This is a genomic window from Streptomyces sp. NPDC037242 (genome assembly GCF_055604165.1).
On sequence record NZ_JBVJUY010000038.1, the window covers coordinates 17705 to 73555 of the forward strand.

Below are 55851 nucleotides of genomic sequence, written 5' to 3' on the forward strand. Positions count from 1 at the left end.
CCCCATGAAAAAAAACCCAAACCACCCCCACACCCGGGCGCAGGCGCTATGGGGCGCTTTTCCCCCCCCCCCCCCCCCACCGCGGTGCAGCGGCTAGCCGAACTGGGCGTAGTTGTAGTACCGGTCGAAGCGCGGCACCCAGATGGTGGGCCACGGCACACCGGAGGTGCCGCAGGCACCGAACACCACGGCCGAGCGGCGGCCGGTGTCGTTCAGGCACAGCCCGGTGCCCACCGCCTGGATCTCCCAGTGGTCGCCCTTCTCGCCGCCCTGGAAGACCCACGTGAAGGTGGCGCAGCCCCAGCCGTCCGCCTGGACGAGGGAAGCGCCCTGGTAGACCGATCCGCCCTGCGCGCCGAGGCAGCGCGCGCCGCCCCAGGTACCGATCGCGAAGTTGCCGTTGCCCAGGCTGTGGAAGGTGAAGCGCTGGTGCAGCGCGCCCTTGCAGTCGTACGTCTGGATGATGGCGCCGGGGCTGGTGGACTCGCCCCGGATGTCGAGGCACTTCCAGCTGTACCCGGCCCGGATCTCGTAGATGGGCGCGCTGTACGGGGTGGTGCTGTAACGGATCGTCGGGTTCTCTGCGGCCTGCGCGGACGCGGGCAGCATCATGACGAACAACGCCGTGAGAGCGGCTATGACCCCGCTGCCGAACCGGCGGATATTTTGCGCCACGTTCTCTCCTGACTGGAAACAACTGACCGGGGACGAGCTTGACGCCGGAGAAGCTACCGAGATCCACTGAGCCTCCGGTACCCACCCTTTCAGGGGGGTGTGTTCACTGCGGAGGCTGTGGTGAGGGTGGGCGGCTCGGGGCTGCAGCGTGCCCAGCGGTTCATGATGCTGGCGACCGGCCTGTACCGGGCCAGCCACCTGGTGGCGGGCTTCGCGGCCGTGCTGCGCAAGGCGCCGGGCGAGGTCCTCCCCTGGGCGGTGTTCGGCGGAATGCTCGCGTCCAGTGCGTGGCTGTACGGGAACGCGTACGCGCGGGGCTGGTTCGACCGGCGCTGGGTGTGGGCCGACGTGCTGGTGACCGGGTGCTCGGTGCCGCTGCTGGTGTGCCTGGCGACCGGTGCGCGGTCGGGCGGCGGCTGGGTGCCGGGGGGCGCCGAAGTGTCCGTGTACGGATGGCTGTTCCTGCTGGGCGGGTCGGTGAGCGCGGCGGCGGGCGTCGCTCTGGCGCCGCGACCGGCCGTGGGGGCGGTTCTGGTCCTGCTCGGCACCACGCTGGCCGCGTACCTGTGGGTGATCGGGCCGGAGGCGGCTCCGGGGTCCGCGCTCGTCGGGCACCTCAACTCGGTGGTCTCCTCGGCCGTGATGGCCAGGGTCTTCTGGTGGTACCTGCGACGCCAGGGCACCCAGCTGGACGAGGCCAAGGAGCGGGCGCTGATCGCCGAGGCCGCGCGGGCCCGGCAGGCGGAGCGGATCGCGCACCACCGGGCCCTGCACGACACCGTCCTGGCCACGCTGACCACCATCGCCGCCGGCCGGGTGGACGCCAACACGTCCCCGGTGCGCGAGCGGTGCGCCCGCGAGGCGGCGTACCTGCGGCGGCTGATCCAGCGCGAGGACGACCCGGAGGCGGCCGGTGCGGAGGCTGCGGAGGTGGCGGTCTGCACCGCGCTGGAGGAGGCGGTGCACTTGGCCGAGTGCCTGGGCCTGGAGGTCACCGCCCAGTACCACGAGCTGCCGGCGGTGCCCCGCCCCGTGGCCACCGCGCTCGCGGCCGCCGTGTCCGAGGCCCTGAACAACGTACGGTGCCACGCCGCGACCGGGCAGGCCTTCCTGACGGCCGTCGGGGCGGACGGGGGCGTGTCCGTCACGGTGGTGGACCGGGGCGCGGGCTTCGATCCGAGAGCCGTGGGGTGCGGCAGCCCGAACGGGGCAGGGTCAGGGCTGCGGCGCTCCATCCACGCCCGGCTGGCCGACATAGGCGGCCGGTCCGAGGTCGACAGCGCCCCCGGCGAGGGCACCAGCGTGCAGCTGCGGTGGCCCGCGTGATCACCGTGGCCGTGGTGGACGACGACCGGATGCTCCGCGAGGGCCTGCGCTCCTGGCTGGCCGGGGTGGAGTGGTTACGGCTGCTGGCCGCGGTGGAGACGGTGGACGAGCTGCTCGCGGTGGGCGGCCGGCCCGCCGACGTGGTGCTGCTCGACCTGGTGCTGCGCGACGGCTCCGTCCCCGAGGAGAACGTCCGGCGGCTGTGTGCGGCGGGCAGCCGGGTGCTGGTGATCAGTACGGTCGCGGACCGGGCCCGGATCGTCGGCACGGTGGCGGCCGGAGCGGACGGCTACCTCACCAAGGACCACTCCCTGGAGACGCTCGTCGGCGCCGTGGAGACGGTGGCCGGGGGCGGTACGGCGCACTCCGTCGAGCTGGCTTTCGCCTGGGCGCACGACACCGGCCCGGCCCGGCCGCCGCTGGCCCCGCGCGAGCTCCAGGTCCTGCTCGACTACGCCTCCGGGCTCACGCTGAAGGCCACCGCGCGGCGGGCGGGGGTCAGCCCGAACACCGCCAAGTACTACCTGGACCGGGTCAAGGAGAAGTACCAGCGGGCCGGTCGGCCGACGTACACGAAGATCGACCTGGCCCTGCGCGTACGGGAGGACGGGCTCAATCCCCAGGACCGCCCCCAGCACCGCCCCCAGCACCACCGCGAAGCCCCAGGTCGCTGACCCGGGGCTTCGCCATGGAGCGGGAGGGGCTTCAGCCGTGTTCTTCCTCGGACTCCATGCGCCGGATTCCCTCGTGGGTGAGGGTGACCATCGCGGGGGTGTTGCCCGGTTCCCAGTCGACGGTGATCAGGCCTTCGCCGGCCAGGTAGGTGCAGGCGGCGGCCAGGTCCTGCTCCGGTACGTGGAGGTCGCGCCGCAGCTGCGCTCCGGTGATGCCGAGGAGGCGGTTGCCTTCGACGGCTTCGTACAGGACTCGGAGCACCTGTTCGCGGTAGCCCTGGCGTTCGCGCAGTGTGGCCATGACCGCGTCCTTTCGTGTGTGGGGGGCGGGCTCCGGGGCCCGTGGGGGCTCTCAGGTCTCGTCGGAGTGGGCGCCGGCGCCGACGGCGCTCCGGCTGGCGGCCAGCCAGGAGCGGGCGGGGACGGCGGGTGTTGCCGTGTCCACGGTGAGGTGGAGGCGGGTGTCGCCGTCGAGGCCGGGGTAGCTGCGCTGTTCCGCTCCTGCGAAGCAGCCGCGAAGGGCTTCCGCGACCGCGCGGGCGGCTTCGGGGGTGTGCGCGATGATCCGTACCTCGGCGTGCCCGAGCGACGGCAGGGTCTGGGTCTCGATGTACTTCACGTGGGCGTGTTCCCTTTCGGAGGGGGCGAGAAGCCGACGGCTGGGGCGCCGTGGCGCCCCACCCGCTGCCCGGGGGGGCGGAGGAAAGGTCTGTCGCTCACCGGCCGCCGTGCACGTGGTGAGCTCGACGACCGGTGTCGTCGGGCAGGCCGGGAGGTCTCGGCAGGGGTTCGCTGAAGCGGTAGGCCTCGATGCGGGCGTCGTGCTGGGCGTTCAGCAGGTGGATCAGCCGTACGCCGATCCCGGTCGCGAGGATGATCGCCGCGATGAGGACGAGGGTCTCCATGTCGCTCACCTCCAGGTGTTGCCGGGCAGCGGGAGGGCGCGCCGGCCGAGCAGGTTCCCGTAGGGGGACATGCAGGCCCCGCCTTCGTTCTCCCAGCCGACTTCCTGCCGCTGAACGTCGCGGATGCCGCGCCCGATGGCGGCTTCGTTGGCCATCAGGACGCCCGCGGTGAGGACGCTGCCGGGGATCGCCGCGGCGGCCATCAGGCGGCCTGCGGCTGCGGGTGCGGTCTCGGGCGGGATGACGAGGAGGTCCCAGCGGCCGAGGGTGTAGGAGAGCAGGATCAGCTTGTCGGGGTCCTGTTCGGTGAACCAGCCCACGTGCAGCGTGCGCCCGTCCATGGCAACGGTGTGCGGTACGACGGGCCAGCGGGTGGGGTTCACGGTGACGCGGGTGATGCGGCCCCAGGGCTCGTCCAGGGCTGCCAGCAGCACCGGGAGCTCGGCTGCGAGGTCGCGGGAGCGGGGCCACCAGGCGCCGTCCAGCTGGCCGGCGAGCGTGGTGTTCGGGGTGAGGGACAAGCGGGCCGGAAGCTCTGCGGCGAGGTCGCGGGGCGCGGTCCGTTCGAGGGTCGTGGTCATGATGTGGACCTGCCCCCGGACTGCCCGTCGGCAGCCCGGTTTTTAGGCGATCGCCGGAAATGACACCCGCGTGAAAGCCGGTGTGCGAAGTACTTCCGGTGCTTTCACTCTACGCCTGTCCGATGGGTAATCACCCGTGTGACCAGGTAATTTCCGGCAGAGGCGCCGTGGAGAGCGGCGGTGAGGGTGGCGGGAGTACCGTGAAACGACGGCGCGCTCGCGTACGTCGACGGTCGGGCACCGGCTGCGACCTGCGACGGAGCGCGACCGCACTCGTAGACGGGCGGATCCCATGGCTGACTCCGACATCCCCCACACGCCGCCGCTGCTCCTGCCGGATGCGATCCACCAGGCGGTCAAACCCGGCACGGCCCTGTTGCGGCTGGAGACCACACGGTCCCGGGAGGGCCTCCTGGACGGCGCGTGGTGGCCCCGCACCCGCGACATCGAGACCGAGCTGCCCGCGCTGATCGGCGTGCTGACCGGGCATCTCGGGCCGATCACTCGTGTGGCCGTGGACGCGTCCGCCTGGAACGGCCTCCCGACCCGTCTGGTCATCGACGACCAGGTCGTGCACATCGACTCCGACCCGGTCGGCGACGACACCGTGCTCATCACCCGCGGCGACAACGACCACTTCGTCCTGCTCGTCGTGCCCCCGGCCACCACGGCCGACGCGGCCCGCGAAGCGATGGCCCGCGCCGTCCGCGCCGACAACATCACCGGGGCCGCTCAGCTCCTCGTCGCCACCACACCCGACCCCGGGGCCCGGCCGGCGTGACTGCGGACCGGCCGGGCCCCGGGCGAGTGGGCGAGTGGTGTTCTCGTCAGAAGCTCTCGTCGTGCAGGTCCTCTTCGCGCAGCAGGTCGTCCTCGCGGCGGCGCGAGGCCTCCTTCTGACCCGGCTTCTGTCCCTGCTTGCGGGACGACTTGCCCGGCTGGGCGTGCGCGGGGTCTCCGGGGCGATGGTGCTCCTGTGCCTCGCGGCTCTTGCCCGGCTCCTGACGCTTGTCCTGCGTACCGTCCATGACGGCGACTCCTCTTGATGTGGGTACGGATTCCTTGGGTTTCCTAGACCGATTTCGCGGCGGTTCGGATCGTGTCGAGCACGAGGTCGGGGTCGGAGAGCATGGGGACGTGGCTCGTGTCGGCCTCGACGGTCGTGGAACCCATGCGCTGGGCCATGAAGCGTTCCAGCTCCGGGTTGATGGCGTGGTCCTGCTTGGCCACGATGAACCAGCTGGGCTTCGACTTCCAGGCGGGGTCGTCGGTCTTGGCGGTGGCGAGCAGGTCCGCGGGCGGCGCGCCCTGAGTAGCCCAGACGAGCTGTTGTTCCTGCTCGGACAGGTCTCCGCAGAAGTGCGAGATGCCGTCCCGGGCGATCCAGATGCGTCCGTCCTCGACGTCGAGGTGGGAGAACAGCGGCGGGGCGTCGTACTTGGCAATCAGGTCCTGCGGTGTCTCGCCCGCGTCCGGGCCCAGTGCGGCGATGTAGACCAGTCCGGCGACGCGCTCGTCGTTGCCGGCCGCGGTGATGACGAAGCCGCCCCACGAGTGGCCCACCAGGATGGCCGGGCTGCTGACCCGCGCCAGCGCGCGGGCGACCGCGTCGACATCGCCTTCCAGTGTCTCCAGGGTGTTCTGGGCGGACACCACCTCGTACCCCTCCTGCTGGAGCACGGAGATCACCTTGCTGAAGCAGGAACCGTCGGCCCACAGACCATGCGCGAATACGATGCTCGGCTTGGTCGACCTCGCCATGGTGCGCTCCTCCGCTCGGCACGGATCGCAGGTCCGCGCTCTCTGCCGGAAGTCCACCCCAGCAACGGCCAGGGCGCACCTCCGGTGACCCAACCGGGCAGGGCAAGCGCCGAGAGGTCTGGACAACCCGGCTCCTGCCCGGCGGTCACGCGGCGGGACCGGCCGACGACGCCGCCTTCGCCGAGGACTTCGCCGCGACGTGGCGGCGGGCCGATCGGCTGTGCAGGGCTCAACCGGCCGGTCGGACCGTGCGTACCCGTCATGGCGACGCCATGCTCCTGTCGGAGTTCCTGCTCACCCGCGTCGTGGAAGTGGCCGTCCACGGCCTCGACCTGGCCGACGCGCTCGGGCGCGAAGCCCGGCTCACCCCGGCGGCCGGTGACGCCGTGACGGAGCTGCTCCTCGGCCCGGAGCACGCTGTGGTGGCCGACAGGTTGGAGTGGAGCCGTCCCCACTTCCTGCGCAAGGCCACCGGCCGGGAGCCGCTGAACGAAGCGGAGGCCGCACAGGTCGAACAGCTCGGCATCCGCTGGCTCGCCCTGGGCTGACTTCTGCGCCTGCCCGTGACTCGAAAAGCTTCAATGCCCAGGTGGCGTGGCGAACTGGGCGCGGATGCGAGACGGTTGGTTCGATGTGGATCGCGCTCGGACGCGTCCACCCGCCGTCCTGCACCAGGAGGACTTGTGCAACGTGGCGAAGTCTGGTGGGTCGACTTCGACGAGCGGCTGCCGGTCGTACTGCTGTCGGGAGACGTGTCCGGGATCCGGGTGATGCAGGTCGTCGCCCCGGCGGGCGTCGACATCAGCGGTCTGGGCGTCGAAGTGGCCGTGGGTGCCATGGAGGGACTGCCCTTTGAAGGTGTGCTGCGGTTCGCGTTCCCGCGTCCGGGCTTCACCCCCTGTACGTGGCTGACCACCGTGTCCCCGGACGACCTGATCGAGCCGGCGGGCGTCCTGTCCTCCGCGAAGCTCAGTGAGATCGAGGATGCCATCCGACTCGCCGAACAGGCGAAGGAGGGGACCCCGGCGACCACCGCGAAGCTCGACGAGATCAGGGACGCCCTTCGTCTCGGTGGACTCGGGTGGGCGGGCGGGCCGCACTCCCGCTCCGTGGGAACGAACGCGCGCTGACGGCCTGGTCGGGCCGCGCGAAGACGGCGAGCGAGCCGTCACGGTCGAGCTGCCGAGCGAGGGCACGCAGGCCCACTGCCTCGCACAGGCAGGGTCACTCTGCGGCTGGTGGATGGGGTTTCTCGCTGGCGCGGCGGTATTCGGCGTTGATGCGCTGGGCTTCTTCGAGTTGGTCTTCGAGGATGATGATGCGGCAGGCGGCCTCGATGGGTGTGCCCTGGTCGACGAGTTCGCGGGCGCGGGCGGCGATGCGCAGTTGGTAGCGGGAGTAGCGGCGGTGGCCGCCGTCGGAACGCAGCGGGGTGATGAGGCGGGCTTCGCCGATGGCGCGGAGGAAGCCCTGGGTCGTGCCGAGCATGGCCGCGGCCCGGCCCATCGTGTAGGCGGGGTAGTCGTCGTCATCGAGACGATCGCCGAACGAGTCGTGTGCTGTCACTTGCACCTCTCTCTGTGGAACGCATGGAGGGGCCCTGGTGCCGTACGGCACCAGGGCCCCGAAGGAACTGTTACACCATCTGCCGACCCTAGTACTGCGTCGGCCTTCTGTTGCCGCATGCCCGGCCGAGATGCTGCCGGGGGTACGGGGATCGCGGTTGCTTGACCGGGGACCACCTCACTGTCGATGTCCTGCGGTACCCGGGCTCAGACTTCCGCCCGGGCGATCCTGATGGCGCTGGGCTCCTCCGTTCTTCCCTCGGTGATCAACTGCTTACCCAACGGGGGACTTCGTACTGCTGGTACTGCTCTCCTGCGTACTGCTACTGCGTTGTGGCCTCACCTGGCGCCACTCTTCGGCAACCAGCCCCGTCGCCCGTCCTGCATCTGCTCTGGCTTGGAACCCCACTGCCGAACTTCCCGGTGCGCGCGCCCGCAGCCGACGCCTTCACCGAGGTGCTGCTCACTGGCTTCACTGCTGGGTACTGCGGGTCCTGCTGCCCGGCAGTTCGTCTCTGCCGGGCCCTGCTGTCTCTCTGGGTTACGAGAGAAACCATAACCACGCCACTACCCAATGTCTACTCTGGCCGTCATAGATTTTTGCATGTTCGACAGTGAGGTAATCGACCTCGAACGGCAACGGCGCAGAGGAGTACGGCGGTACGCGGGAGGGCCCCACCGGCACATGCCGGTGGGGCCCCGCTCGTCGTGCTCGTGCCGACTCGCGCCGGTCCTGTCCGTCAGACGGCCACCGGGGTGCCGAGCATCGCGGATGCCTGCTGGAGCGGGCTGAGGGCGCGTGCGGGCGCGGCGGCCACGGGGAGGTCGCGGCAGGTGAAACCGAGCTTGGCCATGGCCCGGAGGACTTCGCCGGCGCTGAAGTCGCGGCGGTCCTGGCGGGTGAGGACCTGGCCGACCTGCTTGACGGGGTAGGTGCGGCGGCCGATGATCACGGACTCGCCGATGACCTGCTCGGGCTTGACGCCCTTCATGGATTCCAGGACGCCGCTCTTGGTCAGGTCGAACGGGAAACGGGCGATGACGCAACGCATGATGCCTCGCAGGGAGAAGAGGAGGACGGTCCGGCCGCGGTGGGTCGGTTCAGCGGGCAAGGGCGAGGACGCCCAGAGCGCTGCCGTGTTCGTCGACGACGGGCAGGGCCTCAAGCCGGCGGTAGCGCATCGCGTGTTCGGCTTCGGCCATCGTGGTCGTGGGCGAGGTGAACGGCCCGTGGCCGCCCAGGATCTCGCGCAGGCGCACCCGGTCCGTGTACGCGTCGCTGTCACGGACGGCGGCGAGCTGGGCCTGGGTGACCAGTCCGGTGCACACGCCGTCGTTGTCGCAGACGAGTAGATGTCCCGCGTGGGCGCTGGTCATGACGGCCAGGGCCACTTCGACCGTCATGTCGTCACAGACCTGTGGTCCGGCGGCCTTCATGGCGTCGTGCACCGTCCGGTGCACAGGGTTGGCGTTCGTCGAGCGGGGCTGCATCTGGACCAGCGTCAAAAGGTGCCTCCTGCAGAGTCGGGTCAGCTTCCTGATCACGTGGTTCTCAGGCCGCCGCATAGGAGGCGGACTGCCGCACGTTCACGCGCCGGGCAGCCGCCGCGGGACTGCGTCGGCCGCGGGTGGTCGCGCCGCGCTTGGGCCGTTCGGAGGCCGGCGCGGTGATGGTGACGGGGATGCCGGAGGGGACCCGGGCGCCTGTGATCCGGCTCAGGGCTTCGTCGCCGGAGCGGACCTGGGTGGTCACGGGGACGATGCCGGCGGCGGCCATGAGGCGGGCCATGTCGCGGCGCTGATTGGGGGTGACCAGGGTGACGACGCTGCCCGACTCGCCTGCGCGGGCGGTACGGCCGCCGCGGTGGAGGTAGTCCTTGTGGTCGGTCGGCGGGTCGACGTTCACGACGAGGTCGAGATTGTCGACGTGGATGCCGCGGGCGGCGACGTTCGTGGCGACCAGGACGGTGACGTGCCCGGTTTTGAACCGGGCCAGGGTCCGGGTGCGCTGGGGCTGGGTCTTCCCGCCGTGGAGCGCGGCTGCGCGTACCCCGCTGTCGAGGAGGTCCTGGGTGAGGCGGTCCACGGCGTGCTTGGTGTCGAGGAACATGATCACCCGGCCTTCGCGCGCCGCGATCTCGGTCGTCGTCCGGTGCTTGTCAGTGCCGTGGACGTGCAGGACGTGGTGCTCCATCGTCGTGACCGCGCCCTGGGACGGGTCCACGGAGTGGACGACGGGGTCGGTGAGGTACCGGCGGACGAGGAGGTCGACGTTGCGGTCCAGCGTCGCGGAGAACAGCATGCGCTGGCCCTCGGGGCGTACCTGGTCCAGGAGGGCGGTGACCTGGGGCATGAAGCCCATGTCGGCCATCTGGTCGGCTTCGTCGAGGACGGTGACGCCGACCTGGTTCAGGCGGCAGTCACCTCGGTCGATGAGGTCCTTGAGGCGGCCCGGCGTGGCGACGACGACTTCGGCGCCCCCGCGCAGCGCATGCGCCTGCCTGCCGATGGGCATGCCACCGACGACGGTGGCCAGGCGGAGCTTGACCGCGCGGGCGTACGGGGTGAGGGCATCGGTCACCTGCTGGGCCAGCTCGCGGGTGGGGACGAGGACGAGGGCGAGCGGCTGGCGGGGTTCGGCGTGCTGTCCGGCGGTCCGGGCCAGGAGGGCCAGGCCGAAGGCGAGGGTCTTCCCGGAGCCGGTGCGGCCGCGGCCCAGGACGTCGCGGCCGGCGAGGGAGTTCGGCAGGGTCGCGCCCTGGATCGGGAACGGCACGCTCACACCCTGCGCGGCGAGCGCGGCCAGGAGCTCGGCGGGCATGTCGAGGTCCGCGAACGCCTCGACGGCGGGCAGCGCGGGAGTGATCGTCTTCGGCAGGGCGAACTCGCCCTGTACCGCGGCGGGTCGGCGGCCGTAGCCGCCCGAGCGGCGCGGAGCTTCGGAGCCGCTCCGCGCGGACGAACCGAAGCGGCTGCCCCGAACGGAACCGGCGGCGGACCCGAAAGCCGGGCCGCCGGTGCGACCGCGGGTGCGAGAGGACCGGTCGTTCGTACGTGTGGGATTCATTCAGAACCTTCCTTGATACGCCGCGTATCAAGGAATGCCCGCAGCGGAGGAGCAGCGCGGGGAATCACGAGAACGGGCCGAATGGAATGCGAAAGCGGACCTTTTCCGCGGAATCCGTGCGGGCGTGGTCGCTGGAATGGGGGATGCTGTGCGGGCGCGAAATGCCAGTGAATTGAGCTGGGTTCGGCTCCGAGGGAGCTGGATCCCTGAAGGTTTAGCTGCCGCAGGTGAAACCGCTGCGGAAATGGGTGCAGCTGGGGCCCGCACCCCGAGGGATGCGGGCCCCAGCTACAAAATGCGCGTCAGCGTCAGGCGGGGAGGATGTTCTCGGCCGTCGGGCCCTTCTGGCCCTGTGCGATGTCGAAGGTCACCTTCTGACCTTCGGCAAGCTCCCGGAAGCCCTGGGTGGCGATGTTCGAGAAGTGGGCGAACACGTCCGCGCCGCCACCGTCCTGCTCGATGAAGCCGAAACCCTTTGCCGCGTTGAACCACTTCACGGTGCCAGATGCCATGTCGAATCTCCTTTGGGGCAGTACACCGGAATCCGCACTGTACGGATACCGTGTCGCCGCGATGATGCCCCGCCCGGAAAGTGGCCCGGAAATACAAAGCGCTCCCGTGTGGCTCGGAGGCCGCATGGGGGTGCTTGAAGTTTTTGGGTACCAAAACTGCAACTGAGATCGACAGTAGCACGCCGCAGTGGTTTGTGCGCGTAAAATAATTCGACCTTGCGTGTTGCGGTAAATACTCTCCCCGCGGGGTTCGTGAAATTCTAAGACCGCGGGCGCAGATATTGGCTCACCCCGAGTGCAGCGTTTCGGAGTCAAGGACCTCCGCCGCCAGCGGCGACGTGCAGTCCATCGGGACGTGACCCTGAGGGGCGGGGTCCGGACGCCGCGTCGCCGTAGGCTGCCGGGCTGACGTGATCACCGCTGACGCGTGTCCGCCGTATCCGGTTCCGTGATGAGCGCCACTGTGTTTCCTCCCGTCCGGTGTCGACCGGATGCCCTGGGCCGGGCGTATGCCCAGTGAAGCGAGAGATCCGGGAGTGGCTGTTGACCGTCGAGGAGTTCGAAGAGTTCTACGCCCAGACGGTCGCGCGGCTCACAGGGCAGCTGTACGTGATGCTCGGCGATCTGCACGAGGCGCAGGACGTGGTGCAGGAGGCGTTCGTCAAGGGCTGGAGCCGGCACCGGCAGCTGGACCGCGACGGGCGGCCCGAGGCGTGGATCCGTACGGTCGCCTGGCGGCTGGCCGTGAGCCGGTGGCGCTTTCGGCGGCGCAATACGGAGGCGTGGCGGCGCAGTGGTGCGCCGCCCGATGTCGAGGGCCCCGGGCCGGATCAGGTGGCGCTGGTGGAGGCGTTGCGTGAGCTTGCGCCGCAGCAGCGCCGCACGCTGGCGCTGCACTACCTGTGTGATCTCACCGTCGAGCAGATCGCCGAGGAGACGCATCTGTCCGCCAGCACCGTCAAGACACATCTGTCGCGCGGGCGCGGTGCGCTCGCGGTTCGCCTGCAGGACCCGTGCCGTGAGGAGGCTTCCGGTGACTGAGCACCACGATCCGCTGCGGTCGCTGTTCCAGCAAGCCGCCGACTACGGGCAGTCCCGCGCCGACGCGGCACCCGCCGCGCGCATCGCCGAGCGGGGAAGGCGGTCCCACCGGCGCCGCGTGGCGCTCGCGGCCGCGGGTACGTGTCTGGTGCTGGCGGGCGGCGGCACGGCTGCGGCCGTGCTCCTGCCGCAGGGCCCGGCTCCCGTCGCCCCGGCCACCACCCCCTCGCCGAGCGCGCCCGCTGCGCCCACTGTCGGCCGGACGGCCACCTCACCTCCCACGGGGGCGACTCCGACACATCTGCCGGTGACGCCGGCGTCGACGTCGGCGCCCACGCCGACGCCCACATCGACGTCGACGCAGACCTCGACGCAGCCTCCGGCCCGCGGGCACAGCACCTCGCCGCCCTGATCTTGATCCCGCTCACCCCGTGACCCGGCGGGCCGCCACCGGGCAGGCCCGCATACCCCAGAATGCCCGAAAGATCCCGCTATGCCCTATATATCGCCCGAGCTGCGCCAGCATCGCCCCCTGCCCGGACACCGTCCCCCGCAGCACGAACCGGCCCCGCAGCGTTCCCGCACACAAGCCGAACCCCCTCCCGAGCCCCTGAGCCGACGAGTGTTCCGGCTGCCGCGCGACGACCGTGAGGTGCTGTGGCTGTACCTGCTGACCCGGGCAGGTCTGTGGGTCACCGCCTACTGCGCGCGGTGGCTGTTCCCCGCGGACCCGGAGACCCCCGAGGCCGCCCCGGTCCTCGCGCCGTTCCAGCAGTGGGACTGGTACCACTACCTGCACATAGCCCGCGAGGGCTACTTCCCCGACGGGGCAGGCCCCTTGCCGAGCCACCAGGACAACCGGGAGGCGTTCTTCCCCGGCTTCCCGCTCGTGCTGCGCGCCGTGCACGTCATCGTCCCCAACTGGACGGCTGCCGGACTGCTCATATCCTTCGTCGCGGGGGGCGTCGCCGTCGTGGCACTGGCCCGCATCGCCCGGCTGCACCTGCGCCTGCCCGGCGCGGACACGGGCCGGCGCGCGGTGCTGTTCTTCCTCCTCTCCCCGTGCGCGGTCTTCCTGGCCGTCGGCTACACCGAGGCGCTCTTCCTCGCCCTCGCGCTCCCCGCCTGGCTCGCCGCCCAGCGCCGCAACTGGCCCCTCGCCGCCACCCTGACCGCCCTGGCCACCGCCGTACGCGTCAGCGGCCTCTTCCTCGCCGCCGCCATAGCCGTGCACTTCCTCCTCGTCGCGCGCCGCCACTGGCGCGCACTGCCCTGGCTGGCCCTGCCCGCCCTCCCCGCAGCCCTGTACGCCTGGTACCTGCACGCGTACACCGGCGACTGGCTGGCATGGAAACACGCCGAGGAACGCGGCTGGTACCGCGACTTCCACGCCCCCTGGGACACCTGGTCCCACACCTGGACCGGCGCCTTCGGCCACACCCAGAGCACCGGATACGCCTTCATGTTCCAGGCCGAACTGCTCGCCCTGCTCGTAGGGCTCCTCCTGCTCGGCCTCCTGCTGAAGCAACGCCGCTGGGCCGAAGCCACCTACACCGGCCTCACCCTGTGGGCGCTGGGAACCTCCTACTGGTACATGTCCATCCCCCGAGCCACCCTCCTGTTGTGGCCCCTGTGGATCACCCTTGCCGCCTGGAGCCTGCGCAGACCACGGATCAAGACCGTCTACCTGTGCCTCGCCGCACCCCTGAGCACGGTCTTCGCCCTCACCTTCCTCACGGGGCGATGGGCCGGCTGACACGTCCTTCGCGTCTGCCCGCCGTACACGGCTCTGACCAGGTACGCAGGGCGGCGCAGGATGAGTAGGCGTACTCAGGTGGAGATCCTCGGCAGCTTCGAGACTGGGCGCAGGTCGAACGAAGCGGAACGGAACGGGGAACGTCATGGTGCGGCGCTGGTCGAAGCCGGAGATGTGGGTGCCGGGTGGATACCTGGCGCTGGTGGTCGCGATGCTGGTCTACGTCGCGGTCGGCAGCCGGACCGGAGACATCGGGTTCTTCGGAGTCTGGCCGATCCTCGCCACCGCGCCGGTCAGCGTTGTGCTGCTGAGCTTCCTCGTACCCACGCCGGACGCCCCGGACGAGCCGGTCCCGGAGGGGCCCGTCTACGAGGGCTCGCAGCCGCCTCCCAAGCCGGAGCCCACGGAGTTCCTGCCGGAGTCCGCCCCGCGCCCCGCGGACTGGGTGGCACCGGACACGTCCATCGACACCAAGCTCGACATGTGGTCCGAATTCGGCTTCTACGGCGTGGTCCTGGTCGGCGCCATCGTCAACGCCGCGGCGATCTGGGCCCTGCTCCGCTACGTTGCGCGGCGGCGCGACGCCAGGAGCGCGCGGGTCTAGCCGTCCGGGCTGACCATCACTCCCCGCCGGTCAAGACCGGGGCGCGACCGGTACCGGCGCTGCCCTTCCGCAGCCTCCCAGTCACCTGGCCGGCGGACCTGACCCTGTGGCGAACTTTCGGCATCAGGGACAGGACCGTGCCGGTGATCGTGGTGAGGCCAAGGCCGAAGCGGGGTCGCCGACGCCGGCGCGATCCGATGGCGCGCCCGTAGCGGACACGTCCACGATGACTGCGCACTAGGCGGCCGTTCGCCGGAAGGCGTGAACGGGCTGGCATATTACTCGGAAATCTGCACCGGAGTGCGCTCCGTTCGGGGAAATTTTCGATTATCGAGGTCGCCTCGGGACGATATGCGAATGCCTGTTAATTTCAGCCGGAAAATATGGTCGGCCGAGTGAGGGTGATGCGAATTCCGGTCCTTCCTCGCCCGGCGCGGATCGCCGTGAGCGACACGGAGTCAAGGCGGATCCGGTAGCCCCTGCCGTGGCAATCTGTTCGCCAGTGCAAGGTTCTTTTGGAGCGGAGGTATGCGTCCCGTGGGCGTCACTGTGAATCCCACCGTCAGCAGACGCCGACTGGGGTCGGAACTGCGCAGGCTTCGGGAGGTCAGCGGAATGACGACGCAGCAGGTGGCGGAACGCCTGCTGATCTCCCAGCCCAAGATCAGCCTGCTGGAGAATGGTCACCGCCTCATCAAGCCGCGCGACGTGCGCGACCTCTGCGCGCTGTACGGAGTCCAGGACCAGCGGCGTATTGACCACCTGATGCAACTGGCCGGGGAATCGGGTCAGCAGGGCTGGTGGAATTCCTACGGCGATATCTCGTACGGCGCCTACATCGGTCTGGAGGCCGCGGCGGCCGCCATTCGTTTCTACGAGTCCATGGTGATCCCCGGCCTGCTGCAGACTCCCGCCTACGCCCGGGCGGTCATCGCAGGAACGATCCCTCAGGCCACTGCCGAACAGGCCGCCAGGCGCCTCCAGGTGCGGCTGCGGCGCCAGAGCCGGTTGGGTGCCCCGCACAACCCGCTGCGCTTATGGGTCGTGCTGGACGAATCGGCGCTGCGGCGCGTCGTGGGCGGCCGCGAGGTGATGCGGGAACAACTGGACCATCTGATCCAGCTCAGCGCCCGGCCGCACATCACCCTGCAGGTCCTCCCTCACGACGTGGGTGCGCACCCGGGCGTATCGGGACAGTTCGCGCTGCTCGAATTTGCCGACGCGACCGATGTGAGCGTGGTGTATCTCGAAAGGTTCACCAGCGACCTCTATCTGGAGAAACGATCCGACGTGCGGTGCTACAGCGACATGTATGCGCACTTGCAGGCCCAGGCGCTGGGCCCGGACCGTACGCGCCATTTCATCGAGGATGTCGTCAAGACGTACGGCGGTACGCAATCCTGCCATGACCTCCGCCGGTCAGGGCAGGGAGTTCAGCGCGTGCAGGAGCCCTGTCCTTCGATGTCCTGACGACAGGGCCTAGCCCCGCCGAGCCCCTGGACGATGAGTCCAGGGGCTCGGCCGCCGAACGGCTGACGAGGACGTCCCATGTGCTTGACCGGGGCTCCGGCTCCGACCCCCGATGGCTCAGGGACGGGAGGCGGTCACGTCCGCGATGGGCTAGTCCTGTCGAGTCGCCGTACGTCGGACTCGCTTCATGGTGAAGAGGACCGAGCCTCCGATGAATGCGAGCGCGGCGGCGGAGGCGGCCAGGATGCCGGGCCCGCTGCTTGCGTGGTTCGCGGCGAGTGCGGGCGACACTCCCTCCGGCTGCTGGGGGGTGGCGGCGCTCACGTGGGCGAAGTTGACGCTCTTGGCCGCGTGGCCGGCGAGGTTGCCCGGCAGGAAGTCGGCCCATGGGGGCTTGCCGTCGTGGCCGTGGCCGGGTCCGCCCTCGTCGGGCCCGTCGTGGCCGTGGCCGGGTCCGCCCTCATCGTGGTCGTGGTGCCCGTGGCCGGGTCCGCCCTCATCGTGGTCGTGGTGCCCGTGGCCGGGCCCGTCCTCATCGTGGTCGTGGTGCCCGTGGCCGGGTCCGCCGTGGTCACCCTTTTCGCCCTTGTCCCCGCGCGGCCCCTTGGGTCCTGCGGGTCCGGCAGGTCCGGCGGGTCCGGCGGGTCCGGCAGGTCCTGCGGGCCCTGCGGGTCCGGCGGGTCCGGGTGAGCCGACCGGTCCGGGGCTGCCGACGGGTCCGGGCGAGCCGACCGGTCCGGGGCTGCCGACGGGTCCGGGTGAGCCGGTCGGGCCGGGTGCGCCGGGGGATCCGGGGGCACCGGGCGAGCCGTCAGGGCCGGGTGCGCCGACCGGTCCGGGGCTGCCGACGGGTCCGGGTGAGCCAGTCGGGCCGGGTGCGCCGGGGGATCCGGGGGCACCGGGCGAGCCGTCAGGGCCGGGTGCGCCGACCGGTCCGGGGCTGCCGACGGGTCCGGGCGAGCCGGTCGGGCCGGGGCTGCCGACGGGTCCGGGTGAGCCGTCAGGGCCGGGTGCGCCGGTCGGTCCGGGGCTGCCGGTCGGGCCAGGGGCGCCCGTTGGGCCGGGCGAGCCGGTCGGGCCGGGCGAGCCGGTCGGTCCGGGAGGTCCGGGAGGTCCAGGCGGGCCAACGGCGCAAGCCGCCCTCGTAATGGTGTTGTTGTCCAGCGTGACCGCGCCGTTGCGTGCGAGGGCCCGGCCTTCGATCACGGCGCCGGTGTTCACCGAGATGGACTCCAGGGCCAGGATGTTGCCCTTGAACTGGGAGGTCGTGTCGATCGTGGCGGAGCTGCCCACCTGCCAGAACACGTTGCAGGCATTTGCGCCGTTGATGAAGGCAACGACACTCGCCGGAGCCGTGATCAGGGTCGAGGGGATCCGGAAGATGAAGACGGAGGCGGGGTCGTTCTGGCCGTCGAGAGTGACCGTCCCGGTGATGCCCACGGTCGACGGGGCGGTGTAGACGCCGGGCGCCAGCGTGAGTCCGCCGATCTCGGCCGAAGCGAGCACGGTCCCCGGTCCCCGGCCTGCCGCGTCGTTGTAGGCGGTGACGAGGTCGTTCTTCGCCTGAAGGGCGGCGGCGTCGGGGGCGATGCGCTGCACTCCGTTGACGATGCCGGGCGGAAAGCCGGTCACCGATGTGCCCGGATAGAGTCCCAGGTCGCCGTTGATGATGGTGGGGGTGTTCGTGTTGGTGACCGTCGAACCGGCCAGAACTGCGTAGTTGGTGGCGGTCCCCAGCCCCACAGGGGCTTCCGCGGCGTGAGCGGAATGCGGGACCAGGGTGGCCGCCGCCAGGAGCGCGGTGGGAAGCAGGAAGATGGCTCCCCGTTTGAGCAGTCTTTGTTGAGGCCTTCTGTCGGGTGGATCCGACCGAATGGCATCCAACGCCATAGCAGGACCTTTCTGTTGCTTCGAGCCTCAGTCCTCCCGACGGAGGACCTCGGGCGCCCGTGACGGTCACCGGACAGGGCGGAGGCCCCCCACCTGCGGTCCCTCGTGCCGGCTCACCCTGGGCGGGGCGAGCGACTCCCTGCCAGAGGTAGTAATACGCCGTGGCCCGGCATTACTCACGCATATTGCAGGGCAATACCCCGTATATCGGAAAAATGGGTCTACTTGGGTGACGGAATGTCAGAATGCCGGAAATGTCTCGTACTCATATACGAATCCGCTGCGCCGACCGTGCGCCCGACGATTCATCGGAAGGCGTTCCGCGAAGGCCGACTGGCGATGCCCTGGTCATCACCGGAGCGATCGGCATGCGCCGGGTGCTGCGCGGTGCCCCCGGTGGGACCTGGGCCCCGCGCATGGTCGGCGTCCCTGTCGGCGCTCCCGAGGCGGCATGGCGGGCTACCTCGCGAGCCCCAGGTCGCTGACCTGGGGCTTCGTTATGGAGCGGATGACGGGAATCGAACCCGCGCAGCCAGAAGGCCTGGCCGGCCTCGGCCTCCACCAGAAGCTGTGCGGGTTGCCTGTCGTCAAGTGAGGCCCACCAAAAGGTGCGCTGGCGAGGGCGCGGCGGCGGTCGAGGCCGTGGGTGTCCATGGCGGGGCCGCCGGGGCGGGCGAAGGCCTCCGCCTCCGCCGTCGTATGCCCGTTATCCGTGGCCGGTGGTCGTCCGCACTGTCAACTGCCCGCCATTACCCCTGAGGTAATCGTTTTCTCTGGCGCCCGCGAAGAAGCTTGATCCATCGAAGCGATCAAGCGATCACGGACGGGGAACGACATGAACATGCGGCGGTACACGCGCACCGGAGTGTTCGCGGCGGCCACTCTCCTCGCAGGCCTCACCATCGGTGCCGCGCCGGCCACCGCCACCGCCGAGGGCGGCCAGTGCGCCGAGGTCCGCGAGAAGGCAGACCGGCTCGAAGGGCGGATCACCCCGAACGCCTGCGCCTTCATGAAGCGGCAGATCGTCTTCGGCGAGGCCCCCAGCCTCCAGACCTACCTGGACATCTTCGACGAGGAGGCCAGCCTCTGGGAGGCCGGCGGCAAGCCCCAGCGCGGCCACGAAGTGATCGGCGCCTCGATCAGCAACTCACTCCGCCTTGTGCCGGACCTCCGCTACCGCGGCACGAACGTGGTCGCCGACGGCGCCGTGATGATGTTCGGCCAGCAGAACACGGTCACCCTCAAGGGCCACAAGGTCAGCTACCCGCAGATCGCCCGCAACGTCCTCGGCGATGACGGCAAGACCATCCAGGCCCGCCGCTACTACGACCGCTACGAGCTGTTCCAGGTCTTGCCCGAGTCTCAGCGGCCCCGCCCCCTCTTCGCCGGCATCGCCGACCCGGCCGGCCCCGGCCCGCGCGGAGCGGCTCCCGACCGGTTCCGCGCCCAGGAAATCCCCGGCCGCCTCGCCGCCTGGAACAGCGGGGACGCCGCCGCGCTGGCCGCCCGTACCGGCAACGCCAAGCTGGCCGGGCCCGGCCTGGACCGGTCGCTGACCACGCAGGAGGGCAAGACCGCCTACCTGCAGCGGCTGTTCGAGAACGCCGACGTCGAGTTCAAGGCGGGCCAGGTCGCCTTCGGCCGCACCACCACCTACATCGAGTGGCATGGCACGATGACCGACCCCAACGGCACCGACCCCAAGGGCAACATCCCCTTCGGGATCGTCGAGCGCATTGGCCCGAAGGGCGAGTGGGAGCTCTATTTCGACACCCTGCCGGTGATCGCGGACGAGGACGAGATCCGCGGCCTGTTCAAGGCGCTCGCGAGCTAGGTGAGGCGTGCACCAGCTGCTCCCTGAGCTGGCCTCGTGCGGTGTCCTGCGGGCCGAGTCCGCCGGAGGTGAGGGCGGTGAGGGCCAGGCCGGCGGCCGTCGGTCTGGAGTAGGGATCGTCCGGGATGCGGGGCCAGCCGCCGTCGGCCCGCTGGGAAGCCGGGAGTGCCGGGGTGGCGGTGTGGCTGGCACGGTGCGGGGCAAGCGCCGATCCGGTCTCCGCGGCGCCGTAGGACGGCGGGAGGTACCAGTCGGAGGCACGCGGGCCGGGAGAGGTCTAGACAACGAAGAAGGCCCGGGTCGCTGACCTGGGCGTCCCGTCGAGGGGGCGGGGAGGCGTCTTTCCTCAGCCATGGCGGGGCCGCAGGCAGTCGTGCCTGCGGCCCCGCTCGGGTGCGCTGGGGTCAGGACGGGTCGCCGTACTGGAGACCGCGTCCGTTGGTGCCGACGTAGACCCGCCCGTAGGTGTCGGGGTCGCCGGTGATGACGCCGCTGCCGCCGATGTTGCCCCACTGGTGGGCGTCGTCGTTGACGCGGAGCCAGGTGGCGCCCATGTCGGTGGAGCGGAAGACGCCGGTGACGTCCTTGACGGTACCGATCAGGTACAGGGCCTGGTAGGAGGCGCCCGGCGCGGCCTTGCCGAAGCCGAGGGCGGAGGCGGACTTCACCGTGTTGAGCGTCGTGAAGGTGCTGCCGCCGTCGGTGGAGTGCAGCAGCCCCTTGTCAGCGCCGGCGATCCACAGGTCCCCGGCGATGCCGGGGACGGCCGTGAGCCGGCCGGCGGGCAGGTTGCCGGCGCGGGCGGTGAAGGTCGCGCCGCCGTCAGTGCTGGCGTAGAGCGTGCCGCCGGACAGGGAGTAGAAGGTCCTGGCCGAGGAGCGGTCGGCGACGACCACGGCGTCGTTGCCCAGGCCGCTGACCCTCGACCAGCTCGCCCCGTTGTCGGTCGAGCGGTACGGGGCCTGACCGGCCTCGGTCCAGACGATGGCGGAGCCGTCCGCCGCGAGTGCGACATGGCCGTCCTGGGCACCGGCCACAGGCTCTGCCTTGAAGCCGGTCCAGCTGCTGCCGCCGTCGGTGGAGTAGGCGCCGTCCTGCGCGCCGCCACGGCCGACGCGGACCATCATCGAGGGCTTGGACTGGGCGAAGTCGATATCGGTGCTGTTGGTCATCATCGGGTTGCTCAGCCGCCCGGCGGGCACCTTGGTCAGGTCGTCGTGCCGGAAGCCGCCCTGGTCGCCCATGGAGGTGATGACGGTGGCGCCGCCGGGAGGGGCGATCGCGTCCAGCAGCGCGGTCTCCTCCAACCCTCGGGCGCCCATGCTCCAGTGGCTGGTGCCGCCGCTGTCGGAGGCATTGGCGTCCTTGCTGCGCAGGATGCCGTTGCCGGTGCCGTACAGCACGTGCCCGGAGTCGAAGGGATCGATGGCCAGGGCGGTCATCCAGTGCCCGGTGTGAGTGCCGACGTAAGGAGCGCCGGAGGCGTCCCGCACCGACTTGTCGGCCAGTGCCTTCCAGTTCGAACCGCCATCGGTGGTCCGGTAGATCTCGTCCTCGGGCCACCAGCGGCCGAGGGTGGTGACCATGACCGTGGACGGCTTGCGCGGGTCGACCGCCAGCCCGGAGAAGCCGTAACTTCCCTGGGACGGTGAGATGTTCTTCCACGCCCCGCTGCCCGGCGCGTACTTCCACACCGTACCCGCCGTCACGCCGTTGGGTCCGAGATTGTTGGTGTACGTCAGGTACAGCGATCCGTCACCGGAGAGCACGCCGTGCTGCGGCATCTGGCCGGCGGGCTGCCCGGGGACGGCCTGCCAGGTGCTGCCGCCGTCGGTGGAGCGGTACAGGGAGGTGGATCTGTCGGCGACGCCGACGTAGACCGTCTTGCTGCCGGCCGGGCCGTACGTCACGAAGGAGATGCCGCCGCCGCTGCTCGCCCCGTCCTTGACGGGGAACGAGGAGACCTGGCTCCATGTGACGCCGTGGTCGGTGCTGCGCCACAGGCCGTTCTTGCGGCTGCCGAGGAGCAGGTTGGCGTTGTTCGCGGGGTCGACCACCAGCCGCTCGCCCGCCCCGCGGCCGTCCTCGTTGGCGCCCAGCTTGAAGGGCAGATCGCTGCGCTGGAAGGTGCGGCCACGGTCCTTGGAGCGCAGGATCGCGCCGTTGCCCGCCCAGCTGTTGGTGTAGGTGCCCGCCGCGAGGTAGAGCCGGTCGGCGTCCACGGGGTCGGTGGCCAGCGAATCGATGCCCAGCAGGTTCCAGTCCTTCTCGCCGACCCAGTCGGTCAGCGGGATCCACTGCTCGGCCGCGGTGTCCCAGCGGTAGGCGCCGCCCATGTCTGTGCGCGCGTACAGCAGGCCCTTCTCACGCGGGTTGAACACCAGCCCGGTGACGTAACCGCCGCCCACGACCTGGGCGTTGCTCCACACATACGGTCCGGTCCCGCCCGCCGGGGACTCGGCCGTCCTCACCAGCTTCCACTGCTGGTTGGTGCTGCCCTTGCCGGGATACTGGATGACCACCGCGCCGTCGGCCGTGGAGCCTCCGGAGACGTCCAGGACCTGGCCGCTCCTGCGGGAGGTGAAGGTGACGGCGTCGGAACCGCTCACCTCGTCGATCCGCCACTCCTGGGAGGCGGAGGAGCTGTCGGTCTGCTGCTCGGCGGCGGCCTTCTCGGCGGTCGAATCGCCCGCTATGCCCAGCACTTTGCCGCTGTTGCGGTTCACCAGCTCGTAGTAGCCGTCCCCGGCGGGTCGCAGCTTCCACTGCTGATTGGCGGTGTTCTGGTCGGTCCACTGCTGGATGCGGGTGCCGTCGGCCGTGGAGAAGGCGTTGACGTCCAGCGCCTTGCCGCTGCGTACGGAGACCAGCCGGTAGTAGGCATTGCCGTCGACCGTCGCGGCCTGCGAGTCGTCCTGCACGAACAGGAGGTACGGCACGACGAGGGCGGGCGCTCCGAGCAGCAGTCCGGTCGCGGTCCAGCGACGGCGGTGACGCCCGCGGCGCCCACGGTTCGTGGGGTTCTTCATGGGGGGTTTCTCCTTGCGTATCACCGTGGATCGGGCAGTCAGCGCTGCAGGGTGAGGACACCCGGCCGGTACGGCAGCCGGTCGTAGGGGCCGCCCGCGGTGGGGGACTTGCCCTGGTAGAGGAACTGCAGGTTGCAGGGGTCGATCGTCATGGTCTGGTCGGGGTTGTTGCGGACCAGGTCACCGTGGCTGATGTCGTTGGTCCAGGTGGCACCGCTGTTCGCCTTGCCCGCGAAGGGGTTGCTTTCGTCGGCGGCCTGGGGGGTCCACGAGCCGTTCAGGCTGGAGGCCGTGAACGAGCGGAAGTAGCGCCCGTTCGCACCCTTCGCCTCGACGATCATGAGGTACTGGTTCTGGCCCTGGACCTTGTAGACCTGCGGCGCCTCGAACAGGTTGGCTTCCGTATCGCTCATGACCGTCGTGTACGACGAGCCGAAGTTGCCCGGGAAGTTCCCGATCGGCATGCTCGCCCGGTAGATCTTGCCGTTGTCACCGGCGAAGAACAGGTACATGTTCTGGTCGTCGGCGATCAGGGTCTGGTCGATCGGGCCGGTGGGGGAGTCGGTGCGGGGGATGCTGCCGGTGAACAGCGGCTGCGGCGCGGACCAGCCGTTGGGGTCGGTGGGGTCGCTCGACGTGCGGTAGATGAAGGGCCACTGGCCCCACTGGTACGCGAGGACCCAGACCTTCTTGGGCGCGAAGTAGAACAGCGTGGGCGCGACCGCGGGCTGGTTCATCGCCTTCTGTCCGGCGGACGCCATGTCCGACCAGTTGGTGAAGGGGCTGAACGTCATCGAGTCGTACTTCGATCCGTTGAAGTTCGACCCGTAGACCAAGTGCTTGCCGCCCAGCACCACGTTGGTGAAGTCCTTCAGCGAGGCCCACCCGTTCGCAGGCTGCGCCAGGGCACCCGTCGAATTCCACTTGTACGTCGACGGAAGCGCGCACGTGCCGCCGCCCGATCCGGACGGGGCGGTCCACTTCTGGTTGCCGACGCCCCCACAGGCGTGCAGCTGGATCTTGGTGCCGTTGGCGGTGGCCGCGCCGACGGCGTCGAGGCACAGCCCGGACTGGACGCCGGTGATCGTGCCGTTTGTGTTGATGTTCCACTGCTGGTTGGTACCGCCGTTGCAGTCCCAGATGACCACCGCGGTGCCGTTGGTGGTGCCCTTGCCCTTGGCGTCCAGGCACTTGTCGCCGTGGATCTTCAGCTGCTTGCCGGCGGTGTGGGTCCAGCGCTGGTTGGCCTGGCCGCTACAGTCCCACAGCTGCGCCTGGGTGCCGTTGGCGGTGGTGGAGGCGGGGATGTCGATACAGCGGCCGGAGGCCACGCCCTTGATCTCCCCCGTACCGGTACCGGTACCGTCGGACGGCTTGCTCGGGGTGGTACCCGGGCCGGAGTTGAGGGCACTCATGACGGCGGCGTACGCGGGCTTGGGCTTGCCGTTGTTGTCGAACAGGAGCGGGCTTTCGCCGCTGCGCCAGGAGTCGCTGTCACGAACGCCCCACACCGTGATGCCGGTGCAACGGGCAACGGACAGGCAGGCTTTGACCGAGTCGGCGTAGTGGGTGGGCGATGCCTGGGCGATGTCCAGCTCGGTGATCTGGACGTCGACGCCCAGGGCGGCGAAGTTGGCCAGGGTGGTCTTGAAGCTCGCCGGCGGGCCGCCCGCTCCGAAGTGGCTCTGGAGCCCGACGCAGTCGATGGGAACGCCGCGGGACTTGAAGTCCTTGACCATTCTGTAGACGCCCTGGGTCTTGGCGTCCGACCAGTTCTCGATGTTGTAGTCGTTGTAACAGAGCTTGGCCGAGGAGTCGGCCGCACGGGCGGTGCGGAACGCCTCCTCGATGAAGCCGTTGCCCAGGACCTTCTGGAACACCGAGCTGCGGAGCTGGCCGCCGGGGCCGTCGGCGAATGCCTCGTTGACCACGTCCCACGCGTAGATCTTGCCCTTGAAGTGGGTCATCGTGGTGGTGATGTGGCCGTTCATCACGCTGCGCAGCGTGTTCGCGTCGCCGATCGAGCCGACCCAGGCCGGGAGCTGCGAGTGCCAGACCGTGGTGTGGCCGCGCACGCGCTGGCCGTTCGCCTTCGCACGGTCGACGATCCGTTCGGCGGGGCCGAAGTTGAAGTTGCCGCGGGACGGCTCGACGGCGTCCCACTTCATCTCGTTCTCCGGGGTGATCATGTTGAACTCCCGGGCGGCGATCGCGGTGTACGCCGAGTCGCCGAGCCTGCCGGCGGCCACTGCGGTGCCGAAGTACCTGCCCGAGGGGGCCGCCTGCGTACCCAGGTTCGCGGCTCCGGCGGAGCTGGGGAGGAGCGTCAGGACACCGGCCACCACCGACGTGGCCGACAGTCCTATTGCCACTGTTCGGCGACGCCGGCCGAGCCGGTGCAGGCCCTTCATGATTCTCCTCGGGGGTCGCGGGTCACCCTGGGTGCCGTGATCGTGGGGGCGTGTCGCGTCATGGGAGGGGCTTTCTTCCGGGGATACGTCAAAGGGGGGTATCGGGGAACCCGCCACGCCTGCCGGTCTTGGTGAGCGGCGGGAAGAGCACCCCATGCAATGGAGGCTTCCGCACTCACGGTCTCGTAACGGAAAAGTCGCGCCGTCCGGACGATTGCTCAGTGATGCATCTCGCGGACAGAAAGCGTTATGCCGAGCCCCGCGGTCTGGTCGTCCCGGTGGAAAGGGCACGCCGCCCTGATCACCGGTGAAGGTTTTCGGAATGGCGGCAGCCGTCGATGAATACGGACCGAAGCCGGATCACATGCTCAAGGAGCGGTCCTCAGGCCCAGGACCTGCGCAGGATGAAGGAAGCCTGGCCGGCGAAGGCCCGAGTGCCGTCGGACCCATCGAGCCAGACGCCACCGTCGCGGTGGCGGAGGACCGATCCGGGATAGTTGTGCGCGTGCAGGGTCACCGACCCGGCGACCGCCCCGGGGCGCGGACAGAAAGTGGCGTCTTCACGGAACAGTTCGCTGCCGTCGTCGCTGCTCAGCCGCAGCCGCAGGTCACGATGGCGCAGATAGCGACCGTCGGCGGCGCGGAAGGTGACGCACCGTGTGTCGGCCAGCCCCCCGATGACCGTGAAGGTGACCCGCTGCCGTGTCTGCGTGCTGCTGGACGCGGAGACTCGGCCGAGCGTCGCGAAGTCGCCGGCATACGTGAGGTACAGGGCGGGCTGGTCCACGGACTCCAGCGACTGTGCGCCCAGCGGAACGGTGCCTGCGGAGGCGGACGGACTCACCGGGGACGGTTCGGCCGACGTGGTGGTGCGCGACGGGATCGGCGTGGGGGTGCCGACCGTGGGGTTGCCGGCCGTAGGCGTGGCGATGACCCCGGGCTCCCGATGCGCCGGTTCGGGCCAGGTCGCGTAGGTGGCGGTCCCGGCGATGAGCACCGCGCCGGTGGCGAGGCTCACCAGCTGGTGAGCGGTCACCGCGTGGAGTTTGCCGATCAGTGCACTGTGCAGACTGCCTCCCGCCGTGGCCGTGGCCGTGGCCGTAGCCGTGGCCGTGCCCGACAGCAGGCCCTTGGCGGCCAGCGCGGCGATGAGGCCGGCTGGGACGGCCAGCGTCGCGAGGTTGCGGAGCAGTAGTTCGGCCGGAACCCGTTCCGTCGTCGTCGCCATGCAGACCGGGCAGTCGCGGGTGTGCCGCGCGATCCGTTTGCGCCACACCGATGCAGGGAGACCGTCCCAGCCGACGACGGTCTCGTCCAGCTCCGGACAGCGCGGGTCGGCCTTCAGCGCGGCGACGATCGTCCGGCTCAGTTCCAGCTGCTCGCGCATGCGTTGCAGGCGTACTCCGGCGTGGGCGACAGTGAGCCCCATCGCGTCGGCGATGTCTTCACGGCTCAGCGAGCCGGCGCATTCCTGCCCCCACAGGGACAGCAGCGCCCGATGGTCCGGGTCGAGCCACCGGCCGGCTTCGACGACCTGACGGCGCTCGTCCGACACGTGCAGACGCAGGATCGTCACGTCCTCAGGTTCGGCGCCGATGTCCGGTATCTGGCGTGCCTCGTCGATGACCGTGGTCCGGCCGGCGAAGGCGCGTTGCCGGTGCCAGTGGGTATTGATCTGGCGCAGCGTGATCGCCACCAGCCAGGACCGGAAGCTCTCCGGGTCACGCAGGGCAGGCAGGTCGCGCACCACGCGCAGCAGGGTTTCCTGGACGACGTCGTCGACGTCGGCGTGTCCGCTCAGCGATCGCCCGACGATGTTGTAGAGCAAGGGCAGGTACGCGGCGATCAACTCCTCGCGTGCCCGATCGTCACCGGCCTGTGCCGCGACAACCAGTCCCGCGTGGTCCGCGTCCATGAGCCCCATCCCCACCTCCCTCAGGGGAGCGATCTTCCCTCAGGGAAGCGATCCGCCGAGTACGGCGCCTCACCTTAGCGTCGGCAAGGTATGCGGCCAAAGCCTGTGCCGTGGGCCAACGGACCGGTCCGTGCCGACTTCGGAGGGCCCGGTACCACGCGTGAGGACGACAACCGTTGCCTGGTGCGCCCGCGGTTTCGTGGGCCTGCTCTCGGTTCACGGAGCCGAGCAGGATCGCTCGTGCCTGGATCAGCTCCGCTTCGAGAGCGCCCGGAGATGCCTGGCCGGACGATGTGGATCAGCCTGCGCTCTGACGCCGCATGCGGCTTGGGCGCCGCGCCGTGCAGGTCGACCTGCCCTCCCTGATCGTGCGTACGGGCGATCTCCGCCCCCCCCCGCGAGGCCTCCCGCGCTCTGGTCGCGGAGATTCTTCACGCCCACGGCGGCCGTCTCCAGGACGACGCGACGGTCATGTGCCTGGACGGGCACGGTACCCACCAGGTCACACGCAGCGCTGACGCCGGGGCGGACCGAGGCCCGCCGATCCCGACGGGCACGCTCGGTTCAGGCCGAGGGCGGCGGCGCGGATGATTCGGCGGCGCGGCGGTACTCGGCGTTGATGCGCTGGGCTTCCTCAAGCTGGTCTTCGAGGATGATGATGCGGCAGGCGGCCTCGATGGGTGTGCCCTGGTCGACGAGTTCGCGGGCGCGGGCGGCGATGCGCAGTTGGTAGCGGGAGTAGCGGCGGTGGCCGCCGTCGGAGCGCAGCGGGGTGATCAGGCGGGCCTCTCCGAGGGCGCGGAGGAAGCCCTGGGTCGTGCCGAGCATGTCTGCCGCCCGGCCCATGGTGTAGGCGGGGTAATCGTCGTCGTCGAGACGGCCGAACGAGTCGTCTGCTGTCATTGAACCTCTCTCATGGAACGCGTGGAGGGGCCCTGGTGCCGTACGGCACCAGGGCCCCGAAGGAACTACTACACCATCTGTCGGCCCTGATACTGCGCCGACCCTGTGTTTCCGCCGACCCGACCGAGATGCTGCCGGGAGTGCGGGGATCGCGGTTGCTTGACCGGAGACCACCTCACTATCGATGTCCTGCGGTACCCGGGCTCAGACTTCCGCCCGGGCGATCCTGATGGTGCTCGGCTCCTCCGTTCTTCCCTCTGTGATCAACTGCTTACTGCTGGTACTGCTGGTACTGCTGGTGGCCTGACCCAGCGCCACTCTTCGGCAACCAGCCCCGTCGCCCGTCCTGCGTCTGCTCTGGCTTGGAACCCCACTGCCGAACTTCCCGGTGCGCGCGCCCGCAGCCGACGCCTTCACCGAGGTGTTGCTCACCTACTTCACTGCTGGGTACTGCGAACTGCACTTACGGGTACTGCCACTGCGTCAACTGCGTACTGCTCATGGTGGCCCCTGATCACTGCGGGCCGCCCGGTCCGGTCGTCAGCCCCGTCGCCGTCCTGCAACAACCCTGGCTTCGGAACTCCACCACCGCACCGTCCTGCGAACTGCAACTGCGCTTACTGCTGCCCGGCAGTTCGTCTCTGCCAGGCCCTGCGGTCTCTCTGGGCTACGAGAGAAACCATAACCACACCACCGTGCAATGTCTACTTGGGCCGTCATAGATTTTCGTACCCGCCGAGGAGAGCTAGACCGTCACGGCCGGTCCAGGATGCGCAGAGCAGCTGCACAGCAGGTCAGGGGCTCGGAGTCTTCGTCAGCCGGCGATGACCGCAGAAGGCGCAGACACCCGGCCCTCGCGCGCCGCGACTCCGTCGTCGTCCGGTGCTTGTCGACCAAGGCGGCCAACATGATCCGGATACGGACGTCATCGCCATGGTGCACAGCGCGCACGACGGCCTCGACGGTGGCGGCCGCCTCAGCGGGAAGACATGGTCGGTGTGAAGCCTGTCCCGCCGAGAGGCGTGGCACTCTCGTCGCGAGCACCGTTGGCGGGGAAGGTGGCGTAGGTGATGGCTGAGCTGAAGTTCGAAACCGTCGTGTGCCCGCACTGCGCGGCCTGCCCGGCCACTGGGCAGGCCCGTACCATCTCCGCCGACAGGAGCCGGGTGACGGTGACGTGGCACCTCCCTTCCTGCCCGCACTACGTTGCCGATCGCGTGTTGGCGGGGAAAGAGGACTAGGTGGCCCCGTCGAGGACCTGAGCAACCCTTCCGGCCAACCGGCCCTTTTTGAAAGCGAATTCACGCGACGGAGGCTGCGGCGTGACGCAGGTCATCGAGAACGCGTCTCGCGGCGCGAGACCGGCGTGGTCCCGTGTGGTGCGAGTGGTGCACGGCAGACCCTCCGAGCAGGGCGTTCCCGCCAGTTGGGGCACGTGGAGGGCGCGGGAGGGTCTAACCGGTCTAGACAACGATGAAGGCCCAGGTCGTTGACCTGGGCCTTCATCCAAGAGCGGATGACGGGAATCGAACCCGCGCCACAAACTTGGGAATCTATGGCGCGCAAGGCATTCGTACGGCGTCTTCAAGCGGCAGTGTCCTGGCACCTGTCCTGGGGCAGGGCCGTTTCTCAGCGCGCTCCCAGGCCGCCGTCTGAGGCCGACACGACTCCGGACTCGTACGCCGCGATCACCAGCTGGGCGCGGTCGCGGGCGGCCAGTTTGGCCAGGAGGCGGCCGATGTGGGTCTTCACCGTGCCCATGCTCAGGTGCAGACGCGCCGTGATCTCGTCGTTCGACAGGCCCCGCGCGATCAGCTGGAGGACCTCGCGCTCCCGCTCCGTCACCCCCGTCAGACGAGCCGGGCCCCGGCCGGGGGCCAGGTCGGGGCGGCGGGTGAAGTCCTCGATCAGGCGGCGGGTCACCGACGGAGCCAGCAGGGAGTCGCCCATGGCGACGACCCGGATCGCGGCCAGCACCTCTGCCGGCGGGGCGTCCTTGAGGAGGAAGCCCGCCGCACCGGCCCGTAGGGCCGCGTAGACGTACTCATCGAGGTCGAACGTGGTCAGGATCAGTACCCGTACTCCCGCGGTCTCTGGGGAGCCGCAGATCTGTCGGGTCGCCGCAATGCCGTCCATGACGGGCATCCTGACGTCCATCAGGACCACGTCCGGTCGGTGCAGGCGGGCCATTTCCACGGCTTCGGCCCCGTCGCCCGCCTCTCCGACGGCGGTGAGACCGGGCTCGTTGTCGACGAGGATCCGGAACGAGCCCCGGAGTAACACCTGGTCGTCGACGATGAGTACGCGGGTCGTGTCGGTCACTCTTTCCTCCTCGTGCCATCCTGCGGCAGGCGGGCGGAGACCGCGAAGCCCCCCTCGGGGCGAGGGCCCGCGCTGAACGTCCCGCCGTGCACCATCGCCCGCTCCCGCATGCCGGTCAGGCCGTGCCCGCCGGGCAGTCCGCGGTCGCCGCTGCGGACGCCGTCGTCCGTGACATCGATGCGCACCTCGCGGGGGTCTGCCTCGACCGTCACCCGGCAGCGTGCGGGGGCCGCGTGCTTCACCGCATTGGTGAGGGACTCCTGGACGATCCGGTGAACGGCCAAGGAGATTCCGGCGGGCAGACCTTCGTCCGGGACCCGGACCGCGAGCTCCACCGCCACGCCGGCCCGTCGGGCCTGATCGGCCAGCAGGGGGAGGGCGTCGATGCCGGGCGTCGGGCCCAGCGGTACGTCGACGGCGCCGGCGTCGGCGCGCAGCACACCAAGGGCGCGTCGCATGTCGGTCATGGCGGCGCGGCTGGTCTGCTCGATGACACGCAGGGCGTCCACAGCCTCCTCCGGGCGGTGCTGGGCGACGTGACCGGCGACGCCCGCTTTCACGGCGATCAGGCTGAGGCTGTGCGACACGATGTCATGCAACTCGCGTGCGATCCTCAGACGTTCCTCGACGATGGCACGTTCGGTGTGGCGGGCGGCGTGGTCCGCTTCCCGGGCCCGGCGGGCGCGCACCCCGAAGCCCGCCGCCCAGCCGCCGCCCAGGACCAGCCAGACGATGGCGGCGACACCGGCCGCCCCGCTCCAGCTCTCGGCCGGGGTGACCACGGCCTCCCCGGTGAGTACGGCAGCCGCCGAAGCGGCGAGTGCGGCGGCCAGCACCGGTACGGAGTGGCGGGGGGCGCGGGTGAGGGCGACCGTGTAGAGGGTGAGGCCGACCGCGAGGTACGGCTCGCGCGTGATGTCCAGGAGGGTGGCGGCGACGGCTCCGGCGACGGCCGTCAGCGCGGCCGGCACGGGCCACCGCCTGCGGCCCGCGACCGGGAGGCCGACCGCTGCGGCCACGAGCAGGCCCGCCCACACCGGTCCGGTGTAGGCGGGCTGGGTGGCGCTGCCGGACATCCGGGCGAAGCCGGCGTACGTGGCAGCGATCAGGATCGCGGCTGTCGCGTCGAGTGCGAGGAGATGGCTGTCGTGCGGTCGCCGGAGGAGACGCATGGCCCGACCGTACATCGTCAACCGGCCGTACATCGTCAACCAACCTGACCGGCAACGGTCATGACCGCGAGGGCCGTGATCACCGCGGCGGTCCAGCACAGCACGGCGGCCCGGCGCGGTGCCGGGCCGTCGCGAAGGACGGTGACACCCAGCGGGACGAGGGCGACGCAGAGTCCGGCGACAGCCACGACCGACAGCGGAGCGGTGCCCTTGAGCACGCCGAGCGGCAGCGCGGCGGCCGTCGCGAGGGCGAGGGCGCGTACCGGGCCGAGTATCCGGGCGCGCCAGGCGCCGATGGCGAGGAACAGCCAGCCGCCCATGATCGCAAGGTTGAGGGCGCTGAAGATGTGGAAGGCACCGTACGTCTCGCCTACGAACCGGGTTGCGGCCTCGGCGCCTTGCCGGTCGGCGAGCTGGAAGGCGAGGTGGTCCACGCCGGCGTGGAAGGTCCGGGCGAAGAGCCCGAGGACGCCGAAGGCCCCGCCCCACAGGGCCAGTCCGGGGCTGCGGTGGCCGATGCGGGAGGCGAGTGCGGCCAGGGCGGGCCAGAGCAGGACGGTTCCGGCGGCGAAGGCACCGTAGGAGGCCGCGATCAGGCCGGGGTGCTCGACGCGGGCGGCGAGCTGCTCGGGGTAGAAGAAGTGGAACGGAAGTCTCAACAGGACTCCGGTGCCCAGGAGTAGCGGCCCGGCGACCAGCGAGACCCCGCCCGCCCAGCGCCCGGGAAAGCCCGACCACTCCATCGGCAGCAGCCGGGCCTTCGCCGGGGCGGCGGTGTCGTCTACGAGGGGTGTGCTCCGTACGGTCGTCATGCCGTGAACGATCCCGCCCGCAAGGGTCCCGCCGCGTCGGAGCACGGTCCGCTTCCTGGCATCGGCCCCAGGTCCGACGATGCCCTTTTCCCCAGCCCCGGTGTCAGACCACGGTCCGACACCGGGCGGGACACGACCCGCAAGTGGTGCGGACTCTTGAATAGGCCTAGACAATGACGAAGCCCCAGGTCGCTGACCTGGGGCTTCGTGCAAGAGTGGATGACGGGAATCGAACCCGCGCTATCAGCTTGGGAGTCACCCGGCACCATCCCCTGTTGACCGCTGTTCACCGCCCCGACTGGCACGTAATGGCACGCGCCGCTCAGGGCGTTCCGGGTCGTGGCCTGCAGCCCCGAACGCCTGCCTCGGAGTGCTTGGCCGCCCTGGCCGTCTAGCGGCCGAGGAACCTCTCGACCACCGTCGCCAGGGCCCGCGGACTTTCGTCGGGCGCGAAGTGGCCGGCGTCGTCGAAGACCTCGAGCTCGGCGTTCGGATACCACTGCAGCCACGTGGATCGCATGGTGTCGGGGCTCATAGCCGGGTCGCTCGCACCGGCCACCACAAGCACCGGCGTCGTGTTTCCCTTGACCAGCTCGTGGATATCGGGGCCGCGCGTCCAGGATTCGAGGTACGAGCGCAGGGCAGCCTGCGAGGAGCGTTCCGAGCCGTTCACCCTGGCGTCCAGCCACGCGTCGTCGTGCCGACTGCCGGTGAGGGCGTCGAAGATCGTCCTGCGGTTGCCGGAATCCTCCACGGCGCCGGCGAACAGCTCCCACATCTCCCCTTCGAGCGGGAACCCGGACGCGGGTACGGGAGAGATGCCGATGAGCGAGCGGATCCGTGAGGGGGCGTCCAGCAACATCTGCTGGGCCGCCTTGCCGCCCATGGAGTGGCCGATGACCGAGAAGGTGTCCCAGCCGAGGTCGTCGGCCACGGCGAGGGCGTCCGCCGCGATTTCCTCCATCGTGTACGTGCCGGGGGTGTCCATCGCCTCGCCGTACCCACGGCAGTCCACGAACGCGTAGCTGAACGCGCCTCCGTCCAGGTGCTGCCGCAGAGGGCCGAAACTCGACCTGTCGCTGAGCCAGTGGTGGAGTGCGAGGACCCGCTCCGGACCGCTGCCCTGTACCTCGTACGGAATGACGTTTCCTGCTCCACGGTTTGCCACGGTGTTGGGTCTCCCCTCGGGCCGGGCCCGGAACCCCGCCGGCCGGAGGTTTCGCCCCAACGGCGTACAGGGAAACCGGGCCGGGTCAGCCCGCCGAGCTCCACGTCGTACGGATCCGAACCGTTGTTCACCGTCCCGACCGGCACGTTGGGTCACGGCCTTCCGTCATCCGCGCCACTCGAACAGGACGAGCGTCGCGTCGTCCGAGGTGGGTTTCGCCGCGTGACCTGGGGCTGGGCCCTCCGAAGCCGACGGGGAGGGTCGTGGGGCTGTCACCCACTGGAGGCGTCCCGTGTTCGTGTCCGGGTCGAACTGCTCGGCGACGGCCCGGTCCATGAAGAGGTAGATCTCGGACAGTTCGATGCTGATCCGGCGGGCGGGGCGGTACGCGCCGATGGCCACCGTGGCCATCGTGGCCGCGTCCAGGCCGTGCCCCATCGTCGACCATGGCGAGGTGCAGGACGTCGCCGTTCAGGGCGTAGCCGAAGCTGTCCACAGGGACCACTGGATCTCCGCGGCCACGCTCATCGGTTCGCTGCGGCGGGTGCGGAGGAAGAGGTCGGTGTAGCCGTTCTTCAGGCCCGCGATCCTGCGCAGGAGGCGCCGGGCGTCGTCGTCGATATCCGTCCAGGGTGACCGCCAGGACCCCCACCTGGTCGCCGCCGTCCAGCAGGGGCAGATGGACGCGTACGCCGTCGGGCGTCAGGACTTCGACTGGGCGTGACTCCAGGAAGCACCGGCCGGCTTCGGACCGGTAGATGGGCTGTGGATCACCTGCAGTCGAGCCGCCGGCGGCCAGGTCCTGTTCCGGTACGTGGAGGTCGCGCCGCAGCTGCGCTCCGGGTCCCGCCGGGGCTTCTCAGATCTCGTCGGAGTGGGCGCCGGCGCCGACGGGGGTCCGGCTGGCGGCCAGCCAGGAGCGGGCGGGGACGGCGGGTGTTGCCGTGTCCACGGTGAGGTGGAGGCGGGTGTCGCCGTCGAGGCCGGGGTAGCTGCGCTGCTCCGCTCCTGCGAAGCACCCGCGGAGGGCTTCCGCGACCGCGCGGGCGGCTTCGGGTGTGCGCGCGATGATCCGTACCTCGGCGTGCCCGAGCGACGGCAGGGTCTGGGTCTCGATGTGTTTCACGTGGGCGTGTTCCCTTTCAGGGAGGTGAGAGGCCGGCGGGCCGGGGCACCGTGGCGCCCCGACCGCTGCCCCCGGTCGGAGGAAGGTCTGTTCCTCACCGGTCGGCATCCGAGTGGAGGGCTCGACGACCGGTGTCGTCCGGTAGGCCGGGAGGCCTCGGCAGGGGGTCGCTGAAGTGGTAGGCCGCGATCCGCGCGTCGTGCTGGGCGTTCAGCAGGTGGATCCAGCGCATTCCGATGGCGATCGCGAGGATGATCACCGCGATGAGGACGGCGGTCTCCATGAGGCTCACCTCCAGCCCTTTCCGGGCAGCGGGAAGGTGCTCCGGTCCATCGGGTTCCCGAAGGGGGACATGCATGCCCCGCCTTCGCCCTCCCAGGTGTCTTCCCCGCGACGGGCGTCGCGGATGCCGCGCCCGATGGCGGCTTCGTTGGCCATCAGGACGCCCGCGGTGAGGACGCTGCCGGGGATCGCCGCGGCGGCCATCAGGCGGCCTGCGGCTGCGGGTGCGGTCTCGGGCGGGATGACGAGGAGGTCCCAGCGGCCGAGGGTGTAGGAGAGCAGGATCAGCTTGTCGGGGTCCTGTTCGGTGAACCAGCCCACGTGCAGCGTGCGCCCGTCCATGGCAACGGTGTGCGGTATGACGGGCCAGCGGGTGGGGTTCACGGTGACGCGGGTGATGCGGCCCCAGGGTTCCTCCAGGGCCGCGGCGAGCGGTGGGAGCTCGGCTGCGAGGTCGCGGGAGCGGGGCCACCAGGCGCCGTCCAGCTGGCCGGCGAGCGTGGTGTTCGGGGTGAGGGACAAGCGGGCCGGAAGCTCTGCGGCGAGGTCGCGGGGCGCGGTCCGGTCGAGGAGGGTGCTCATGCTGTGGACCTGCCCCCGGACTGCCCGTCGGCAGCCCGGTTTTTAGGCGATCGCCGGAAATGACACCCGCGTGAAAGCCGGTGTGCGAAGTACTTCCGGTGCTTTCACTGTACGCCTGTTCGACGGACTGTGACCGGCCTGAGCAGGTATTTTGCGGCGGGCGGTGGAGCGGGCGGCGGGAGTGCCGTGAAAGGACGGCAGGCCCGCGCACGTCGCCCGACGGCACCGCACTGGTGCCGACCTGCGACGCAGTACGGCCGCACCCCGTAGACGGGCGGACCCACATGGCTGACTCCGACACCCCCCGCACGCCCCCGCTGCTCCTGCCGGATGCGATCCACCAGGCGGTCAGGTACGGCCCTGTTGCGGCTGGAGACCACGCGGTCCCGGGAGGACTTTTCCCGGCGATACAGGCCGGACAGCCGACGTGGTCAGGTCCTCCCCTGCACCGGAGGTTTCCACGACTAACCTCCGCATCATGCTGCGTATCGCCGACAGCCGCACCGGCCGCCTCGTGGAGATCCCCTCCGCACACCGCCACCTTTTGCGCATCTGCGTCCACCTGCCGGTCATCGACACCGGGATCGGCGCGGTGCATGTGCGGGCGCCTCTGGTCGGTGACGTACTGGCGCGCACCGCGGAGCTGCATGGGCTGCAGTCCGTCACGGTCCTCACTACGCCGGACCTGCCGCCTGAGCCGGCCCAGACGCTCGAACGGGCCATGGCTGTTCTCGGCATCCACCCGCCCGCGACCGTCGGCGTTCAGCATCTGACCGAGACGATGTGCGCCGCTGCCGACGTGCACGTGCTCGCGTACGGCACCGCCGTGCAGGACGCCGTCGGCGGGGTCCGGATCGAGGCGGGCCAGGTCGGCGCAGTACCACCGGACGGGGGCGTCCCGGACGATGGCCACCTTCTCGTCGCTGGTCTCCCGGACGCATTCGCCCGAGAGGGGACCGATCCGCTGGCTGTGAGGATGCTGTTGCTCGGCCACGCCTACCGCACGCCGGTCATGGTCACCAGCGCCGCGCTCGTCGAGGCCCGGCGGATGCTGAGGCGCTGGCGGCAGCAGGTGGCCGACTGGGCGCAGGAGCCGTCCAGGCCGATCCCCGCCGACGTGCTGCGACAGGCCCATGCCGCGCTCGCCGATGATCTCGGCGTCCCCGCTGTCCTGGACATGCTGGACAGCGTGGCGAAGCGCGCCGACGTGCCGGCCGGTGCCAAGTTCGAGGCGTTCGCCTTTCTCGACCGCGTCCTCGGGCTGGACCTCGCGCGCGAGGTCGGCCACCAGCACCAGGCGACGCCATGACTCCGGGCACCTTGCGGCGCCTGGTCGTCCTGCGGCACGCCATCGACGACTGGGGTCGTCCGGCTGACCGGAGGCACCTGGCGCCCGCCCGTGGTGCTTCCTGCTGCGCCAGCGGACACCGGGCAGGGAGTCGTTGAAGTGCCATGCAGTACGCGTGCTCGGCGCCGGGCTCGTGCGAGACGGGGGCCCGCGGGGGAAACAGGGGCGTCTGCCCGTAGTGCCTTCCGCCGACCTTGTGTCATCTCACGGGGTGTGCGAGGTCGTCCCCGCTTCCAGGGTGGATCCGCCCTCTGGCTGTGGCTTCGCGGGCAGGACAGTCCTACCGTGGAGAAGCAGCGACCAGACCTCTGGAGCGTGCCATGCTCGTCATCCTCGGACTCGTCCTCCTGATTGCCGCCCTGGTCGTCGGCGTGGCCGGCGTCCTCACCAATGACGGCACCGCCCACCAGCTGACCGGCGGATTCTCCGTATTCGACTACCACGTCACCGGCTCCACCGGCACCCTCTTCCTCTACGGCATCGTCGTCGGGGCAGTGGCCCTGCTCGGGCTGAGCCTTGTTGTGGCCGGTGCCCGCCGTCGCCGTACCTCTTACCGCAGCAATGACGCACGCCCCGGACGCACGGCGCGCCGGGGGACAGCCGCCGGCAACGACCGTGCAGACGTCGTGGACCAGCGCGGCATCGACCGCCCGCAGACGACAGGTGTGCGGGAGCCCGACCCGGATGGCGGGCACCGCAGGGGGCTCAACCCGTTCAAGCACCGATCGGAGCCCCGGTAGGCGCCACATTCCGGCGACTTACGAAGGGTGGCCACGGATGAGTATCGGCAAGAAGATCGCGCACAAGGCCGAGGCGGTCAAGGGCGGCGCCAAGAAGACCGTCGGCCGTGTCACCGGCAGCTGGCACCTGCGGGCCGAAGGCCGTGGTGACCAGGTCAAGGGCAACGCCAAGCAGGCCGGGGCGAAGATCAAGGACGCCTTCAAGCACTGACCACTGCGCGCGCCCTGCCGGCCTCACGGCAGGGCCCCGGAGGTGCCACGTATGGCCATCAAGAAGGATGCCGCCCACGCCAGGTCCCAGGGGCGGCGCATGTCCAACAGCCGCGCCATGGAGGTCCTGTCCAGGGTCGGACTCTGCGCGCGGGGTGTGATCTACGTGCTGGTGGGGCTGCTGGCCGTGCAGATGGGTTTCGGCGGCGACAGTGGCAAGGAGGCCGACCGGTCCGGTGCGGTGCGGACCGTCGGTGAGCAGCCGTTCGGCCGGGTGCTGCTGTGGGCGCTGGTGGTGGGGCTGGCGGCGATGGCGCTGTGGCGGCTGTCCGAGGCCGCGTTCGGACAGGCGGTGACGGGCGGTGACAAGTGGACCCGGCGCCTGGGCTCTTTGGGGTTGGCGGTCTTCTACACCGTGATCTGTATCGGCGTGGTGCAGACCGCGCTGGTCGGCGGGTCCGCCGGAGGTCGTCCCGGCGATGAGACGTCGAAGGAGTACACCGCGAGGGTGCTGGACTGGCCCCTCGGGCGGGTGCTCGTCGGCGTGGTCGGAGCCGTCCTGGTCATCGTGGGCGTGGTGATCGTGGTGCGCAGCCTGATGCGGAAGTTCGAGGAGAATCTCCGGACGGGCGAGATGAGCGGGCCGACGCGGCGCATCGTCGCGGGGCTGGGCATCGTCGGGGGTGTGGCGTGCGGGGTGGTCGCGGCGGTGGCCGGGCTGTTCGTCCTGCTGGCCGCGGTGCAGTTCGATCCCGGCCGAGCCAAGGGCATGGACGAGACGCTACGTTCGTTCGCCACCACACCCGCCGGGCCCGTGCTGCTGATCGCCGCGGCCGTGGGCCTCCTGCTGTTCGGCCTCTACTCGTTCTGCGAGGCCCGCTGGCGCAAAGCTCCTGAGCACGGCGCCTCGGCAGAGCAGCCGACCGAGGACCCGGGGTCGGGGACACGCTCAAGTGCGCCCTAGCGAGGGCATCCCGTCCGATGCCGGAGGCCGCTTCTCTCCGCTCGGTCGCTTGCGCAGCGCGATCCGCCGCTCGCGGGCCGGACGCCGGTGGGGGCGGGGCAGTGATCTCGACCTGTGGCAGCGTTCACTGGGATTCGCGGCGCTCGGGTTCCTGACGCTGGTGCCGCTGCTGATCGTCGTGTCCGCAGCCGATCCGGCGAGCGGGCGGGGGTTCGCGCAGTGGCTCGGGGACGGGCTCGGTGTCTCGACGGCCGCCAGGCAGGAGATCGAGGGATTGTTCGCTCTGCCGGGCCAGGCGTGGCGGACCACGACAGCGTTCGGCCTCGCCGTGCTCGCCGTATTCGGGCTGTCGTTCGGTGCGGCGGTGCAGAGCGGCTACGAGGAGATCTGGGATCTGCCCCCGGCCCGCTGGTGGGCCAGGTGGCGGCACGTGATGTGGCTCGCCGTCCTCATCGGGCTCCTCTTCCTGTCCGCGATCACACCCCTGTGGCGTGGCTCCTCGGCCCGCGGGGTGGTCACCGTGCTGAGCGGCACCCTGTTCTTCTGGTGGTCCCAGCGGCTCCTGCTCGGCGGCCGGGTCGCCTGGGCCACCCTGCTGCCCGGGGCGGTCGCCACCATGCTCGGGCTGCTCGGCCTCAGGCTCTTCTCCCGGCTCGTGTTCTCACCGCTGACCGCATCCAGCGCCGTCACCTACGGCCCGTTCGGAACCGTCCTGGTCATCCAGTCCTGGCTGGTCGGCGTGGGCGTCGTCGTGTTCGGCGGCGCCCTGGCCGGCCGACTGCTCCAGGAAGAGCTCCCCCGCGCGGCACGGGCGTTGAAACGGCGGGGGTGAGGCTCGGACCTACCGTTCTGCTGGAGGCCTTCGAGTAGCGATCGGGGCTCAACCTGCCTCTCAGTGAGGGCACTTGTGGCACGCAAATGGCACGCGGGCCCTGAGGGGTCTAGACAACAACGAAGCCCCAGGTCGCTGACCTGGGGCTTTGCTATGGAGCGGAAGGGCGTCACACCGGCCACACTCTCTCCACCCAGTCCGGCGCGACGCTCAAGGACACGATGGTCCGCGCCGGCCATTCCTCGGAGAAGGCCGCGATGATCTACCAGCACTCCGACGACGAGCGTCAGCAGGAGGTCGCCGGAGGCATCGACGCCAGGGTCCGGGCCGCCCGCAACAAGGCGGTACCCGAGCCGAGGGCCGTGCGGGAGGCGTGAACGGTTCCCGAGTCCTGGACCGGCTAGCCGGGCGGGGGTCGGGCCTTCTTGAAGGGCTGAGGCAGGCGCCCTGGGCCGGATGTTCAAGGTGCGGGGCGTGGTGGCCGAAGGAGGGGGTAGCCGCTGTCCCCCGACGAAACGGAGTTCCCCGTGCGCCCGATCCTGCGTCCTGTTGTGGCCGCCGTCCTGCTGCTCGGCGCGCCCGTCGCCCTCGCCCCCGCCGCGTACGCCGCTCCGTGGGTGGCGTCGGCGAGTGCCGGGGAGGGCGAGGGCGGGCCGTACATCGTCACCCTCGCCCCGGGCGCCGATCCCGAGCGGGTCATGCGCGAGACCGGCGTCGTCGAGGCCCGGTACGTCTATGCCAGCGCGGTGTCCGGCTTCGCCGCCGACCTCGACGGGGAGCAGCTGGCGGCACTGCGGGCGCGCCCCGACGTCGTCGGCGTCGAGCGGGACGGCGAGGCCGTCGGGGCGCCGGTGGGGCCTGGGGCTACAGGCCGCCGGTGAAGAGCAGGGTGTTGGGGCTGCTCTTGCTGATGCTCTTCAGGACGTCCTTGGTGGATTCGCCGTCGAGGAACTCGTTGATCTCGCCCGGGTCCGCGTTCGGGTGCGCCTGCTTGTAGAGGACGGCGACACCGGCGACGTGCGGCGCGGCCATCGACGTGCCGTCGAGGGCCACGCTGCCGCCACCGAGCTTCGCGGAGACGATGGCCTGTCCGGGGGCGTAGAGGGAGACGCAACTGCCGTAGTTGGAGAAGTCGGTCTCCTCGTCCCACTGGTTGCTCGCAGCAACCGTGAGCACGCGGGGGGCGGACGCCGGCGAGATGTAGCAGGCGTCCTTCGAGCTGTTGCCCGCCGCGATGACCGGCAGGACACCCGCGTCGGACAAGGCGGTGGCGGCGTTGTTGACCGCGTCCGACCTGTCCCCGCCCAGGGAGCCGTTCAGGACGGCCGGCTGCTTGGCGTTCTTCGCCACCCAGTCCATGCCCGCGATGATCCCCGACCAGGTGCCCTTGCCGTCGCAGCCCAGGACGCGGACGCTGACCAGGCTCGCCTTGCGCGCCACGCCGTACGTCTTGCCGGCGACCGTGCCCGCGACGTGCGTTCCGTGGCCCTGGCAGTCCTGGCCGTTGCGGCCGTCGCCGACGGCGTCGAAGCCGAAGGTGGCACGTGAGTTGTCGGGCCCGCCGAACTCGGGGTGGCTGTAGTCGATGCCGGAGTCGAGGATGTACGCGGTCACCCCGGCGCCGTTGCCCTCGACGGTGAAGCTGTTGTCCAGCGGCAGTTCCTTCTGGTCGATCCGGTCCAGGCCCCAGGAGTTCGACGGCGCCCGGGTGCCGGGCGCGGTGGTGGGCTGCGGGACGGACTGCACCTTCGCGTCCTCCTCGACCGCCTTCACGCCCAGGCTGTTGCGGACGATGGTGAGCTGGAGCGAGGTCAGCGGCACCGCGAAGCCGTTCAGTGCCGACGTGTAGAGGAACGACGGCTTCAGGCCCAGCTTCTGCGCGGCCTTCGCCGCGTCCACCCCCTTCTCCAGGGTGACGATGTAGTTGCCGGGTACGGGGTTGGCCGCGGTGGTCAGGGGCGCGGGGGTGGGCTCCGGGGCGGCGGTGGACGGGGAGGCGGCCGCCAGCGGGGCGGTGAGGGCCAGGGCGGCGGTGGCGGCGCTCGCGAGCGCGAGCTTGGCACGTGTGATCATGCCGAGGAGCTGATCATGCAGAAACGATCACGACCTACGATATTTCCTCGCAATTCGGCAGGCGCCCGAAGCGCATCCTGAATGCGCTCCGCCGAACGGGTGCCTCCACCTCTACGACGACACCAGCGGCCGCACTGGCCAGGTCCACGTCGGGTACATCGGCACCCACCTCCCCACTACCCACACCAACTGACCGGATCGGGTGGGCGGTTGCGGCCCCGGCTTTGTGGAGGCGAATGCGCGAACCCCTGGTGATCTGTGGCGCAGGTCGCAGGAAATGCGTCTCGCGATCCGAGACGGATGTGCGCCCAGGTGGTGCAAGTGGTGCGGGAAAGGCCCTCCGGGCAGGGCATTCCTGCGAGTTGGGGCACGCGGAGGGTGGGAATCACCCGGCACTTGACGTGATATATGGGCTCTGACCTGCGAAAACGGTTCCTGTGGTCCCGCCCGGCGCAGGGCTTGGATGCACCCGTGGTGACCGCTGTTTACCACCCCGACCGGCACGTAATGGCACGCCCCTTTGGGAGCGGAGGCCGCACGGTTGACCGGGATGTGTCCGTGGTGCTCGCTGGTCAGGGGTCAGGGGGTCTGGCGGGGAGCCTTCAGGGAGTCGATCCAGGTGAGGAGGCGGGCTCCCTCGCGGGTCATGATGTCCGGGTCGCGCAGGGCGTTGGCCAGCAGCGACATGCCCTGGTAGCCGGAAACCAGGGTGACGGCGAGGTCGTCCGGGTCGGGCAGGCCCAGGGCGCGGAACTGCTGTCCGGCCCAGTCGAGCAGGCGTCGGATCACTGCGCCGGCCTCCGCGTCGAGGGTCCCGTCCGCACGCTTGTCGAGTTCGACGGCCAGGGTGCCGGTGGGGCAGCCGTAGCGGGCGGCGATGTCGCGCTGGCCGACCCAGGCTTCGATCAGGGCCTTGAGGCGGCCGCGGGGGTCGGTCATCTCGTTCAGCTGACGGGTGAGTTCATCCAGGTGCGCGCTGTGCTCGGACAGTGCGGCCTGGACCAGCTCGTCCTTGGTCTTGAAGTAGTAGTAGACGTTCCCGACGGGGACCTCGGCCACGCGCGCGATGTCGGCGAGGGTGGTCCGTTCGACGCCCTGCTCGTGCAGGACCTGGGCTGCCGCGGCCGTGAGCCGTCGGCGCTTGTCGGCCCCCCGCGCCACCCGGGGTTTCACTGAGTCAGTCACCCAACCAACTATAGGCAGCGCCCCGGAGATTCGTGTTAGGGTCCATCCAAGTCAGCCAACTAACTAACTTGGGGGATCGCAATGATCGTAGTGACGGGTGCGACCGGCAACATCGGGCGGACGCTGGTGCCGCTGCTGGCCGAGGCCGGCGAGGAGGTGGTGGCTGTCTCGCGGCAGCCGCAGCCCGTTGGGCTTCAGGCCGGCGTCCGGTACGCCCAGGCCGACGTCGGAGACGCCGCGAGCATGCGGCCGGTCCTCGATGGCGCCGACGCCTTCTTCATCCTGCTGGGTGGCGAGCTCAACGGCCACGGCGAGAGCCCGAAGGCCCTGTCGGGTGCGGCCGAGGCTGCCGGGGTCAAGCGGGTCGTCCTGCTCTCCTCCCAGGTCAGCTCCACCCGCCCCGAGGCCCTCTCGCACACCCGCCTGCGCGAGTTCGAGGCCGCCGTGCGTGAGTCCGGACCGGACTTCACCATCCTGCGTCCGGGCGGTTTTGCCTCCAACGCCTTCGCCTGGGCCGAGTCGGTCCGCACGAAGCGCACGGTCTTCGCCCCGTTCGCAGATGTGGCGCTGCCCGTCATCGACCCGGCGGACATCGCCGAAGTCGCCGCTGCCGCGCTGCGCGAGGGCGGCCACGCGGGCCGTACGTACGACCTGACCGGCCCCGAGGCGATCAGCCCCCGGTCGCAGGCCGCAGTGATATCCAAGGCCTTGGGCGAGGACGTGGCCTTCGTGGAACTGTCCCGCGAGGACGCGCACGCCCACATGGCGCAGTTCATGCCGGAGGAAGTCATCGGCGGCACGCTGGACGTCCTCGGCGTCCCGCTGCCGGCCGAGCGGGAGATCAGCCCCGACGTGGAGAGCGTCCTCCACCGTCCGGCCAGGTCCTTCGCTGACTGGGTCGCGCGCAACCTGCCGGCCTTCCGGTAGAACCAGCTCCGGCGGCCAGGCTGAACTCGATGTGGTGAGCGGCGACTTTGCCGCACGCAGAAGGCGCGGCGAGATCGGATAGGTCTGGAAACGATGAAGGCCCAGGTCGCTGACCTGGGCCTTCATTCAAGAGCGGATGACGGGAATCGAACCCGCGCTATGAGCTTGGGAATCACCCGGCACTTGAACGTGTACGTCGTGTCTGATCTGCGGAAACGCCCATAAGGTGACCCCTTCCGGGCCCCTCGAAGCGTCCACTAATGACCGCTGTTGACCCGTCCTACTGGCACGTTATGGCACGCCCCCAGCGGCAGTGGGAGCGTGCGGGGGCGCGTTCCAGCCTGGGTGGGATCCGTCGCAGGTGCCTAGAGCCTCATGAACTTGACGGCAAGCTCCATCGTTCCTGCGTCGTCCGCTTCACCTGCGCTGGCTCGGGATCGTCGCTCCGGCATGTGGGGCTGTTCGGTGGTCCGTCCCCCCTTCGTGGCGGGCCACCAAGTAGCGGATGACGAGCGTCGCCAAAAGGTCGCCCACGGACATGCTGGAGTCGAAGGCCGCATTGCTGAGCTCGGCGTACTGACCAGGATTAATGATCACTCCATGGACGGTGCGTGAGTCTGGGTGCCGCCACCCGCAGCACATGCAGCGACTGCAGACGTCCGGCTCGGTGGGGGCGACGCTGGGGGTTGTCCAGGGCAGATGGGGGTAGCTGGCCAGAATCTTCCTGCAGCGCTCCAGGTGGTCCCAGATCTCGTCCTTGTTCTTGTACCGGGCAGTCCCGAATGATGCATCTCGGGATGACCTCCTTCGCTGGCCATCTCCAGACCGCCGGAGTGCAGCGCGACCAGGCTCAGCCGGTGGCCGAGCAGATCGTGCATCTCCCCGGCTATCCGGGACCGTTCCCGCAATCTGGACTGCTCCTCGGCGGCGCGGTGTGCCTTGCTCGGAGAGGAACTGCGCTCCCGCAGTGCCCTGACCAGCCGCTCGCGCTGGCCGACCAGTGCCCCGACCAGGCCGGGCAGCACGCCGCACACGACCCCGGTGACGAGCACCACCATGACCGAGTACCGCAGCAGCGGCAGGGGCCCTTCGGCCGCGATGACAGCGGTCACGGCAGCCGGTACGGCCAGACATGCGGCCGGCAGAGCAAGTCTGCGCGGCAGGCTCGACCAGCGCAGACCTGCCGTATAGGCCACGATCGCCAGCGCGCCGCCGGTCAGCGGATCGACCCCCACCAGGCCCGCCACGACCACGACGGCCACCGACGGCACCCGTCGGCGGATCAGTACGGCCGACACGGCGCAACCGGCCACCGCAATACGGCCCACCGACTCGCCGAACAGCCCGGCTCCGACGCCCCAGCTGTCGACCCAGCCGAACAGAACCCACACGGTGGCACCCGACACAGCGATCAGGGTGAGGTCGGCGATGACTCGGTACGAACGGCCCCGCACGACAGTCAGTTGCCGTTGCGGTAGTAGTCCATCGAGATCGTCACCGGACCGCTGTCGGCCACGGTGATCACTCGCACGATCGCGATGTCGTGAGTGCTCCGTGAGCGCACACAGAAGGCGTGTCCGGCCGGCAGGTCGCCGAAGGCGAGGGCCGTCGCCGGTTGCTGGTCGATGGCCGTCGAGCATTCGGCCGGGGTCGGCCGGCCGCTGGGGGTGATGGAGGCGTCGCTGTCCGACGGGCTCAGGAACCCGTCGGCGTCGTGCCCCACGGCCCACGGGGTGGACCGTGCGGGTGTGAGCGTGCCGGTGGTGATGTCGAAGTCGTAGGAGTCGTCGGGTGCGGTCAGGACCGTCTCGGTGTACGCCACGGCGTACGTGGCCGTGCTCGCCGCCGCGTCGGGGCTGGTGTCGTCGGACGATTCCGTGTCTTCGAGGGTCTGGTCGGCTTTGATGACGAGAAACACGCCGCCGACCGCGCCGCCGAGCGCCATCACCAGCGCCACCACGAGCACCGTCTTCCAGGACGCGCCCTTGCGGCGACGGCGGTGGGGCTTGGTCTGCTCGGGTGGCGCCGGAGCGGCAACGGTCGCCGGCGGTGTGGGCAGCAGGGCGGTCGACATCCGGGTCGGGGGGTGCGGGGCGCCGAAGGAGCCGGGCGGTGCCTGGGCGGGAACGGAGGCGGGGGAGACGGCCGTGGGAAGGTGCTGCCGCAGGTCGCAGCGGCGGGTGATGTCGGTGCTGACCCCCGTGGGCAGCCAGTCGTCGGCGAAGCGCAACTGCCCGCCCACGGCGGGGTGGGTGCGGGCGGCCTCGATGATCTCGGAGGGAGTCGGCCGGTCCTCGGGCCGCTTCGCCAGGCAGCGCAGCAGCAGCGCGCGCAGGTCGCCCGGGACGCGGTCGAGACCGGGTCGCTCGTTCACCACGCGGTACAGCACCGCGGTTTCCGGCCCCTCACCGAACGGCGGGGTGCCGCCCGCTACGTAGGCTGCCAGCGCGCCCAGCGCGAAGACGTCCGTCGCGGGGGTGGCCGGCCGGCCCAGGGCCTGCTCGGGTGCCATGAAGGCGGGGGAGCCGATCCGGAACCCGGTGCCGGTCAGCGCGACGGCGTCGGCCGCGCGGGCGATGCCGAAGTCGATCACGCGCGGTCCGTCGGCCGCGAGCAGCACGTTGGCGGGCTTGAGATCCCGGTGCACCACCCCGACGCCGTGGATCGCCTGCAGTGCCTCCGCGACCCCGCCCATCAGGAGCAGCACCGTGCGCACCGGCAGCGCGCCGTGTTCCCGTACCACCTGCTGCAGCGACGGGCCCGGCACGTACGCGGTGGCCAGCCAGGGCACCTCGGCGTCCGCACCGGAGTCGATCACCTGCGCGGTGTACAGCCCGTGGATCCGCCGGGCGTTGGCCACTTCGTGCGCGAACCGCCGCCGGAACTCCGGGTCCTGTGCGAACTCCGGCCGGACCGTCTTCAGGGCCACCGGCCGGCCGCCGGGTGTGTACGACAGGTAGACCCGCCCCATCCCGCCGGCCCCGAGCCGGGCGTGCAGCCGGTAGCCGCCCACTTCGCCCGGGTCGTCGGGCTGCAACGGCTGGAAGACCGCCCGCGCGAGCGAGGAGTCCGGGGTCAGATCGGTGGGCATACGGAGGGTCTCCAGTGGTACGTTCGAGCTGTGAGGTGGCTGTTCAGCAGGTCTTCCCGTCCGGGACCGGCTTGAGGTCGAGCAGGTAGGCGTCCACGGCGTCGGTGACGCAGGCGCTGCGGCCGTACGCGGTGTGGCCCGGACCCCGGAAGGTGAGCAGCATGCCGCCGGGCAGCTGGGCGGCGAGGTTCTTCGACCACTCGTAGGGCGTGGCCGGGTCGCCGGTGGTGCCGACGACCAGGGCCGGGGGGAGGCCCTCGGCCTGGACGCGGTGCGGCTTCTGCGCTCCGGCGGGCCAGTCCTTGCAGATGAGCTCGGCGAGGACGTTGGAGGTGCCGAAGGCGCCGGCCTCGCTGTTCGCCCGGTCGAGCAGGTCCCAGTAGGGCTGAGGATCCCTGGGGTGCGGCTGGTCGAGGCAGTTGACGGCGATGAGGGCGTCGGAGGAGTTGCCCGGGGGCTGGTCGTCGGTGGCGCCGGGATCGGATCCGGAGCTGTCGGAGCTGTCGTCCTGAGCCGATATACCGGGGTCCACGATCTCGGCGAGTTTCGTCCCGTCGCCCTGCTGTGCGGCGCGAAGCGCCTCGGACAGGGGCTGCCACTGGGACTCGGGCGAGTACATCGACATGCTGACGGCGGTGTGCAGCATGGCCTGGTCGAGCCGCTCTTCGGTGCCCTTGATGCGCAGCGGGCGCTTGGAAACCCGCACGTACAGGTCGGTGATCACCGTGCGGATGCCGTCCGGGGTGGCGGCGGGGCAGGCGTCCTCCACCACGGAGGCGCATTGCCCGGCGTAGTCCTCCACTGACTTCCGGAAGCCCGTGGCCTGCTGGAGGGCGGCCTCGGACCAGTCGAGTGCGGGGTCGGCCGCGGCGTCGAGGACGAGGGCGCGGACCCGGCGCGGGAACAGCTCGCCGTAGACCGTGCCGAGGTAGGTGCCGTAGGACCAGCCGAGGTAGGTGAGCTTGTCGTCACCGAGGGCGGCGCGCAGTACGTCCATGTCGCGGGCGGCGTCCAGGGTGCCGACATGCGGCAGGATCGCGCCGCTGCGGGCCTTGCAGGCGGCGCTCTGGCGTTCGGCGTCGGTGAGCGCGGCGTGACGTTCGGCGTCGGTCTTCGGATACAGACTCGTCGACGTGTCGCCGGCACCGGATATCGGCTGGTCCTCGGCGGCGGGGTCCGAGGACCCGCAGTCGACGGCCGGCTTGCTGCCGGCCACGCCGCGCGGATCGAAGCCGACGATGTCGAAGCGGGCGCGGGCCCGCTCGCTGAAGGACGACAGCCCGCCGGATTTCAGCTGGTCGACCCCGGATTCGCCCGGGCCTCCGGGGTTGAAGACCAGCGATCCGATGCGCCCGGCGGGGTCCGCCGTGACGGCCTTGGCCAGCGGCAGGGTGAACGTCCGTCCGTCCTCGGGGTGTGCGTAGTCCATGGGGACGGTCAGCGTGGCGCACTGCAGCTCACCGCATCGCGTCCAGGACAGCTTCTGCCGGTAGAAGCCCTGCAGCTCGCGCTGCCCGGCAGGATCGACGGATACGGCGCCGGCGCCGGGCGGGCGTGCGTCATCACTGGCCGGGCCGCAGCCGGCGAGTGCCGTCGCGGCGAGTGCGGCCAGGGCCAGGATCAGGCTGCCGCGCTTGAGGGCCGGGTGGTTCATGGGAGTACTCCGTCGGGACTGGTCGGCGCCGGTTCACGGCGCGCGCAGGGCACGGGCGTCCAAGCCGGTGCCGCAGAGCAGGGAGGCGGCCGCCTGCGGCCTGCCCCCCGGACGTGGAGCCGGGTGGGGGTGGGGGGTCCACGCCCGGGGGTGTCTCAAGTCGCCGCGTGTTCGATTCCGCTGTGACCTGGATGGATGGTCCCTGAGGGAACCTGAGGATTTGATGAGGACGGGCCCGGGGCCTGCCTGACGGGCGGGGCTATCCTGACCGCCGTGCGAGTACTGGTGGTCGAGGACGACGACGATCTGCGGTTCGCGGTGTCCGCGGCGCTGCGCTCCGAGGGGCTGGCCGTCGACGAGGTCGCCGATCTGCCGGCCGCCGACGAGGCACTTTTCGTCACCGAGTACGACTGCGTGGTGTTCGACCGGACCCTGCCCTCCGGAGACGCCATCGACTACGTGGACAAGCTGCGGCGCGCCGGGCGGACCGTTCCGGTGCTGTTTCTCACTGCCCGCGACACCGTCGCCGACCGGGTCGCGGGGTTCGCCGTAGGCGGCGACGACTACCTGGTCAAGCCGTTCGCCGTGCCCGAGCTGGTGGCCCGGGTGCACAACCTGTGCCGACGGGCGGGGGCAGCCCGGCCACCGGTGCGGCACATCGCCGACCTGGAGATCGACACCGCCCGCCGGCAGGTGCACCGGGGCGGCGTGCTGCTGGTCCTGACCAGCAAGGAGTTCGCCGTGCTGGAACTCCTCGCCGCCCGGGAGGACCAGGCCGTACCGCGCGCCGAGCTGATCGAGAAGTGCTGGGACGAGATGGCCGAGCCGAGCTCCAACGTCGTCGAGGTACTGGTCTCCCAGCTCCGCCGCAAGCTCGGCGACCCACCGCTGATCCACACCGTCCGAGGAGTGGGCTACCGCCTGGCACCACTCACCACCGGCCGCGCATGACGGCCGCCGAGGCCCGCGCCCGCCGGCTGCGCCGACGGCTCACCGCTCTGTTCACCCTGACCAGCGCGGTCGGGCTGATCGCCCTCGCGGCATTCGCCATCCGCACGGACGACAACTCCTGGCGCAACCGGCTCGACGACTCACTCAACCTCCAGACCAGCCGGGCGATCCCGCTGCTGGGCACCGACGAGAACGGCAAACTCGACGTCCAGGCCCTGGAAGAAGGGATCGAGACCGAGTGCCCACTGCTCACCGTGGTGGCCACGACGGCGAACAAGCCCGCCATCGTCTACCAGCCGCGCCAGGCCTGCGTAGGGCCGCAGAACGAGGACATCGAGGAGGCGGCCGCCGCAGCCGTGAAAGAGGGAGAGGCGATCGCCATCGACGTCCTGAGCGAGGAAGGCCAGGAGATCCGGCTGGTTGCCGAGCCTTACACGGCAGCCGACGGTGCAGCACCGGAGGGCGCGCTGGTCGCAGCAGCGGACATGTCCGCGGACCAGGCCGCGCACCGTCGGCTGACGCTGCTCCTGATCGGCGGCTGCGCCGGCCTGGTGGCCCTGTCCGCCGCGGCCGGACACCTGCTCTCCGGACGCGCGATCCGACCCGCGCTGACGGCACTGCGCCAGCAGGAGGAGTTCCTCGCTGATGCGGCCCATGACCTGCGTACCCCGGCCGCCTCGCTGCGCATCCTCGCGGAGACCGCACTGCGCGACGACGCCAGCCGGGACGCCGCGCTGGAAAGGACCGTGCGTCTGGCGGACCGGATGGGCGACCTCATCGACGGCCTGCTCACCCGCGCCCGGATGGCGGCAGGCGTCAGCGCCCCGGACCGCCAGCCCATGCGCCTGGACCAGCTCGTCGAAGCGGTCGTCGACGACACCGAGACCGGCGGGCACCGCGTGACCGTACGCACCGAACCGGTCGTCGTGGTCGCGGATCCCGACCTCCTGCGGCGGGCGGTGGCCAACCTGCTCGGCAACGCCCTCGTCCACGGCCACGCCCCCGGCCGGCCTGCGGAGGTCGAGCTCACCGTGACCGCCGACGGCACGCTGACCGTCGACGACGCAGGGCCGGGCGTACCCCGGGAACTGGCCGACTCGCTCTTTCAGCGTTTCCGCAGCGGCTCCGCCTCCGGCTCCAGTGGCCTCGGCCTCTCCATCGCTTCCTGGGTCGCCCACGCCCACGGCGGCACCCTCGACGTCGCCACCAGTCCACGCGGCGGCGCCCGCTTCACCCTCCACCTCGCGCCACAGACGAAGTAGCGCGTCCCGAGTGGCGCGCCAATTCCAATTCCTCCGAAGGCTGTTCGGAGGAACGAAGAAGGCCCAGGTCGGTGACCCGGGCCTTCTTGCAAGAGCGGATGACGGGAATCGAACCCGCGCTATAAGCTTGGGAAGCTCATGTTCTACCATTAAACTACATCCGCACGGCGTTCCAGTTGCCTGGAGCCTTAGCGTTGCACACTCTACCCCATGATCGACCTCCGGTGAATTTGCCCGGGGGTCGTTGTCATGTGTGGGGTGCACGGAGGCTCGTGGGGGCGGGAGTTGGGGCGTACCTTGGGGGAGCGGAGTGGTGGCTGGAGTGGGTCCCGATCATCCCCTAATGTGGCGATTCGTCGCAGTACAGCTCGTTGGGGAAAGGGACTCGATGGAGCACACCGTCGTCCGTTGTGCCGAAGGGCACGTGTTCAGTACCGCCTCGTTCCCGCTGCAGCACCTCGGTGCCGGCCGGATCGGGCCGGGGCGGCTGCTGCGGTGTCCGCGGTGCGCGCGGCTCAGGCACGCCGTGCCCGTGGGAGCAGCGGTCAAGCGCTAGCGCCAGGGGGCGCGCGGGGGCCCGCCTCGATTGGGGCGGCCCGCGCGCTCTGCGTATCCTCGGGACGTGCTTCTCTCTGACAAAGACATCCGGGCCGAGATCGACAACGGACGGGTGCACATCGACCCCTTCGACGAGTCGATGGTGCAGCCCTCCAGCATCGATGTACGCCTCGACCGGTTCTTCAGGGTCTTCGAGAACCACCGCTACGCGCACATCGACCCCGCGATCGAGCAGGCCGACCTGACCCGGCTCGTCGAGCCCGAGGGGGACGAGGCCTTCATCCTTCATCCGGGTGAGTTCGTGCTCGCCTCGACGTACGAGGTCATCTCGCTGCCCGACGACATTGCCTCCAGACTGGAGGGGAAGTCCAGCCTGGGCCGCCTCGGCCTGGTGACGCATTCGACCGCCGGTTTCATCGACCCCGGTTTCTCGGGCCACGTGACGCTGGAGCTGTCGAACCTCGCCACGCTGCCGATCAAGCTCTGGCCGGGCATGAAGATCGGGCAGCTGTGCATGTTCCGGCTCAGCTCGCCCGCGGAGTTCCCGTACGGCAGCGACCGGTACGGGTCCCGGTACCAGGGCCAGCGCGGGCCGACCGCCTCGCGGTCCTTCCAGAACTTCCACCGCACCCAGGTGAGGCACGAAGCATGAGTGACGGAGTACGCGAGAACCTCGACTACGAGGGATTCGGGCGGGCCGTGCGCGAGCTCGCGCAGACCATCGCCGACGACGGCTACGAGCCCGACATCATCCTCAGCATCGCCCGCGGCGGGGTCTTCGTCGCCGGCGGTCTGGCGTACGCGCTCGACTGCAAGAACATCCACCTCGTGAACGTGGAGTTCTACACGGGAGTCGGTACGACCCTCGAAATGCCGGTCATGCTGGCGCCCGTGCCCGAGGCGATCGACTTCACCGACAAGAAGGTGCTGATCGCGGACGACGTCGCCGACACCGGCAAGACGCTCAAGCTGGTGCACGACTTCTGCCTCGGGCACGTCGCCGAGGTGCGCTCCGCCGTCATCTACGAGAAGTCGCACTCGCTCGTGAAGTGCGAGTACGTCTGGAAGAAGACCGACGAGTGGGTCAACTTCCCCTGGTCGGTCGAGCCGCCCGTCGTGAAGCGCGAGGGTCAGGTTCTCGACGCCTGAGAGATGTCGAAGGCGAATGCGAAGGGGCCCGCCGCGCAGTCTCGCGCGGCGGGCCCCTTCGCGTGCGTTCTAGATCGTGCCCAGCTTGATGATCGACAGCAGGGCGACCAGCTGGATGGCCGACGCGCCCAGCGCCTTCGGCCACGGCAGGTCGTGCGACTTGCTGACCAGCGAGGTGAACAGCGCGCCCGCCGCCAGCCAGGTGGCCCAGCCCAGCACCTGCACGAACATGTTGTCGCCGCCGAGGAACACCGCGAACAGCAGTCGCGGTGCGTCCGTGAGGGTCATGACCAGCATCGACAGGCCCACCGTCGGCTGCCACGCCCCGTCGCCGCCCAGCTGGCGGGCCAGCGTGTGCGTGACCGCGCCCAGGACCAGGCCGCAGATCACGAAGGCCACGCCCGCCGACAGCACGATCGGCACGGCCTTGGCCAGGGTCGCGTTGATGACGTCCTTGCGGGCGTCGTCGAGGCCGAAGACCGCGAGCAGGCCGTAGAGGAAGGTGACGATCAGCGCCGGCCCCCAGACGGCGTAGTCGCGCATCTGAAGGAAGGTCGGCCCCGGGCGCATCACGATGCCCCGGATCAGTTCCTTCCACGGCAGCCGCGGACCCGTCGGCGCGGCCGCCGACGCGCCCGCGTGGTACGTCGCGCCCTGGCTGTAGGGGTCCTCGCCGTAGGCGAAGGCCTGGGTGTGCCCCGGGTTGTCGCTCGCGTACGAGCCCTGGTGCCCCCCTTGGTGCCCGCCCGGGTGCCCGCCCTGGTGCCCCTGCGCGTACCCGTGCCCCTGCCCGTGTCCGTACGGGTCGAAGTACTCGGGCTCGCCGTGGTCCCCGGCCTGCTGCGGCCACTGCTGCTGAGGGGCCGCCGGGGGACCGGCGGGCGGGTAGGGCTGCCTGCCGTACGGCGGTTGCTGCTGACCGTACGGCTGCTGCTGCGGGGGTTGTTGCGGGGTGCGGTTGTTGTCCCGGCCCCGTCCGATCCTGAATCCAGCCACGTGATCGAAAGTACCCGCTCCGGCGGGGCCCGGTGGACGGGCGGCCGGAATAAGCACCCTTTGCGTCTGACCTGTGACATCCCCTAGGGGGTACCCGAGGGGCGTTCTCGGGGTGGTTTACCTGGCTGCGGGGCAGTCTGCGGCCCTTCGTTACATCACCGACGGAATACGCACATATCGGACCCGTAGCTTCGTATTCGTCGCCGCCGCCCGTCGAACGAGAAGAGCCCCCCACATGCGCCGCACCACCCTCCGTACCGCCGCCGTCGTCGCCGGCGCGGCCGCCGTCATGGCCCTCCCGGTCGGGTCCGCCTTCGCGGCCTCCCCGGCCGGCCCGGACGCCGAGGTCCTGCCCGGCATCGAGCAGCCGACGGTGGACCCGTCGGTGGAGCCCTCCGTCGAGCCGTCGGTGGAGCCGTCCGTCGAGCCGTCCGTGGACCCGTCCCTCGACCCCTCGGTCCGGCCCACCACGCCCCCCGTGAAGCCCGGCCCGCGCGCGTTCGTCACCACCGTGAAGCTGGCCGACGGCACGGTCGCCAAGGTCTACAAGATCAGCGACGACCACTTCGAGGCCGAGATCTTCGACGGCCCGACCAAGCTGGACACCCTGGTCAGCAAGGGCGGCTCCCCGGCCTACGGCCAGAACAACGGCATGCACGTCGTCCTCCAGCCCAACGGCACCGTGACCTCGTGGATCGAGGGCGCGCCGAAGCCCGTCGAGAAGCCGAAGCCGAAGCCGAAGCCGCAGGTCAAGAAGGAGACCTCGGTACGGATCACCATGCCCGACGGGCGCATCGCGAAGCTGGTCGACGGCCCGAAGGGCAAGCGCGTCGAGCTCTCCATGCCGAACGGCAACCTGCTGGGCACGGTCGACCTCAAGAACCCGACCGCGCAGAACGACGGCTGGACGTACAAGATCGTCCAGGACGGCCACCGCACGAAGTTCGTCGTCATCGACGGCAGGAACGGCGGCAACAGCTGGGTCTACGGCTTCGACGGCAAGCTCATCGAGAAGTACACCGTCCGGGACGAGAAGCCCACCAAGCCCGCCACCGGCACCGTCTCCGGTCACAAGATCGTCCCCAAGGGCGGCGTGAAGGCAGGCGCCGAGGGCGCGGCGACGCCGGAGGCCGACACCCCGCTGCTGCTGGCCGCCGGTGGCGGGATGGCCGCCGTGGGCGCCGCGGGACTGGGCTTCGCCATGCTGCGGCGCAACCGCGCCTGACGCACGCGCACATACGAAACGGCCGGCCCCCGCGCGGGGGACCGGCCGTTCTCGCGTCGTACGGGCTACTTCGCCCCGGCCTCGCCGGACGCTTCCGCCTCCGCCTCCGCCTCAGCCCCGTCGGCCGCGGCCGCGGGCGCGCCCACCGGCTCCGGCGTCTTCACCGAGTCCAGCAGCAGCTGCGCCACGTCCACGACCTGCACGTGCTCCTTGGCCTGGCCGTCGTTCTTCTTGCCGTTCACCGAGTCGGTCAGCATCACCAGGCAGAACGGGCAGGCCGTCGAGACGATGTCCGGGTTCAGGGACAGGGCCTCGTCGACGCGCTCGTTGTTGATGCGCTTGCCGATCCGCTCCTCCATCCACATCCGCGCGCCACCGGCGCCGCAGCAGAAGCCCCGCTCCTTGTGGCGGTGCATCTCCTGCTGCCGCAGCCCCGGCACGGCCGACATGATCTCGCGCGGCGGCGTGTAGACCTTGTTGTGCCGGCCCAGGTAGCAGGGGTCGTGGTACGTGATCAGCCCGTCGACCGGGGTGACCGGGGTCAGCCGGCCCTCGTCGATCAGGTGCTGGAGCAGCTGCGTGTGGTGGATGACCTCGTACTCGCCGCCCAGCTGCGGGTACTCGTTCGCGATGGTGTTGAAGCAGTGCGGGCAGGTCGAGACGATCCGCTTCGCCGACTTCGGCTTCTTCGTCGACTCGTCCTCGTCGTCCTCGCCGAAGGCCATGTTCAGCATGGCCACGTTCTCCTGGGCGAGCTGCTGGAACAGCGGCTCGTTGCCCAGGCGGCGCGGGGAGTCACCGGTGCACTTCTCGTCACCGCCCATGATCGCGAACTTGACGCCCGCGATGTTGAGCAGCTCGGCGAAGGCCTTCGTCGTCTTCTTGGCCCGGTCCTCCAGGGCGCCCGCGCAGCCGACCCAGTACAGGTAGTCGAACTCGGAGAGGTCCTCCGCGTCCTTCCCGATGATCGGGACCTCGAAGTCGACCTCCTTCGTCCACTCCACCCGCTGCTTCTTGGCCAGGCCCCAGGGGTTGCCCTTCTTCTCCAGGTTCTTGAGCATCGTGCCCGCCTCGGACGGGAACGCGCTCTCGATCATCACCTGGTAGCGGCGCATGTCGACGATGTGGTCGATGTGCTCGATGTCGACCGGGCACTGCTCCACGCACGCACCGCAGGTGGTGCAGGACCACAGCACGTCCGGGTCGATGACGCCGTTCTCCTCGGCGGTCCCGATCAGCGGGCGCTCCGCCTCGGCGAGGGCCTCGGCCGGGACGTCCTTCAGCTGCTCGGCCGTCGCCTTCT

54 protein-coding genes, 1 tRNA gene and 2 pseudogenes (1 of these 57 running past the window's edge) are annotated in these 55851 nt (G+C 70.3%); 24 read left to right on the plus strand and 33 right to left on the minus strand.

Annotated elements, in window-relative coordinates:
- Positions 1-93 precede the first annotated feature (93 nt).
- Positions 94-675 (minus strand): RICIN domain-containing protein, encoded by a 582-nt coding sequence (locus ACZ7GJ_RS32800; RefSeq protein WP_470756835.1) that lies wholly within the window; start codon positions 673-675, stop codon positions 94-96.
- A gap of 120 nt (positions 676-795) precedes the next feature.
- On the opposite strand from ACZ7GJ_RS32800, the gene ACZ7GJ_RS32805 reads away from it, so the two are divergent.
- Both ACZ7GJ_RS32805 and ACZ7GJ_RS32810 read left to right on the plus strand, forming a co-directional pair.
- Positions 796-2001: a sensor histidine kinase gene (locus tag ACZ7GJ_RS32805; RefSeq protein WP_470756837.1), complete on the plus strand. Its 1206-nt coding sequence runs from the start codon at positions 796-798 to the stop codon at positions 1999-2001.
- Positions 1998-2675 (plus strand): response regulator transcription factor, encoded by a 678-nt coding sequence (locus ACZ7GJ_RS32810; protein WP_470756839.1) that lies wholly within the window; start codon positions 1998-2000, stop codon positions 2673-2675. Before ACZ7GJ_RS32805 ends, ACZ7GJ_RS32810 begins: the two co-directional genes overlap by 4 nt.
- A 31-nt stretch (positions 2676-2706) precedes the next feature.
- Here ACZ7GJ_RS32810 and ACZ7GJ_RS32815 read toward each other — a convergent pair whose 3' ends face one another.
- The 4 genes from ACZ7GJ_RS32815 to ACZ7GJ_RS32830 form a co-directional block, all read right to left on the minus strand.
- Positions 2707-2976 carry a hypothetical protein gene (locus tag ACZ7GJ_RS32815; protein WP_470756841.1) on the minus strand — a complete coding sequence of 90 codons (270 nt, stop codon included), beginning with the start codon at positions 2974-2976 and terminating at the stop codon, positions 2707-2709.
- A gap of 51 nt (positions 2977-3027) precedes the next feature.
- Positions 3028-3294, minus strand: coding sequence for a hypothetical protein (locus ACZ7GJ_RS32820; RefSeq protein ID WP_470756843.1), 267 nt, complete (start codon positions 3292-3294; stop codon positions 3028-3030).
- Between the two features lie 97 nt (positions 3295-3391).
- Positions 3392-3580, minus strand: a complete 189-nt coding sequence (locus ACZ7GJ_RS32825; RefSeq protein WP_470756845.1) for a hypothetical protein — start codon at positions 3578-3580, stop codon at positions 3392-3394.
- Between the two features lie 5 nt (positions 3581-3585).
- On the minus strand, positions 3586-4161 hold the full coding sequence (locus tag ACZ7GJ_RS32830) for a DUF5994 family protein (RefSeq protein ID WP_470756847.1): 576 nt from the start codon (positions 4159-4161) through the stop codon (positions 3586-3588).
- A 292-nt stretch (positions 4162-4453) separates the two neighbouring features.
- Here ACZ7GJ_RS32830 and ACZ7GJ_RS32835 point away from each other — a divergent pair, with 292 nt between their 5' ends.
- Positions 4454-4942 (plus strand): DUF5994 family protein, encoded by a 489-nt coding sequence (locus ACZ7GJ_RS32835; RefSeq protein ID WP_470756849.1) that lies wholly within the window; start codon positions 4454-4456, stop codon positions 4940-4942.
- A 46-nt stretch (positions 4943-4988) separates the two neighbouring features.
- Here the strand turns inward: ACZ7GJ_RS32835 and ACZ7GJ_RS32840 are convergent, their stop codons facing one another.
- On the minus strand, positions 4989-5189 hold the full coding sequence (locus ACZ7GJ_RS32840) for a hypothetical protein (protein ID WP_470756851.1): 201 nt from the start codon (positions 5187-5189) through the stop codon (positions 4989-4991).
- Between the two features lie 43 nt (positions 5190-5232).
- On the minus strand, positions 5233-5922 hold the full coding sequence (locus ACZ7GJ_RS32845) for an alpha/beta fold hydrolase (RefSeq protein WP_470756853.1): 690 nt from the start codon (positions 5920-5922) through the stop codon (positions 5233-5235).
- A gap of 134 nt (positions 5923-6056) precedes the next feature.
- On the opposite strand from ACZ7GJ_RS32845, the gene ACZ7GJ_RS32850 reads away from it, so the two are divergent.
- Both ACZ7GJ_RS32850 and ACZ7GJ_RS32855 read left to right on the plus strand, forming a co-directional pair.
- Positions 6057-6470, plus strand: a complete 414-nt coding sequence (locus ACZ7GJ_RS32850) for a maleylpyruvate isomerase N-terminal domain-containing protein (protein WP_470756945.1) — start codon at positions 6057-6059, stop codon at positions 6468-6470.
- A 135-nt stretch (positions 6471-6605) separates the two neighbouring features.
- Positions 6606-7052 carry a type II toxin-antitoxin system PemK/MazF family toxin gene (locus tag ACZ7GJ_RS32855; protein ID WP_470756855.1) on the plus strand — a complete coding sequence of 149 codons (447 nt, stop codon included), beginning with the start codon at positions 6606-6608 and terminating at the stop codon, positions 7050-7052.
- A 94-nt stretch (positions 7053-7146) separates the two neighbouring features.
- Here the strand turns inward: ACZ7GJ_RS32855 and ACZ7GJ_RS32860 are convergent, their stop codons facing one another.
- The 5 genes from ACZ7GJ_RS32860 to ACZ7GJ_RS32880 form a co-directional block, all read right to left on the minus strand.
- Entirely contained in the window at positions 7147-7488 is a 342-nt protein-coding gene (locus ACZ7GJ_RS32860) for a MerR family transcriptional regulator (RefSeq protein ID WP_470756857.1), read from the minus strand.
- A gap of 739 nt (positions 7489-8227) precedes the next feature.
- Complete coding sequence (locus ACZ7GJ_RS32865; protein WP_470756947.1) at positions 8228-8539, minus strand: SCO5918 family protein; 312 nt, start codon at positions 8537-8539, stop codon at positions 8228-8230.
- A gap of 49 nt (positions 8540-8588) precedes the next feature.
- Positions 8589-8993, minus strand: coding sequence for a CBS domain-containing protein (locus ACZ7GJ_RS32870; protein ID WP_470756859.1), 405 nt, complete (start codon positions 8991-8993; stop codon positions 8589-8591).
- A 46-nt stretch (positions 8994-9039) separates the two neighbouring features.
- Positions 9040-10554, minus strand: a complete 1515-nt coding sequence (locus tag ACZ7GJ_RS32875; protein WP_470756861.1) for a DEAD/DEAH box helicase — start codon at positions 10552-10554, stop codon at positions 9040-9042.
- 308 nt (positions 10555-10862) lie between these two features.
- Positions 10863-11066, minus strand: a complete 204-nt coding sequence (locus tag ACZ7GJ_RS32880) for a cold-shock protein (protein WP_470756863.1) — start codon at positions 11064-11066, stop codon at positions 10863-10865.
- Positions 11067-11609: 543 nt separating this feature from the next.
- Between ACZ7GJ_RS32880 and ACZ7GJ_RS32885 the strand changes: the two genes are divergently transcribed.
- The 5 genes from ACZ7GJ_RS32885 (at position 11610) to ACZ7GJ_RS32905 (ending at position 15937) form a co-directional block, all read left to right on the plus strand.
- Positions 11610-12107 (plus strand): SigE family RNA polymerase sigma factor, encoded by a 498-nt coding sequence (locus ACZ7GJ_RS32885; protein ID WP_470756865.1) that lies wholly within the window; start codon positions 11610-11612, stop codon positions 12105-12107.
- A complete protein-coding gene (locus tag ACZ7GJ_RS32890) occupies positions 12100-12519 on the plus strand; it encodes a hypothetical protein (protein ID WP_470756867.1) in 420 nt (139 codons plus the stop codon). The genes ACZ7GJ_RS32885 and ACZ7GJ_RS32890 overlap by 8 nt, the downstream gene beginning before the upstream one ends.
- Positions 12520-12600: 81 nt before the next feature.
- A complete protein-coding gene (locus ACZ7GJ_RS32895; protein ID WP_470756869.1) occupies positions 12601-13863 on the plus strand; it encodes a mannosyltransferase family protein in 1263 nt (420 codons plus the stop codon).
- A 145-nt stretch (positions 13864-14008) separates the two neighbouring features.
- Entirely contained in the window at positions 14009-14467 is a 459-nt protein-coding gene (locus ACZ7GJ_RS32900; protein ID WP_470756871.1) for an SCO4225 family membrane protein, read from the plus strand.
- 528 nt (positions 14468-14995) lie between these two features.
- Positions 14996-15937, plus strand: a complete 942-nt coding sequence (locus ACZ7GJ_RS32905) for a helix-turn-helix domain-containing protein (protein WP_470756873.1) — start codon at positions 14996-14998, stop codon at positions 15935-15937.
- 150 nt (positions 15938-16087) lie between these two features.
- Here the strand turns inward: ACZ7GJ_RS32905 and ACZ7GJ_RS32910 are convergent, their stop codons facing one another.
- Positions 16088-17680 carry an ice-binding family protein gene (locus tag ACZ7GJ_RS32910; protein WP_470756875.1) on the minus strand — a complete coding sequence of 531 codons (1593 nt, stop codon included), beginning with the start codon at positions 17678-17680 and terminating at the stop codon, positions 16088-16090.
- A gap of 982 nt (positions 17681-18662) precedes the next feature.
- Here ACZ7GJ_RS32910 and ACZ7GJ_RS32915 point away from each other — a divergent pair.
- Positions 18663-19661 carry a hypothetical protein gene (locus tag ACZ7GJ_RS32915; protein ID WP_470756877.1) on the plus strand — a complete coding sequence of 333 codons (999 nt, stop codon included), beginning with the start codon at positions 18663-18665 and terminating at the stop codon, positions 19659-19661.
- Positions 19662-20065: 404 nt separating this feature from the next.
- Here ACZ7GJ_RS32915 and ACZ7GJ_RS32920 read toward each other — a convergent pair whose 3' ends face one another.
- The 12 genes and pseudogenes from ACZ7GJ_RS32920 to ACZ7GJ_RS32975 all read right to left on the minus strand — a co-directional run bounded on the left by ACZ7GJ_RS32920 (position 20066) and on the right by ACZ7GJ_RS32975 (position 35383).
- Complete coding sequence (locus ACZ7GJ_RS32920; RefSeq protein ID WP_470756878.1) at positions 20066-22690, minus strand: RICIN domain-containing protein; 2625 nt, start codon at positions 22688-22690, stop codon at positions 20066-20068.
- Positions 22691-22728: 38 nt separating this feature from the next.
- Positions 22729-25101, minus strand: a complete 2373-nt coding sequence (locus ACZ7GJ_RS32925; protein ID WP_470756880.1) for a non-reducing end alpha-L-arabinofuranosidase family hydrolase — start codon at positions 25099-25101, stop codon at positions 22729-22731.
- Positions 25102-25483: 382 nt separating this feature from the next.
- On the minus strand, positions 25484-27016 hold the full coding sequence (locus ACZ7GJ_RS32930; protein ID WP_470756882.1) for a sigma-70 family RNA polymerase sigma factor: 1533 nt from the start codon (positions 27014-27016) through the stop codon (positions 25484-25486).
- A gap of 564 nt (positions 27017-27580) precedes the next feature.
- Entirely contained in the window at positions 27581-27919 is a 339-nt protein-coding gene (locus ACZ7GJ_RS32935) for a MerR family transcriptional regulator (protein WP_328969417.1), read from the minus strand.
- Between the two features lie 1629 nt (positions 27920-29548).
- Positions 29549-30241: a response regulator gene (locus ACZ7GJ_RS32940; RefSeq protein ID WP_470756884.1), complete on the minus strand. Its 693-nt coding sequence runs from the start codon at positions 30239-30241 to the stop codon at positions 29549-29551.
- Positions 30238-31413 carry a sensor histidine kinase gene (locus tag ACZ7GJ_RS32945; RefSeq protein ID WP_470756886.1) on the minus strand — a complete coding sequence of 392 codons (1176 nt, stop codon included), beginning with the start codon at positions 31411-31413 and terminating at the stop codon, positions 30238-30240. The genes ACZ7GJ_RS32940 and ACZ7GJ_RS32945 overlap by 4 nt, the downstream gene beginning before the upstream one ends.
- 35 nt (positions 31414-31448) lie before the next feature.
- Positions 31449-32225, minus strand: a complete 777-nt coding sequence (locus tag ACZ7GJ_RS32950; protein WP_470756888.1) for a hypothetical protein — start codon at positions 32223-32225, stop codon at positions 31449-31451.
- Positions 32226-32616: 391 nt separating this feature from the next.
- Positions 32617-33393, minus strand: a complete 777-nt coding sequence (locus tag ACZ7GJ_RS32955; RefSeq protein ID WP_470756890.1) for an alpha/beta fold hydrolase — start codon at positions 33391-33393, stop codon at positions 32617-32619.
- 252 nt (positions 33394-33645) lie between these two features.
- Positions 33646-34192, minus strand: a pseudogene (locus ACZ7GJ_RS32960) (SpoIIE family protein phosphatase); the annotation flags it as partial.
- Between the two features lie 60 nt (positions 34193-34252).
- The gene (locus tag ACZ7GJ_RS32965) at positions 34253-34519 is read right to left on the minus strand and encodes a hypothetical protein (RefSeq protein WP_470756892.1); all 267 of its coding nucleotides are present in this window, start codon (positions 34517-34519) and stop codon (positions 34253-34255) included.
- A 94-nt stretch (positions 34520-34613) separates the two neighbouring features.
- Complete coding sequence (locus ACZ7GJ_RS32970; RefSeq protein ID WP_470756894.1) at positions 34614-34802, minus strand: hypothetical protein; 189 nt, start codon at positions 34800-34802, stop codon at positions 34614-34616.
- Positions 34803-34807: 5 nt separating this feature from the next.
- Positions 34808-35383 (minus strand): DUF5994 family protein, encoded by a 576-nt coding sequence (locus ACZ7GJ_RS32975; RefSeq protein WP_470756896.1) that lies wholly within the window; start codon positions 35381-35383, stop codon positions 34808-34810.
- A 478-nt stretch (positions 35384-35861) separates the two neighbouring features.
- On the opposite strand from ACZ7GJ_RS32975, the gene ACZ7GJ_RS32980 reads away from it, so the two are divergent.
- The 7 genes and pseudogenes from ACZ7GJ_RS32980 (at position 35862) to ACZ7GJ_RS33010 (ending at position 40358) form a co-directional block, all read left to right on the plus strand.
- A complete protein-coding gene (locus ACZ7GJ_RS32980) occupies positions 35862-36692 on the plus strand; it encodes a hypothetical protein (protein ID WP_470756898.1) in 831 nt (276 codons plus the stop codon).
- Positions 36693-37051: 359 nt separating this feature from the next.
- Complete coding sequence (locus ACZ7GJ_RS32985; protein WP_470756900.1) at positions 37052-37471, plus strand: hypothetical protein; 420 nt, start codon at positions 37052-37054, stop codon at positions 37469-37471.
- 37 nt (positions 37472-37508) lie between these two features.
- The gene (locus ACZ7GJ_RS32990) at positions 37509-37682 is read left to right on the plus strand and encodes a CsbD family protein (protein ID WP_362064443.1); all 174 of its coding nucleotides are present in this window, start codon (positions 37509-37511) and stop codon (positions 37680-37682) included.
- Positions 37683-37733: 51 nt separating this feature from the next.
- Positions 37734-38645 (plus strand): DUF1206 domain-containing protein, encoded by a 912-nt coding sequence (locus tag ACZ7GJ_RS32995; RefSeq protein WP_470756902.1) that lies wholly within the window; start codon positions 37734-37736, stop codon positions 38643-38645.
- Positions 38646-38694: 49 nt separating this feature from the next.
- Positions 38695-39477 (plus strand): YhjD/YihY/BrkB family envelope integrity protein, encoded by a 783-nt coding sequence (locus ACZ7GJ_RS33000; RefSeq protein ID WP_470756904.1) that lies wholly within the window; start codon positions 38695-38697, stop codon positions 39475-39477.
- 167 nt (positions 39478-39644) lie between these two features.
- Positions 39645-39854: pseudogene (locus ACZ7GJ_RS33005) on the plus strand (tyrosine-type recombinase/integrase); the annotation flags it as partial.
- A 150-nt stretch (positions 39855-40004) separates the two neighbouring features.
- Positions 40005-40358, plus strand: a complete 354-nt coding sequence (locus ACZ7GJ_RS33010; protein WP_470756906.1) for a protease inhibitor I9 family protein — start codon at positions 40005-40007, stop codon at positions 40356-40358.
- Here ACZ7GJ_RS33010 and ACZ7GJ_RS33015 read toward each other — a convergent pair.
- Together ACZ7GJ_RS33015 and ACZ7GJ_RS33020 are read right to left on the minus strand one after the other, a co-directional pair.
- Positions 40342-41550, minus strand: coding sequence for a S8 family peptidase (locus ACZ7GJ_RS33015; RefSeq protein WP_470756908.1), 1209 nt, complete (start codon positions 41548-41550; stop codon positions 40342-40344). The two genes, ACZ7GJ_RS33010 and ACZ7GJ_RS33015, sit on opposite strands and share 17 nt — an antisense overlap.
- Before the next feature lie 579 nt (positions 41551-42129).
- Positions 42130-42735, minus strand: a complete 606-nt coding sequence (locus ACZ7GJ_RS33020; protein WP_470756910.1) for a TetR/AcrR family transcriptional regulator — start codon at positions 42733-42735, stop codon at positions 42130-42132.
- Between the two features lie 81 nt (positions 42736-42816).
- Between ACZ7GJ_RS33020 and ACZ7GJ_RS33025 the strand changes: the two genes are divergently transcribed.
- Entirely contained in the window at positions 42817-43662 is an 846-nt protein-coding gene (locus ACZ7GJ_RS33025) for an NAD(P)H-binding protein (RefSeq protein ID WP_470756912.1), read from the plus strand.
- A gap of 593 nt (positions 43663-44255) precedes the next feature.
- Here ACZ7GJ_RS33025 and ACZ7GJ_RS33030 read toward each other — a convergent pair.
- The 3 genes from ACZ7GJ_RS33030 to ACZ7GJ_RS33040 are packed head-to-tail and all read right to left on the minus strand — an operon-like array spanning position 44256 to position 48407.
- Complete coding sequence (locus tag ACZ7GJ_RS33030; protein ID WP_470756914.1) at positions 44256-45068, minus strand: histidine kinase; 813 nt, start codon at positions 45066-45068, stop codon at positions 44256-44258.
- Between the two features lie 53 nt (positions 45069-45121).
- The gene (locus tag ACZ7GJ_RS33035; protein WP_470756916.1) at positions 45122-46753 is read right to left on the minus strand and encodes a serine/threonine-protein kinase; all 1632 of its coding nucleotides are present in this window, start codon (positions 46751-46753) and stop codon (positions 45122-45124) included.
- Between the two features lie 43 nt (positions 46754-46796).
- The gene (locus ACZ7GJ_RS33040) at positions 46797-48407 is read right to left on the minus strand and encodes an alpha/beta hydrolase (RefSeq protein WP_470756918.1); all 1611 of its coding nucleotides are present in this window, start codon (positions 48405-48407) and stop codon (positions 46797-46799) included.
- 273 nt (positions 48408-48680) lie between these two features.
- Here ACZ7GJ_RS33040 and ACZ7GJ_RS33045 point away from each other — a divergent pair, with 273 nt between their 5' ends.
- Both ACZ7GJ_RS33045 and ACZ7GJ_RS33050 read left to right on the plus strand, forming a co-directional pair.
- Positions 48681-49358, plus strand: coding sequence for a response regulator transcription factor (locus ACZ7GJ_RS33045; protein WP_470756920.1), 678 nt, complete (start codon positions 48681-48683; stop codon positions 49356-49358).
- Entirely contained in the window at positions 49355-50620 is a 1266-nt protein-coding gene (locus tag ACZ7GJ_RS33050) for a sensor histidine kinase (protein ID WP_470756922.1), read from the plus strand. Before ACZ7GJ_RS33045 ends, ACZ7GJ_RS33050 begins: the two co-directional genes overlap by 4 nt.
- 93 nt (positions 50621-50713) lie before the next feature.
- Here ACZ7GJ_RS33050 and ACZ7GJ_RS33055 read toward each other — a convergent pair.
- A tRNA-Gly gene (locus tag ACZ7GJ_RS33055) sits at positions 50714-50784 on the minus strand.
- 458 nt (positions 50785-51242) lie between these two features.
- Between ACZ7GJ_RS33055 and dcd the strand changes: the two genes are divergently transcribed.
- Both dcd and ACZ7GJ_RS33065 read left to right on the plus strand, forming a co-directional pair.
- The gene (gene dcd, locus ACZ7GJ_RS33060; protein WP_470756924.1) at positions 51243-51830 is read left to right on the plus strand and encodes a dCTP deaminase; all 588 of its coding nucleotides are present in this window, start codon (positions 51243-51245) and stop codon (positions 51828-51830) included.
- Positions 51827-52327 carry a phosphoribosyltransferase gene (locus ACZ7GJ_RS33065; RefSeq protein WP_470756926.1) on the plus strand — a complete coding sequence of 167 codons (501 nt, stop codon included), beginning with the start codon at positions 51827-51829 and terminating at the stop codon, positions 52325-52327. Before dcd ends, ACZ7GJ_RS33065 begins: the two co-directional genes overlap by 4 nt.
- 69 nt (positions 52328-52396) lie before the next feature.
- On the opposite strand, the gene ACZ7GJ_RS33070 is transcribed toward ACZ7GJ_RS33065, so the two are convergent.
- On the minus strand, positions 52397-53323 hold the full coding sequence (locus ACZ7GJ_RS33070) for a Yip1 family protein (RefSeq protein WP_470756928.1): 927 nt from the start codon (positions 53321-53323) through the stop codon (positions 52397-52399).
- A gap of 235 nt (positions 53324-53558) precedes the next feature.
- Here ACZ7GJ_RS33070 and ACZ7GJ_RS33075 point away from each other — a divergent pair, with 235 nt between their 5' ends.
- A complete protein-coding gene (locus ACZ7GJ_RS33075; RefSeq protein ID WP_470756930.1) occupies positions 53559-54548 on the plus strand; it encodes a hypothetical protein in 990 nt (329 codons plus the stop codon).
- A 65-nt stretch (positions 54549-54613) separates the two neighbouring features.
- Here the strand turns inward: ACZ7GJ_RS33075 and ACZ7GJ_RS33080 are convergent, their stop codons facing one another.
- On the minus strand, positions 54614-55851 hold the 3' portion of the coding sequence (locus ACZ7GJ_RS33080) for a (Fe-S)-binding protein (RefSeq protein ID WP_470756932.1). It continues 1057 nt past the right edge of the window; only the last 1238 of its 2295 coding nucleotides appear in the window; its start codon lies beyond the right edge, outside the window — the gene reads right to left on this strand; it ends in the stop codon at positions 54614-54616.

Excerpts from the sequence above, each read along its gene's own strand:
- ACZ7GJ_RS33035 (WP_470756916.1), bottom strand. The coding sequence starts at position 46,753 with ATGCCCACCGATCTGACCCCGGACTCCTCGCTCGCGCGGGCGGTCTTC.
- ACZ7GJ_RS33065 (WP_470756926.1), top strand. The coding sequence starts at position 51,827 with ATGAGTGACGGAGTACGCGAGAACCTCGACTACGAGGGATTCGGGCGG.
- ACZ7GJ_RS32895 (WP_470756869.1), top strand. The coding sequence starts at position 12,601 with ATGCCCTATATATCGCCCGAGCTGCGCCAGCATCGCCCCCTGCCCGGA.
- ACZ7GJ_RS33050 (WP_470756922.1), top strand. The coding sequence starts at position 49,355 with ATGACGGCCGCCGAGGCCCGCGCCCGCCGGCTGCGCCGACGGCTCACC.
- ACZ7GJ_RS32880 (WP_470756863.1), bottom strand. The coding sequence starts at position 11,066 with ATGGCATCTGGCACCGTGAAGTGGTTCAACGCGGCAAAGGGTTTCGGC.
- ACZ7GJ_RS32920 (WP_470756878.1), bottom strand. The coding sequence starts at position 22,690 with ATGAAGAACCCCACGAACCGTGGGCGCCGCGGGCGTCACCGCCGTCGC.
- ACZ7GJ_RS32950 (WP_470756888.1), bottom strand. The coding sequence starts at position 32,225 with ATGACGACCGTACGGAGCACACCCCTCGTAGACGACACCGCCGCCCCG.
- ACZ7GJ_RS32825 (WP_470756845.1), bottom strand. The coding sequence starts at position 3,580 with ATGGAGACCCTCGTCCTCATCGCGGCGATCATCCTCGCGACCGGGATC.
- ACZ7GJ_RS32915 (WP_470756877.1), top strand. The coding sequence starts at position 18,663 with ATGAACATGCGGCGGTACACGCGCACCGGAGTGTTCGCGGCGGCCACT.
- ACZ7GJ_RS32970 (WP_470756894.1), bottom strand. The coding sequence starts at position 34,802 with ATGGAGACCGCCGTCCTCATCGCGGTGATCATCCTCGCGATCGCCATC.
- ACZ7GJ_RS32980 (WP_470756898.1), top strand. The coding sequence starts at position 35,862 with ATGCTGCGTATCGCCGACAGCCGCACCGGCCGCCTCGTGGAGATCCCC.
- ACZ7GJ_RS32990 (WP_362064443.1), top strand. The coding sequence starts at position 37,509 with ATGAGTATCGGCAAGAAGATCGCGCACAAGGCCGAGGCGGTCAAGGGC.
- ACZ7GJ_RS32900 (WP_470756871.1), top strand. The coding sequence starts at position 14,009 with ATGGTGCGGCGCTGGTCGAAGCCGGAGATGTGGGTGCCGGGTGGATAC.
- ACZ7GJ_RS32865 (WP_470756947.1), bottom strand. The coding sequence starts at position 8,539 with ATGCGTTGCGTCATCGCCCGTTTCCCGTTCGACCTGACCAAGAGCGGC.
- ACZ7GJ_RS32815 (WP_470756841.1), bottom strand. The coding sequence starts at position 2,976 with ATGGCCACACTGCGCGAACGCCAGGGCTACCGCGAACAGGTGCTCCGA.
- ACZ7GJ_RS32835 (WP_470756849.1), top strand. The coding sequence starts at position 4,454 with ATGGCTGACTCCGACATCCCCCACACGCCGCCGCTGCTCCTGCCGGAT.
- ACZ7GJ_RS32985 (WP_470756900.1), top strand. The coding sequence starts at position 37,052 with ATGCTCGTCATCCTCGGACTCGTCCTCCTGATTGCCGCCCTGGTCGTC.
- ACZ7GJ_RS32975 (WP_470756896.1), bottom strand. The coding sequence starts at position 35,383 with ATGAGCACCCTCCTCGACCGGACCGCGCCCCGCGACCTCGCCGCAGAG.
- ACZ7GJ_RS33075 (WP_470756930.1), top strand. The coding sequence starts at position 53,559 with ATGCGCCGCACCACCCTCCGTACCGCCGCCGTCGTCGCCGGCGCGGCC.
- ACZ7GJ_RS32945 (WP_470756886.1), bottom strand. The coding sequence starts at position 31,413 with ATGCGTCTCCTCCGGCGACCGCACGACAGCCATCTCCTCGCACTCGAC.
- ACZ7GJ_RS32875 (WP_470756861.1), bottom strand. The coding sequence starts at position 10,554 with ATGAATCCCACACGTACGAACGACCGGTCCTCTCGCACCCGCGGTCGC.
- ACZ7GJ_RS33015 (WP_470756908.1), bottom strand. The coding sequence starts at position 41,550 with ATGATCACACGTGCCAAGCTCGCGCTCGCGAGCGCCGCCACCGCCGCC.
- ACZ7GJ_RS32995 (WP_470756902.1), top strand. The coding sequence starts at position 37,734 with ATGGCCATCAAGAAGGATGCCGCCCACGCCAGGTCCCAGGGGCGGCGC.
- ACZ7GJ_RS33040 (WP_470756918.1), bottom strand. The coding sequence starts at position 48,407 with ATGAACCACCCGGCCCTCAAGCGCGGCAGCCTGATCCTGGCCCTGGCC.
- ACZ7GJ_RS32935 (WP_328969417.1), bottom strand. The coding sequence starts at position 27,919 with ATGACAGCAGACGACTCGTTCGGCCGTCTCGACGACGACGATTACCCC.
- ACZ7GJ_RS32930 (WP_470756882.1), bottom strand. The coding sequence starts at position 27,016 with ATGGACGCGGACCACGCGGGACTGGTTGTCGCGGCACAGGCCGGTGAC.
- ACZ7GJ_RS32830 (WP_470756847.1), bottom strand. The coding sequence starts at position 4,161 with ATGACCACGACCCTCGAACGGACCGCGCCCCGCGACCTCGCCGCAGAG.
- ACZ7GJ_RS32840 (WP_470756851.1), bottom strand. The coding sequence starts at position 5,189 with ATGGACGGTACGCAGGACAAGCGTCAGGAGCCGGGCAAGAGCCGCGAG.
- ACZ7GJ_RS33025 (WP_470756912.1), top strand. The coding sequence starts at position 42,817 with ATGATCGTAGTGACGGGTGCGACCGGCAACATCGGGCGGACGCTGGTG.
- ACZ7GJ_RS32905 (WP_470756873.1), top strand. The coding sequence starts at position 14,996 with ATGCGTCCCGTGGGCGTCACTGTGAATCCCACCGTCAGCAGACGCCGA.
- ACZ7GJ_RS32925 (WP_470756880.1), bottom strand. The coding sequence starts at position 25,101 with ATGAAGGGCCTGCACCGGCTCGGCCGGCGTCGCCGAACAGTGGCAATA.
- ACZ7GJ_RS32845 (WP_470756853.1), bottom strand. The coding sequence starts at position 5,922 with ATGGCGAGGTCGACCAAGCCGAGCATCGTATTCGCGCATGGTCTGTGG.